General features: G+C 42.9%; 44 protein-coding genes and 1 pseudogene (2 of these 45 cut by a window edge). 27 read left to right on the forward strand and 18 right to left on the reverse strand.

Translation table 11 applies throughout. The features are described from left to right. A protein-coding gene (locus B9G53_RS19450; RefSeq protein WP_094535126.1) for an efflux RND transporter periplasmic adaptor subunit crosses the window boundary here: on the forward strand, positions 1-563 show its 3' portion. 778 nt of this gene lie to the left of the window's left edge; the window shows 563 of its 1,341 coding nt (coding positions 779-1,341); its start codon lies beyond the left edge, outside the window; it ends in the stop codon at positions 561-563. 99 nt (positions 564-662) lie between these two features. Here the strand turns inward: B9G53_RS19450 and B9G53_RS19455 are convergent, their stop codons facing one another. Then, a complete protein-coding gene (locus B9G53_RS19455) occupies positions 663-947 on the reverse strand; it encodes a hypothetical protein (RefSeq protein WP_094535127.1) in 285 nt (94 codons plus the stop codon). A 220-nt stretch (positions 948-1,167) separates the two neighbouring features. Between B9G53_RS19455 and B9G53_RS19460 the strand changes: the two genes are divergently transcribed. The 3 genes from B9G53_RS19460 (at position 1,168) to B9G53_RS19470 (ending at position 5,312) form a co-directional block, all read left to right on the forward strand. Continuing rightward, on the forward strand, positions 1,168-2,205 hold the full coding sequence (locus tag B9G53_RS19460) for an ATP-binding protein (protein WP_094535128.1): 1,038 nt from the start codon (positions 1,168-1,170) through the stop codon (positions 2,203-2,205). Between the two features lie 5 nt (positions 2,206-2,210). Next, entirely contained in the window at positions 2,211-2,834 is a 624-nt protein-coding gene (locus B9G53_RS19465; RefSeq protein WP_094535129.1) for a hypothetical protein, read from the forward strand. A gap of 516 nt (positions 2,835-3,350) precedes the next feature. After that, on the forward strand, positions 3,351-5,312 hold the full coding sequence (locus B9G53_RS19470; RefSeq protein ID WP_176453278.1) for an ATP-binding protein: 1,962 nt from the start codon (positions 3,351-3,353) through the stop codon (positions 5,310-5,312). Positions 5,313-5,462: 150 nt separating this feature from the next. On the opposite strand, the gene B9G53_RS19475 is transcribed toward B9G53_RS19470, so the two are convergent. The 4 genes from B9G53_RS19475 to B9G53_RS19490 all read right to left on the reverse strand — a co-directional run bounded on the left by B9G53_RS19475 (position 5,463) and on the right by B9G53_RS19490 (position 10,880). Further along, positions 5,463-6,893: an NAD(P)/FAD-dependent oxidoreductase gene (locus tag B9G53_RS19475; protein WP_094535131.1), complete on the reverse strand. Its 1,431-nt coding sequence runs from the start codon at positions 6,891-6,893 to the stop codon at positions 5,463-5,465. A 395-nt stretch (positions 6,894-7,288) separates the two neighbouring features. Then, on the reverse strand, positions 7,289-9,172 hold the full coding sequence (glmS, locus tag B9G53_RS19480; RefSeq protein WP_094535132.1) for a glutamine--fructose-6-phosphate transaminase (isomerizing): 1,884 nt from the start codon (positions 9,170-9,172) through the stop codon (positions 7,289-7,291). Positions 9,173-9,368: 196 nt separating this feature from the next. Beyond that, complete coding sequence (locus B9G53_RS19485; protein WP_094535133.1) at positions 9,369-9,869, reverse strand: hypothetical protein; 501 nt, start codon at positions 9,867-9,869, stop codon at positions 9,369-9,371. Positions 9,870-10,244: 375 nt separating this feature from the next. After that, positions 10,245-10,880 carry a DUF192 domain-containing protein gene (locus B9G53_RS19490; protein WP_254923740.1) on the reverse strand — a complete coding sequence of 212 codons (636 nt, stop codon included), beginning with the start codon at positions 10,878-10,880 and terminating at the stop codon, positions 10,245-10,247. Positions 10,881-10,883: 3 nt separating this feature from the next. Between B9G53_RS19490 and B9G53_RS19495 the strand changes: the two genes are divergently transcribed. Then, positions 10,884-13,103 carry a glycoside hydrolase gene (locus tag B9G53_RS19495; RefSeq protein WP_094535135.1) on the forward strand — a complete coding sequence of 740 codons (2,220 nt, stop codon included), beginning with the start codon at positions 10,884-10,886 and terminating at the stop codon, positions 13,101-13,103. 24 nt (positions 13,104-13,127) lie between these two features. After that, entirely contained in the window at positions 13,128-13,685 is a 558-nt protein-coding gene (locus B9G53_RS19500) for a late competence development ComFB family protein (protein WP_094535136.1), read from the forward strand. Here B9G53_RS19500 and B9G53_RS19505 read toward each other — a convergent pair. Beyond that, the gene (locus B9G53_RS19505; RefSeq protein ID WP_094535137.1) at positions 13,682-14,497 is read right to left on the reverse strand and encodes a peroxiredoxin-like family protein; all 816 of its coding nucleotides are present in this window, start codon (positions 14,495-14,497) and stop codon (positions 13,682-13,684) included. The two genes, B9G53_RS19500 and B9G53_RS19505, sit on opposite strands and share 4 nt — an antisense overlap. Positions 14,498-14,534: 37 nt before the next feature. Between B9G53_RS19505 and B9G53_RS19510 the strand changes: the two genes are divergently transcribed. Next, the gene (locus B9G53_RS19510; protein WP_094535138.1) at positions 14,535-15,059 is read left to right on the forward strand and encodes a hypothetical protein; all 525 of its coding nucleotides are present in this window, start codon (positions 14,535-14,537) and stop codon (positions 15,057-15,059) included. 101 nt (positions 15,060-15,160) lie between these two features. Here the strand turns inward: B9G53_RS19510 and B9G53_RS19515 are convergent, their stop codons facing one another. Further along, positions 15,161-17,476, reverse strand: coding sequence for a CHASE2 domain-containing protein (locus B9G53_RS19515; protein ID WP_094535176.1), 2,316 nt, complete (start codon positions 17,474-17,476; stop codon positions 15,161-15,163). Between the two features lie 107 nt (positions 17,477-17,583). Then, a complete protein-coding gene (locus B9G53_RS19520; protein ID WP_094535139.1) occupies positions 17,584-18,489 on the reverse strand; it encodes a DUF928 domain-containing protein in 906 nt (301 codons plus the stop codon). 300 nt (positions 18,490-18,789) lie between these two features. Here B9G53_RS19520 and B9G53_RS19525 point away from each other — a divergent pair, with 300 nt between their 5' ends. After that, positions 18,790-18,879, forward strand: a complete 90-nt coding sequence (locus B9G53_RS19525; protein WP_094535177.1) for a cytochrome b6-f complex subunit PetN — start codon at positions 18,790-18,792, stop codon at positions 18,877-18,879. 41 nt (positions 18,880-18,920) lie between these two features. Here B9G53_RS19525 and B9G53_RS19530 read toward each other — a convergent pair whose 3' ends face one another. From B9G53_RS19530 to B9G53_RS19540, 3 genes are all read right to left on the reverse strand, one after another. Continuing rightward, on the reverse strand, positions 18,921-21,338 hold the full coding sequence (locus B9G53_RS19530; protein ID WP_094535140.1) for a CHAT domain-containing tetratricopeptide repeat protein: 2,418 nt from the start codon (positions 21,336-21,338) through the stop codon (positions 18,921-18,923). A gap of 60 nt (positions 21,339-21,398) precedes the next feature. After that, a complete protein-coding gene (locus tag B9G53_RS19535; RefSeq protein WP_094535141.1) occupies positions 21,399-23,921 on the reverse strand; it encodes a filamentous hemagglutinin N-terminal domain-containing protein in 2,523 nt (840 codons plus the stop codon). 181 nt (positions 23,922-24,102) lie between these two features. Next, on the reverse strand, positions 24,103-26,736 hold the full coding sequence (locus B9G53_RS19540) for a filamentous hemagglutinin N-terminal domain-containing protein (protein ID WP_094535142.1): 2,634 nt from the start codon (positions 26,734-26,736) through the stop codon (positions 24,103-24,105). Between the two features lie 285 nt (positions 26,737-27,021). Between B9G53_RS19540 and B9G53_RS19545 the strand changes: the two genes are divergently transcribed. After that, entirely contained in the window at positions 27,022-28,665 is a 1,644-nt protein-coding gene (locus tag B9G53_RS19545) for a ShlB/FhaC/HecB family hemolysin secretion/activation protein (protein ID WP_094535143.1), read from the forward strand. A gap of 190 nt (positions 28,666-28,855) precedes the next feature. Here the strand turns inward: B9G53_RS19545 and B9G53_RS19550 are convergent, their stop codons facing one another. Together B9G53_RS19550 and trpA are read right to left on the reverse strand one after the other, a co-directional pair. After that, positions 28,856-30,040, reverse strand: a complete 1,185-nt coding sequence (locus B9G53_RS19550) for a F420-0:Gamma-glutamyl ligase (protein WP_094535144.1) — start codon at positions 30,038-30,040, stop codon at positions 28,856-28,858. A 102-nt stretch (positions 30,041-30,142) separates the two neighbouring features. Beyond that, a complete protein-coding gene (gene trpA / locus B9G53_RS19555) occupies positions 30,143-30,937 on the reverse strand; it encodes a tryptophan synthase subunit alpha (protein WP_176453279.1) in 795 nt (264 codons plus the stop codon). A gap of 56 nt (positions 30,938-30,993) precedes the next feature. Between trpA and B9G53_RS19560 the strand changes: the two genes are divergently transcribed. The 5 genes and pseudogenes from B9G53_RS19560 (at position 30,994) to B9G53_RS19575 (ending at position 35,551) form a co-directional block, all read left to right on the forward strand. After that, positions 30,994-31,377, forward strand: a complete 384-nt coding sequence (locus tag B9G53_RS19560) for a transposase (protein ID WP_176453280.1) — start codon at positions 30,994-30,996, stop codon at positions 31,375-31,377. Positions 31,378-31,475: 98 nt separating this feature from the next. Further along, positions 31,476-31,691: pseudogene (locus tag B9G53_RS28685) on the forward strand (IS256 family transposase); the annotation flags it as partial. 45 nt (positions 31,692-31,736) lie between these two features. Continuing rightward, the gene (locus B9G53_RS19565) at positions 31,737-31,970 is read left to right on the forward strand and encodes a hypothetical protein (RefSeq protein WP_254923746.1); all 234 of its coding nucleotides are present in this window, start codon (positions 31,737-31,739) and stop codon (positions 31,968-31,970) included. A gap of 113 nt (positions 31,971-32,083) precedes the next feature. After that, the gene (locus tag B9G53_RS19570; RefSeq protein WP_094535145.1) at positions 32,084-34,723 is read left to right on the forward strand and encodes a M1 family metallopeptidase; all 2,640 of its coding nucleotides are present in this window, start codon (positions 32,084-32,086) and stop codon (positions 34,721-34,723) included. Between the two features lie 96 nt (positions 34,724-34,819). Next, positions 34,820-35,551, forward strand: a complete 732-nt coding sequence (locus B9G53_RS19575; protein WP_094535146.1) for a Uma2 family endonuclease — start codon at positions 34,820-34,822, stop codon at positions 35,549-35,551. 113 nt (positions 35,552-35,664) lie between these two features. On the opposite strand, the gene B9G53_RS19580 is transcribed toward B9G53_RS19575, so the two are convergent. The 3 genes from B9G53_RS19580 to metK all read right to left on the reverse strand — a co-directional run bounded on the left by B9G53_RS19580 (position 35,665) and on the right by metK (position 39,860). Beyond that, complete coding sequence (locus B9G53_RS19580; protein WP_254923741.1) at positions 35,665-37,512, reverse strand: phosphodiester glycosidase family protein; 1,848 nt, start codon at positions 37,510-37,512, stop codon at positions 35,665-35,667. Continuing rightward, a complete protein-coding gene (locus B9G53_RS19585; protein ID WP_094535147.1) occupies positions 37,484-38,536 on the reverse strand; it encodes an NADP(H)-dependent aldo-keto reductase in 1,053 nt (350 codons plus the stop codon). The genes B9G53_RS19580 and B9G53_RS19585 overlap by 29 nt, the downstream gene beginning before the upstream one ends. Positions 38,537-38,621: 85 nt before the next feature. Next, positions 38,622-39,860 carry a methionine adenosyltransferase gene (gene metK / locus B9G53_RS19590; RefSeq protein ID WP_094535148.1) on the reverse strand — a complete coding sequence of 413 codons (1,239 nt, stop codon included), beginning with the start codon at positions 39,858-39,860 and terminating at the stop codon, positions 38,622-38,624. Positions 39,861-40,195: 335 nt separating this feature from the next. Between metK and B9G53_RS19595 the strand changes: the two genes are divergently transcribed. Further along, positions 40,196-40,672: a YbjN domain-containing protein gene (locus B9G53_RS19595; RefSeq protein ID WP_094535181.1), complete on the forward strand. Its 477-nt coding sequence runs from the start codon at positions 40,196-40,198 to the stop codon at positions 40,670-40,672. 88 nt (positions 40,673-40,760) lie between these two features. After that, on the forward strand, positions 40,761-41,927 hold the full coding sequence (locus B9G53_RS19600) for a homocysteine biosynthesis protein (RefSeq protein WP_094535149.1): 1,167 nt from the start codon (positions 40,761-40,763) through the stop codon (positions 41,925-41,927). Between the two features lie 109 nt (positions 41,928-42,036). Here the strand turns inward: B9G53_RS19600 and B9G53_RS19605 are convergent, their stop codons facing one another. Then, on the reverse strand, positions 42,037-43,278 hold the full coding sequence (locus B9G53_RS19605; protein ID WP_094535150.1) for a Zn-dependent hydrolase: 1,242 nt from the start codon (positions 43,276-43,278) through the stop codon (positions 42,037-42,039). Between the two features lie 395 nt (positions 43,279-43,673). On the opposite strand from B9G53_RS19605, the gene B9G53_RS19610 reads away from it, so the two are divergent. The 8 genes from B9G53_RS19610 to B9G53_RS19645 all read left to right on the forward strand — a co-directional run bounded on the left by B9G53_RS19610 (position 43,674) and on the right by B9G53_RS19645 (position 52,439). After that, entirely contained in the window at positions 43,674-44,372 is a 699-nt protein-coding gene (locus B9G53_RS19610) for a GntR family transcriptional regulator (RefSeq protein WP_094535151.1), read from the forward strand. 29 nt (positions 44,373-44,401) lie between these two features. Continuing rightward, on the forward strand, positions 44,402-45,055 hold the full coding sequence (locus tag B9G53_RS19615) for a Uma2 family endonuclease (protein ID WP_094535152.1): 654 nt from the start codon (positions 44,402-44,404) through the stop codon (positions 45,053-45,055). Between the two features lie 18 nt (positions 45,056-45,073). Further along, on the forward strand, positions 45,074-45,526 hold the full coding sequence (locus tag B9G53_RS19620) for a DUF29 domain-containing protein (RefSeq protein WP_094535153.1): 453 nt from the start codon (positions 45,074-45,076) through the stop codon (positions 45,524-45,526). A 122-nt stretch (positions 45,527-45,648) separates the two neighbouring features. Beyond that, complete coding sequence (locus B9G53_RS19625) at positions 45,649-46,476, forward strand: YaaW family protein (protein WP_094535182.1); 828 nt, start codon at positions 45,649-45,651, stop codon at positions 46,474-46,476. An 84-nt stretch (positions 46,477-46,560) separates the two neighbouring features. Then, a complete protein-coding gene (locus tag B9G53_RS19630) occupies positions 46,561-47,202 on the forward strand; it encodes a chorismate lyase (protein ID WP_094535154.1) in 642 nt (213 codons plus the stop codon). A gap of 170 nt (positions 47,203-47,372) precedes the next feature. Continuing rightward, positions 47,373-47,858 carry a pantetheine-phosphate adenylyltransferase gene (coaD, locus tag B9G53_RS19635; RefSeq protein WP_094535183.1) on the forward strand — a complete coding sequence of 162 codons (486 nt, stop codon included), beginning with the start codon at positions 47,373-47,375 and terminating at the stop codon, positions 47,856-47,858. Positions 47,859-48,103: 245 nt separating this feature from the next. Next, positions 48,104-51,475 carry a response regulator gene (locus B9G53_RS19640; RefSeq protein WP_094535155.1) on the forward strand — a complete coding sequence of 1,124 codons (3,372 nt, stop codon included), beginning with the start codon at positions 48,104-48,106 and terminating at the stop codon, positions 51,473-51,475. A gap of 514 nt (positions 51,476-51,989) precedes the next feature. Beyond that, positions 51,990-52,439 (forward strand): Hsp20/alpha crystallin family protein, encoded by a 450-nt coding sequence (locus B9G53_RS19645; RefSeq protein ID WP_094535156.1) that lies wholly within the window; start codon positions 51,990-51,992, stop codon positions 52,437-52,439. A 353-nt stretch (positions 52,440-52,792) separates the two neighbouring features. Here B9G53_RS19645 and B9G53_RS19650 read toward each other — a convergent pair whose 3' ends face one another. Then, complete coding sequence (locus tag B9G53_RS19650) at positions 52,793-55,450, reverse strand: tetratricopeptide repeat protein (protein ID WP_141211833.1); 2,658 nt, start codon at positions 55,448-55,450, stop codon at positions 52,793-52,795. Positions 55,451-55,653: 203 nt separating this feature from the next. Here B9G53_RS19650 and B9G53_RS29155 point away from each other — a divergent pair, with 203 nt between their 5' ends. From B9G53_RS29155 to B9G53_RS19665, 3 genes are all read left to right on the forward strand, one after another. Continuing rightward, a complete protein-coding gene (locus tag B9G53_RS29155) occupies positions 55,654-55,743 on the forward strand; it encodes a transposase (protein WP_369683007.1) in 90 nt (29 codons plus the stop codon). Positions 55,744-56,079: 336 nt separating this feature from the next. After that, positions 56,080-56,619 (forward strand): OsmC family protein, encoded by a 540-nt coding sequence (locus B9G53_RS19660; protein WP_094535158.1) that lies wholly within the window; start codon positions 56,080-56,082, stop codon positions 56,617-56,619. A gap of 81 nt (positions 56,620-56,700) precedes the next feature. Beyond that, positions 56,701-57,671: the 5' portion of an acyl-CoA dehydrogenase family protein gene (locus B9G53_RS19665; RefSeq protein ID WP_094535159.1), read on the forward strand. 172 nt of this gene lie beyond the right edge of the window; 971 of the gene's 1,143 nt are visible here — the first part of the coding sequence; it begins with the start codon at positions 56,701-56,703; the stop codon falls past the right edge of the window.

The following is a 57,671-nucleotide window of genomic DNA, read 5'->3' on the forward strand; positions in this document are numbered from 1 at the left end:
TTGCAGGCATCATCACTCAAAAATATGCCAATGCAGGAGCCTTTGTCACACCGACAACAACTGCTTCAGCAACCAATTCTTCAACATCGACTTCGATTGTGGCGATCGCTAATGGCTTAGAGATCATTGCTAAAGTTCCTGAAGTGGATATTTCCCAAATTAAGATCGGTCAAGAAGTAGAAATTATTGCTGATGCTTTTCCGTCGGAGGTGTTTAAGGGCAAAGTGCGTTTGATTGCGCCTGAAGCGATTATTGAGCAGAATGTGACATCGTTCCAAGTGCGGGTAACCTTAGAAACTGGCAAAGATAAGTTGCAATCGGGGATGAATACAGATTTGCGCTTTATTGGTCAAAGAATTAATAGTGCGTTGGTTGTGCCGACAGTGGCGATCGTCACGCAAGAAGGGCAAACAGGTTTATTAATTGCTGATGAAAAGGGTAAGTCTAAATTTCAACCTGTGACGATTGGGACAACGGTGGATAATCAAACTCAAATTTTAAGTGGTGCAAAAGTAGGCGATCGCGTATTTGTGAAACTCCCAGAAACAAAAACAACTCCATAAAAAAAGGGAGTCGCTTAGCGACTCCCTTTTTTGTCTAATATCTTGGGAAACAAAAGCGATCGCTAGATGTAAAAATTTAGCGATCGCTTCAGCTACAATTTAGTCAATGTCGATATTGGCTATGTACTGATTAGATGGGCAGTCTAGCTTCTCAACTTGTGGGACTGGGCTATCTGGGATATGAGGCGATGAGGGTAGGTTAACGAGGGTTACACCAATTGTGATGAGATGGGATAGTACAAATCCGCTAATCTTGGCGATAAGTGGTAAGCGTTTCCAAGGGATTTCTAGCTCTAGGTGCAGTCCTTGCTCGTTAGCGGAGATATCTAGCTGGGTGTCGTTGATTGCTTGGTTATTTTTGTTGTTATCGATATTGTTAGCCATGTCCTTTAGCTCCTGTTTTAAAGTTTAATTTTTCTGGACTAAACCTATTAAAGTGCCTGTCAGAAGGGTGTCTGAGGATAATCAATGCGGATAATCAGCAACTTTAGAAAATATTTTTCAAGTCCTGAAAACCATTATTCACAAAGGCTTTTGGGACTTTTGGCAAGAAATGCGGATTTTCAGCAGTGGTTTGTGGATTTTCAGCAGGTGGAGGTGTGTTTTGGCTAACTGGAGACTCAATGGCGATGGTCAAAAATTCTTTGAAGAGCAATTAAAGGAAAAAGGTTGGTTTTCTTTGAATGACACTCAACTCTCTGACCTGCTAAGAGTGGATAGATCTACTGTGGCAAAATTGAGAAATGGAAAACAAGAGGGACATAAAAGCAAACTTGAAGGTGTCATGATTGCACTTGGTGAGGATTCTGAAAAGGTCAAATCAGAGGCATTTGCAAGAAAGTATTTTCAAGAAATCAAGAACTCTCTAAAACCTCAATTAGAAGAGGATATAAGCTCTTTTACAAAAGAGACGTTGGTAATCCAAGATGATGTAGGAGAGTTTGATAGTCCTTTTCAGCCTACTAATTGCAGAATTGAGAATCCTGAACAGTTTTTTAATCGCGAGAAAGAAGTACGCACTATTTTTGAGTATTTGAATAGTGGTAGTGGGGTGGAGTTGTTGGGCGATCGCCAAATTGGTAAGTCGTCGGTATTGCTACAGGTCGAGCGACTGGCGGCAACTATGCTGAGGGTGAAGCGAGAACCGATTTACTTTAATTTGCAGGAAGTACATACGGAAGACGAGTTTTATGAGTCTTTTTGCGAGAAGTTGGATATAGAGGCTTGTAAGGGATATGTCTTTTTTCGGGCGATGCGAGATAAACGGTTACTGTTGCTACTTGATGAGGCGGAAAAGATGTCTTGGGATGGGTTTACGCGGCAGATACGGGAGCAGTTACGCAGCCTTGCGGAAGGTGGGAATGCTCCTTTAAGGTTGGTGGTAGCTGCTCGAACTCCTTTGGATGATTTGTTTCCAGATAGTCATGAGAGTGGAATGACTTCACCTTTTCAGGGAATTTGTGTACGAGTGGATCTCAAGGCTTGGGATCATCCAACAGTAAAAAGATTTATTACTTCAAAACTTGAGAATACTGGAGTTTGCTTTAGTAATGCTGAAATGGAAAAATTGTGGTTAGATAGCCAAGGACATCCACAAAAACTGATGAAAGCTTGTTTTGATCTTTATCGTCAATATCGCTAAAACCAATGACCGAAGAAACACCTACATCACAAGTCCCACTCCTCGACCTCGCGCCAAAACTCAAGCGTCCACTATCACTCAGGAATCCGCTTGATTATCTATTGCTGCTCTATTGGGTGTTCTATTTCCCACAAGCGATTCGTTGGTATGTCGAAACATTTTGCGAACCCTTATTTGGCTCCAATCGACTAACGTGGAAATTATGGTGGGAATTAACAAAAAATCGTCGTAACAATTTTCAACTTACTCTAATGGGAATAATTTTGGAAATATCTATTCCTACGTTAATACATTTCAGTTTGCAAAGTTTTGGTTTTGATATTAACTGGGTTAGACTAGTGCTTTGTTTATCAATTGGTGTTTCGATTACAGTTAACTGGAATTTGGGCATACCATTTGCTATAGCTGTTGGCATGATGTTTAGCCTAACATTTGCCATAGCATTTGACATAATGAATGGTCTATTAATTATCATGGCATTCGGAATGGTATTAGGAGTTGGCATTAGATTATTAGAAACTGCTGTTACGAGTACTTTAAGAGCATTGGTTCGAGTCATTGCTGAAGGCTTGGCTGTATTTATGACTATAGGTGTAGTGATTATCTTCTTGGAACTTCATAGATCTTGATAAGAATTATAGGACTAAAATATAGATAGTATGTTTGATTTAATAATAAATATATTAATTTGGATATTAGCAGTTCCAGTATTTATAATATTATTCAGAGCCAATTCTACTGGGTGGTTCCGTAGGTTCTTTGTTCATTTTCTCGCAGTCTGGATTGCTGTCATAGTGAACAAAATAAATATGATTGCTGGGAATTCAATCGGCATAACAATTTTTATGGAAATTAGCTTGATGTTATTTTCAGCTATAACATTCAGTGTAATAATCTTAAGGCTTGACAATCACTTATTATCTTTTGCAAGACCTCCAAGAATTTCGCTACTTGGGGTTACAGATGTTGATACTCAATTGCTCCAATGGCTAGAATCTGACTGGCAAAAAGGGTTACTAAATGCAAATCAATATTTAAAGTATTCATTTCAAGTTATCTCTGTTGATCGTGCAATAAATAAAGCTCTTACATCTACACAAGTTAATGAATTGCTAAATCGTGTTGCTATACTAAGTGATCTTATTTTGGATAAACAAGTTTTGCGCTATGCTTCTGCTTGCTTAATAGATAACTTAAAAGCTGAGTTTGTAGAAAGTTTAATTTGGCTTCCTTTTAATTCGTGGTTTGCTGAACGATGGGGAGCAAGCCGCTATATGCGCTTTGATACTCCTGCTCATACTACTGCCGCAGGTTTCTGGTACCTCCATGAAGCATCAGAAGCTAAAGAAGTTGACGAATCTATTTCAAGTCTGACGAAGGCAGTAGAAGTATTTGAACATTTAAGACAGATTAGACATGGCGATGAAATGTACAAAATCGTCATAAACCTACGAAATTATAGTAACCCGACGAATCTGGAAGAGTTATTAAATATTCCCTCAACTGAATTTCCTAATGAAGCAAATTTTGACACCCCTAATTCACAAATATTTTCAGGGTTAGATATTTCCGATATCACAGTTAAACCTGCGCTTAAATCAGTATATTTAATTCCGATATCGTTTATAACATCAGAAAAAGCAGAAGATAATATCTCAGAAAATTCTCCTCGCGTTGGAGCCGTTAAGTTCTTAAGACTTGCATTTGATCTTTTACGTCCTCAAACATGGAATTTAATCAGTAAGTTATCAATTTCCCTCTCACAGGTTCAAACGATTAGACGTTCCACATCTCGAACCACCCGTTCCTATTCTTTAAACCTTGCGCTTGGAGAAATTGCAAAAGTCCTGACAATTATCGATACGTTACCACCAGAAGTTTCCCGTGTCGAAAAACCAATCTTAAAAGATATTGCAACTCGTTGGCGCGATATTCTTCTCAGTACAGCCAGTGAAATCGGACAAATCGAAATAGATAAACCGATCGCAAATCCCTACACCATTGGCGATCCTGTTATCGGTGAGCGTTTCATCGGACGAGAAGACATTCTCCGCCAACTTGAAGAACTGTGGTTTATCAACACCAGACCCCAATCGGTGATCCTTTACGGACATCGCCGCATGGGTAAAACCTCCATCCTCCGCAACGCCACCACAAAAGTTAATACCGAAGTTCGCGTTGCCTACGTTAACCTCCTCAGCGTTAGTAGCGCCAGCAATGGCATTACCGACATCCTCATGGCAATTTGCGACGCACTCGAAGAAGTTACCGAAATTCCTGTACCAAGCAATAACGACCTGTTCCAATTCCCAGAAACCACCTTTCGCCGCTATTTAGAACAAATTACGAAAACCTTTACAGGTAAAGGGCTAATCATTGCCCTTGATGAATTCGAGAAAATCGAAGAACTAATCGATGCAGGTAAACTCAGCAAAGACTTTCTCGGCTTCCTGCGTGGCATGGTGCAAATGAGCAGCAAACTTGCCTTTGCCTTTGCGGGACTACATACCCTCCAAGAAATGAACGCCGACTACTTCCAGCCCTTCTATGCCAGTTTTTATGCTATCTCCGTCGCCTTCCTCACCCGTGAGGCAACCCACCAAGTCCTCGCCAACCCCGATCCCGAATTCCTCCTCGACTACGAACCCGCCGCCCTTGACCATATCTATGACCTCACCAACGGACAGCCCTACCTCACACAATTGATCGGCTTCCAACTTGTGCGACTATTTAACGACTATGTATTCGAGCAAGGTAAACCCCGCGATCGCACCTTTACCATTGATGATGTCCGCACCATCTGCTCAGGCGAAAACTTTTTCACCACAGGCATTAACTACTTCAATGGAGTCTGGCAACAAGCCTCTGAGGGAGCAAACCATCAGCAAGACATTCTCAAAGCCCTAGCCCATCATCCCCAAGGACTCACCGAATCAGAACTAATCTCACAAACTAATCTACCTAGCGAAACTCTACAAGCCGCCCTCAAAACCCTCAAAGATCATGACGTAATCCACAGTCAAAAAACTAATGAGATTGTTAATTGGGCGATCGCAGTCGAACTCTTGCGCACTTGGGTCGTTAAATACAAACTGAGTGATTACTGATGTTACGTGGAACGAATATCGCCCTCACCCCCCAGCCCCCTCTCCCTTAATGGGAGAGGGGGAGTAAAACTAATTTCTTGTTCCCCTCTCCCCTTTTGGGAGAGGGGCTAGGGGTGAGGGTCTTGAGAACTTCCACGTAACATCAGTTATTTAAGTTTTTTGCATGATTCTATTAGCTTCTCTCTCCCCACTCAATAAAGCACCATGCACAGTTCCTAAATATTTACCGTAGGTTGCTTCACCTGCGAAAAACAAGCGATCGCCTATCGGTTCTGCCAAGCGATCGCAGTCTTGAATAGAACCATTGATCGAAAAAGTAGAGTAAGAACCATAGGCAAAAGGATCATTGTGCCATTGGGTTAATAATGTGGCGGTAGGTAACGGAATATCTTTGCCAAACATTGATCGCAAATCAGACATGATGTTCTGGATTGCCTCAGATTTAGGCATTTGTGATAGCGATCGCGAAAAATCACCGCTAAACATAGCGGCTAAAATCGGCTGCTGAATATATTTCTGCCAGTTGTAAAATTCAACATAGCGATCGGGAATATTGCCATTGATATAAGCCATCGTGTGAGGTTGTGATGGCCAAAACTGTTGAGGAAATTTTAATACTAATCTATTTAAAGCGCCCATACCCAATCGTTCAATTGCTGCTAACTTCTCTTCGGGCAATGCTGGTGAGAACTTAATAGAACCCCGTTTCAGTACACCCAATGGAACCGTAACAATCACCTGCGAACCACTAAAAGCTCCGCGATCGGTGGTCACTTTTACGCCAGTATCATCGTAGGCAATCTGCTGTACAAGATGTTTAGTCCGAATATCTAAATCTTTGGATAGAGCCTGTACAAGCTGGATATAGCCTTGCGGAAAAACTACATCTGCTCCTGTAAATTCTGAATCTTCCTCAAAACCCTTGATTCCTAAATTCGCAATATCTTCTCCCACTTCACTCTCAATCGTCGAAGATAGAGTTGCCCGAAAACCCTTAAGAGTAATTCCTGTAATTTCTTCTGATTCAATTATTTGTTGAGCAATATCAGCTAGAGTAATCTGCTGCGATGATCCAGCGTTATTCTTTAACTCAGCAACCCTATCTGTAAAGGCTTGAAAGGCTTTGCTGATCATGCGTTCTTCTGATTTGCTTAGGAGTTGATCGACACCTTTATAATTCCATTGTGATTCGAGATCAGAGACCACAGTCTGAATCCCAAATTTTTTGACTAATGGCGAGATTGGATTACCATCAATGGTGTGAATCCATGCAGCACCGAGATCTAAAGGAAACCCTAACGAATTATCTGTCCAAATTCTGCCGCCAATGCGATCGCGTCCTTCTAGAATAATTACTCGATATCCTTGAGCCTGTAATTTGCTTGCCGCCGTGATACCTGCAATCCCTGCTCCTATGACAATGATCTGTTCATTATCTTCACTATCGTCTGGCGATGGCTTAGCTGATAGATTGTCAGACTTACTAAATGCATTTCCACAGCCGCAGAGCCAACTTGTTGCCCCTGCGTAGGTTAAGTTGCGAGCCTGAAGTAAAAATTTTCGACGATTATATTTATCCATAAAAAATTTGATTACCACCTACCTTAGAGCGCGTTTGAGAAGTTTTACCCCCTCTAACTCCCCCTTTACAAGGGGGAGAATTTAAGTTTCCCACCTTTGCAAGCTACCGTGTACACACAAGTGTAACTGTCTACGTTTCGGTTTATCTAAGCCCCCTAAATCCCCCAATTTTGGGGGACTTTGAAAGAATTTTATTTTCTTGTTCCCCCAGAATTGGGGGCTAGGGGGCGATTAATTGTTGACTTGACTGGGTTTTACGACTTGTGTGTACACGGTAGCCTTTGCAAGGGGGGATTAAGGGGGGTAAAAGCAGAAATTTATGCTAAATACGAGACTTCTCAAACACACTCTTACTCGAATAGATAAAAGGGCGGAGCTTTGCGCCGCCCTTTTATCTATTCGACTGTGACAGACTTAGCGAGATTTCGGGGTTGATCGACATCTAAGCCACGATGCGCCGCCACATGGTAGGACAGCAATTGCAAAGGAATCACAGTGAGAATTGGCGAAAAAATCTCATCAACCACAGGAATTGGCAAAATGTAATCAAATACCTCATGTGCCGCAGGATCGTCGAGTGGTGCAACTCCAATTAGTTTTGCGTCTCTAGCCTTTGCCTCTTGAGAATTTGAGAGAACCTTCTCATATACAGCCCCAGGGGTGGCGATCGCCACAACAGGCACATCTTCATCCAGCAATGCGATCGGTCCATGCTTCATTTCACCTGCGGGATAGCCTTCAGCATGAATGTAGCTGATTTCTTTAAGTTTGAGCGCACCTTCGAGGGCGATCGGGAAGTTAATCCCACGACCTAAGAAAATAAAATCCTTAGTATGGGTAAACTGACGGGACAGATCTTCAATGTAACGTTCTTGGCTTTCAAGAATCCGTTCCATATAGGCGGGGAGTTGTCGCAATCCTTCGATGATTTCTTGAGCTTTATCTTCAGTTAATGTACCTTTGGTAATACCAAATTCTAAAGCTAGTAAATAGAAAATTAGCAGTTGAGCCACAAAGGTTTTCGTCGCGGCTACACCAATTTCAATTCCTGCTTGGGTATCAATCACCGCATCAGAAATTCGTCCAATCGAACTTTCCACACGATTAGTAATACCGAGACAGCGATCACCTCTTGATTTGGCAAGTTCTAAAGCTGCTAATGTATCCGCCGTTTCGCCCGATTGAGTCACGCCGATGACAAGGGTATTCTTTAAAGAAGGAGGTGGCGAATAGCGATATTCTGAAGCATACTGGACGCTAGTAGGAACACCCGCAAGCTGTTCTAGTAGATACTTCCCAACTAAGGAAGCGTGCCAACTAGTTCCACAAGCAATAATTTCCACCCGTTCAATCTGGTCAATAAAACCAGTTGGCAAACCTAGCTGAATCCAATTGTTTTCACTGATGTAACTAGCTAATCCTGCACGAAACACCCCTGGTTGCTCATAGATTTCCTTGAGCATGTAGTGCTTAAAGCCCTGTTTCTCCACCATTGTCGGATTCCAGTTCAGAGTCTGGGGTGTACGTCGGAGGCGATCGCCTTTGGCGTTATAGACCTGCACCGATTCTCTAGTTAGTCGCGCAATTTCACCATTCTCTAAGGGAATAACGGTGCGGGTATAGGCTACTAACGCAGGGGTATCGGAAGCACAGAAGTTCTCATCTTTACCAATCCCAATCACAAGGGGAGCCTGTTGACGCACAACCACTAATTCGTCGGGATAGTCAGCATGGATAACGGCGATCGCATAGGCTCCTTGCAATTTTCCAACCGTTAGTCGCACTGCTTCAAACAGTACTGAAGGCGACTTGTCAGGAATAATATTGCCTTGCTTCTCTAATTGTGAGAGAAATTCCGCAATCATATGGGGAATTACTTCTGTATCTGTTTCACTGACAAAAATATGACCCAGTGCTTTTAAATCAGTTCGCAGCAGGTGATAGTTCTCCACAATCCCATTTTGGACAACCGCAAGGTTACCCATTGTATTGGTATGGGGATGGGCGTTATGTTCTTCAGGTTTGCCGTGAGTTGCCCAGCGTGTGTGACCAATGCCAATTGGTGCTAGAGGTGCGGTATCTGCATTTAATTTTTCTTCGAGTTGGATGAGCTTACCCTTGGCTCTGACCCGATGCAAACTGCGATCGGCTGGGCGATCAAGTAAGGGAATTGTGGCTACGCCTGCGGAGTCGTAGCCGCGATATTCGAGTTTGCGTAACCCTGAGATTAAAACTTCATTTGCCGAGCGATGTCCGATGTAGCCAACAATTCCACACATAATGCTTAGTTACAAATATCTAAAATTTCAGTGATTAATTTTTGGTGCAAAGCACCAAAAATTAATCACTAACAAACTGTCTGTATTTAACCACGCGAAGTTCCTGCTGACTAACCTGACACATAGAAAGAAAAAACTCGCTCAGCGAGTTTTTTCTTTCTATGCAAATAAGGGGCGCAAAGCGCCCCTTATTTCGTTAATATCCTAAACTTTCGTTGTTTTTATCTTTCGGTAGCTCAGACACATTAGACGGAACTTCACGCTTGGGGCGCAGAGGAGCCGCTTGCAAAAAAATTGATTTCTCAGGACTCTCGCGCACTAGATCCCCAGGTTTCTTTTGAATTGATTGCAGCATCTCGTTATCAAAAGAACCTGCCGCATTAGTTAATTGTCTTTCTTGGCGCTTAAGTAGTTCGAGCTTTTTATATTGTTGATTCCATTGCTCTTGGGCATACACAGTCCAGCCGTAGATGACAAATACCGAAATCGTGAGTAAAACAGTTGCGGCGATCGAAAGTTTTTGCGTAGTCATCAAAACTCGCAACCACAGAGGCAAAGGAAACGAGTTAGTCTTTGGCAGCCGCTTGACGTTGCGATTATTGGCTGGCTGACGACTCGCTTGCCCTCGTTTGCTCTTGCGATCGAGAGGCTGAGGAGATCTTTGTGGTTCAGGGCTTCTCGCTCTGCTAGCTGTCATTTTTTTAACTCTTCTTTCACTCAAGATTCACCACTGCTACTTGTAGCACTTTCAGGGAGAAATTACCAAGTAGTTTTGAACATTTTGGGATTTATTTACTTTTTAATAAAAATATTGCTTTGCAAGATCTTTATTAAGCAGCTAGACATAATTAGCAAGAATAGATGCAAAACCTATGGTGAACATGCAGCGATCGCGACAGGTTTTGAGGCTTGATGTCTAATTGTGTCTAGAACCTTACAGCAAATACCGATTATACGAACCACAAGAGATTTCTTGAAAGGGTTGCTTCGCAACCCTTTCAAGAAATCTCTTGGATTGGGTTTGAGCGCAAATCGCTGTAGCAAATAATTTCAGACTCTAGAATTATAGTGGTCATTGATTTTTTGGCAACAAGAATTTAACAGAAATCCGATCGCCTTCTTTTAAACCAAGTTCTTGGGTCAGCCCAGCCCTTACTTCAATCACATTATCAGCGACGACACCGCCCTCAGGATAAATTGGACAGGGATCGCTTTGGCAAGTCGTCGCATTGCGGGCGATCGCTTTCACTTCACCATCAAGTAAGAAAATAATATCGAGGGGTGAAGGTGTATTTTTCATCCAAAAGGCGGTAGGACGCGCAGGCGTAAAGGGAAATAACATACCGCGATCGTCAGGTAATGGGGGACGAAACATTAATCCTTTTTCCTGTTCCTTGAAAGTACTGGCTACCTCTAACTGAATTTCGCGTCCCGCAATTGTAGCTGTGGCAGTAATTGGCAAGTATTGAGCCAGTTCAGAGACTGGTTTGGGTTTAGTTTGTGGTGCAATCGTCTGAGGAGCAGAGGATGATGTCGCAGGAGTTGCTGACGGAGTAGAGGGTTTAGGCACTTCGGTAGCAGCAGGCGCACAACCCATTAGACAAAGGCTTAGGCTAAACGTACATAGCTTTATACAAAGTATTTGGATCGAACGAGGATTAGGTGTGTCACAATTTCTAGAAGTATCGCCAGTCATATTGCCAGTCATCCTATGTCATATCCTCTACATATCGCATTTATCTGGCACCAACATCAACCTCTCTACAAAAGCGCGATCGCAGGCAAATATCATTTGCCTTGGGTGAGGTTGCATGGCGTAAAAGATTACTTAGATCTGGCGTTGATGTTGTCAAGATATCCAAAACTACATCAAACGATCAATCTAGTGCCATCTCTTATTTTACAACTGCAAGATTATGTTGAGGGGAAAGCATTTGATCCTTATTTAGCATTGACCCTTACTCCAGTGGATACGCTAACGCGATCGCAAAAGCATTTCATCGTTGAGCATTTCTTTGATGCCAATCATCAGACGATGATTGAGCCATATCATCGTTATGCTGACTTGTTAGCACAAAGGCAAGCCTATGGGATTGAGTGGTGTGTTAATAATTGGCTAGCACCAGATTTTAGCGACTTACTGGCTTGGCACAACTTGGCTTGGATTGATCCCCTATTTCGCGAAGCAGATCCTGAAATTGCGGAATGGTACGATCGCGGCAAAGATTTTACCCTTGCCGATCGCCAAAGAATTTATAGCAAGCAGCGTGAGATTATTTCGCGGATTTTGCCACAGCATCGGCTCATGCAAAAAACTGGACAACTAGAAATCACGACTACACCTTACACGCACCCGATTATGCCGCTTTTGGCAGATACACAAGCAGGACGGATCGCCGTGCCGCAAATGTATCTGCCCAATCATCGCTTTCGTCATGAACCAGACATTACCTTGCATCTCGAAAAAGCCAAGGAAGTCTACCGCCAACACTTTAGCTGCGATCCTAGAGGTTTATGGCCCTCAGAGCAGTCCGTCAGCCCCGCCATCTTGCCCCATGTTTCTAAGCAGGGCTTCTCGTGGTTATGCTCTGATGAAGGCGTATTAGGTTGGAGTCTCGGACATTATTTCCGTCGAGATGAGCGTGGCGCGATCGACGCGCCGCACCTGCTATACCAACCCTATCGCCTTGAAACTATTCACGGTGACTTGGCTATTATTTTTCGCGATCGTCTACTTTCTGACTTGATTGGTTTTAGCTACGGAGCCTTGTTGCCCCAAGCTGCTAGTGACGACCTCTGCGATCGCCTAATGACAATTCAAAAGCAGCAAAATGAATACTTAGCCGAGCATCCTGAAGGTCATCCTTGGCTAGTGACGATCGCCCTTGACGGTGAAAATTGTTGGGAATTTTATCCTCAAGATGGCAATCCTTTCTTGCAGACGCTTTACGAAAATCTGTCTAACAATGAAAATCTGAAATTGGTCACACCATCGGAATATTTAGCCCAATTTCCGCCGATCGATAAAATTCCACCGCATCAGTTGCATAGTGGTTCATGGATTGACTCTAGCTTCACGACATGGATTGGTGATCCTGTTAAAAATCGTGCTTGGGAATTGCTTGCTGAAGCGCGACAGGTCTTGGCAGATCACCCTGAAGCGACACCAGAGAATAATCCTGAAGCATGGGAAAGTCTTATGGCTGCTGAAGGCTCAGATTGGTTTTGGTGGTTTGGTGAAGGGCATAGCTCCAACGATGACGCAATGTTTGATCGCCTATTTCGTGAACATTTACAGGTGATTTATCGCGCCCTCAATGAGCCAGTCCCCCATGCTTTGCTCTATCCCCTTGAGCCGCACGATGTATCTACGAGCGATCGTCCTACGGGCTTAATTGAGCCGATGATTAATGGTCGATTTGAAAGTGATGACTGGCAAGGTGCTGGCAAAATCGAAATTAGTGGGGCGCGGGGGGCGATGCACCAAAATACACCTGTCAAGCGTCTATGGTATGGTTATGATCATTTTTATTGCTACTTACGCCTAGAATTTAGTAATCTAGAGAGCATCGCCCAAAGTAAACTACACTTGTTATGGTTTTATCCTAGTCGGATTCATCCCAACAGTCCTGTGGAACTTCTTGATATGCCTGACGTATCGCCGCTAAATTATTTGTTTCGCCATCATCTAGCGATCGATTTTGCTGATAAGTCAGTCAAACTTCAAGAATCTACAGAAAAATTTCAATGGGAAACCATCGCAACTCATACGAAAATAGGCTTTGAGCAATGTCTAGAAGTTGCTATACCTTGGAGCGATTTGGCAGTTAAGCCCCAGTCTGTGGCACGGCTGGTGATCCTGCTCAGCCAAAAAGAGCATTTTCAGATGTCTCTACCCGAATATACGATTATTCCTATTGAAGTACCTTAGTGTTGCGTTATTAAAGAGATAACAGTGGAAAAGCTAGAAAAGACCAGCATTGAGTCTATTGTCGAACAGGCTTTACAAGATGGCTACCTAACTCCTGCGATGGAAGCCGAAGTGGGGCGGATTTGCGATAGTGCGTTTGAGCTATCAGTTGAAGAGTATATGGCTCTTGATCGTCTGATGGGTGCATTGCTCACGGGAGAAGTTGTTGCTGTCCCGCGCAAGCAATTTATCAACGTCATGGAAGAGTTGGTTCTGAGTGAAGCTGTGGCAAGGGTCGCTGAGATCGAAGCCAATAGTAATAAAGTTTTGGATTTGGGGGATATTGCTGCTTATGCTCTCAACCGTTTACCGCCTTTGTACGCTACTACTGAGCAAGGGGCTAATTATCAACGGGACAGAGCGCTTGCCGATCTCCAACATTTGATCGCGCAGCAGGTCAAGGAAGCGATTGATCGCAACCTAGATCGTCCTGAATTCTTCCCCGATCGCTCTACTTTTGGCTCGGTAAACAAAGACTCTGTGCTTTCGCAGCTTAGCAACCTCCTCCAAGCCTATGCTCCTGACTTTGAGGAAAAGGCTTAGGAGTTGATTATTTGTTGATTAGTTGATTGAGTGGCTTGATCGGCAAATAAAAACGATAGGGGATAGCTGGGGTTAGCAGCAAATCCTAAAATGCCGCGATCGCGATGCTCATAAATCAATTCGTTTTGAGCATTAAATAAAAAAGTGCCGCCGCGTTGTGTCATGTAAGATGCATCGGGTACATAGGCTTTCCAGTTGCCTAAAACCTCAGCCATATTTCGCAATCGCAAAGTCGCAAGTTCAAAGGGACGCTGAAATCCGCTACCACCAGCCCATTTAAAGAAGGAACCTTTTAATGGTGGTAATGGTGCGGCTTTGATTACTTCGTCATTGCTAATGAGTTGTGGTGCATCGCGATCGCCTCGGTAACCGCGAAAAACTTCTTTCAAAGTTCCTTGGCTGCCAATCCCTGCACACATCAGCATCAGATTGATCCAAGCACTTTGCCCTGATGATAATAGGGGGAATTTAGTAGTTAGCCCTGAGTAGAGATTTAATTGGCGATGTAGTTCTCCCGTAGCATCGACAAACATCCACCTAGGATCGAAGCCTGTAAATTTACAAAAATATTCTCCCGATTGGTGATCGCCGATGCCAATCGCCCGAACCGCAATTTCTTCTAATTTAAGGCGATCAATTTCTCGCTGGATCCACCAGATATATTCAAGGCTATCAAAATCACCTAGTTGGGGCAAAACTAAAATTAGTTTGCGAAATGCTGATGGACAATTATCAAAAATCGAGGTGACGACACCATCGCTTACACGTTGTCGTTGCGCTTGACTAAGAATTTCGTAAATGTTTTGCTGCATGGGATTATATTAAGATTGCGATCGCAAGGAAAATTATATGATCGAGAAAGAACTATCTTTTGATGTAATCGCAAAATATGTGATGGCAAAGTCAATGAAACCTACCTTTAACCTTTTAGTGTTTCTTTTTCTAGCAATAATGCCCAGTGCTGCATTTGCTGAGCCAGTGGTTATCAAAACAACTCCAGCAAATACGAATTACTATCCTTGGATTGTACAACTCTCTCAAAGTCCAATTGATTGGTTTGCAAGTGATGTCAATGCAAAGGTTCAAGGAAAAGCTTATCGAGTTGTCATTCTTATTGAGGATATTTATAACAGTGTATTTATTGAGCAAGTAACATTTGGGACGGAAGGTTGTTGCAAAAAAGTAACCAACGCACGCATGGTTGACCTCAAAACTTTTTCTGCAAAATTTGGCTTCACAGATGAAATTAATGGATTTCGGTTTATGCGTTGGATCAGCCCAACATCATTTATCTTCCGTTACAAAGATCGCCTTTTTGTAATGACTGCGATCGATAGTCCCGAAGTTAAGGTCGAACCATATGCTGATGATTAATGAGTAGCTCACCATAATTAAACCCTAAAACCAGAAGCTGTCCCGCCCGCTACGCGGGCGGGACAGCTTTCTAGGTTTTTAGTTTACTTATGCCTAGATACTTAACAACTAACTGACTTGAGCCACGCCTTGAGATTAGTTGGTACTGTGGTGAAATGTACATAAATCGTTTTAGTGTATGGCGATCGCGGTTGGGAAATATCAGCGATCGCTAACTTATTATCTAGCACCAGCGTCTTAGATGCGACTTGTTCTGGTAGCTGTTGATGAGGTTGTTGATGCTTTAACACTTTGGCATAGATTTCACCTTCAATCTCTAGCTGTTGGGTTTGGTCATACACTTGAAGATGGAGTTTGAGATTGGTTAATACAGGAACATCCTGATCCGAGAAAATCTCCGCTCCATAGGGCGAAATCTGTCGTAATTCTCCCGTAAATATCTCTGTGCCTAGGTGCTTCTCTTCTAAAATGCGGTAGGTAATTGGAATAGGCGTAGGTAATATTTGCAACGAATCACTGAGAGAGGGAAGTTCGAGATTATAGATGCCACCAATTCCGCAAATATCGTAGATCGAAATTGGATGCGATACACCTTTAGGCTCGACTTCCATAGAGCCATTGGTTTTGGCAATTTCCTGTATTTCTGCATAGGTCGTTTCCGAAATTAAGATCTGTCCTCCCACAGTATAGGATTCGATTCTGGCGGTGAGATTTACATGATTGCCAACTACGGCATACTTAGCACGAGACTGGGAACCGATGTTACCCGCTACAACTTCACCTGTATTAATGCCGATTCCCATTGCGATTTCGGGCAACTGCATTTGTGCAAGCCTATCATTTACCGATCGCATCGCTAATTGCATGGCGATCGCACTAGCCACAGCCCGTGCTGCATCATCTTCACGATGGATCGGCGCACCAAATAACACCAGAATCGCATCCCCAATAAACTCATCAATTGTGCCTTCATAAGTAGCGATCGCCTCAGTCATCGTTCCTAAAAACACATTGAGAATTTCCACAACCTTTTCGGGCGGCATCTTTTCAGAAATTGTGGAAAAGCCGCGTAGATCGCACATTAAGATAGTTACTTTGCGGCGATCACCTCCTAGTTTCAGCCCTTCAGGTGTCTCTAATAAACTTTTGACCACAGCATCGGTCAAATAGCGGCTAAAGTAAGTCCGAATCTGCGCCGCCGTAATGGCTAGATAGCTAGTGACAATCACACCGCCTCCGAAAAAGGCGATCGCCGCAGGGACAAAGGGTAACCACCAGCCATAGGTTAGCGCGATCAAGCAGGATGCAAATAAACTTCCCGCTAAGACTAAGATGCTTAGCGATCGCCATACTAGCAATTGAATTTTTCGGTTCTGGATGTTGATATTGCGCCATTGCCAAATCAAGGTCGATCCAACTAGTGACCAACCAAAAATCCAGAGCCATTCCCAATGTTCTTCCCATGTCTGAATTGCGACCCTGCCATCAAGGGTACTACTAAGAATATGGCTCACAATCTGAGCATGTACTTCCACCCCCGATGTCAAAATTCTGGTACTGCCCAGCCCACCATCAAGGGGAGTGAAGAACCAATCTCTCAGACTTACGGCGGTTACCCCAATCATTACGACGCGATCGCGCAACAGATCGGGGGCGATTTTTCCTTCCAATACATCTGCCATTCTCACAGTCTGAAAACCTTGCTGCGATCGGCGGTAATTAATTATAAATTGATGTCCACCCACATCAATTCGGTGATAGCCACCATCATTAGTTTGTAATTTGGGTGGATTAAGCGCTTGGTCAAAGGGAACTATTTTTTCACCATCTAAATAGAGTAGAGCTAATTGCAAACCGAAACTAAGCCCTACTTTGCCATCAGGTAGACTCAAAGATAGTACTCCTCGCCGAATCCGCCCATCCGTATCAAGGGGAAGATTGACTGCGCCAATTTGATCGACTTGGGCAAGCGCAGGAGGCGGTTTGATATCTGAAACCGAGAAATTTGATGCTACTAGATCGGGTGTTTTATAAACTCCAATTAAATTAGGAGTGGTCTTAAATAGCTTCTCTAATTGTGGATAGCCGACATTATCGGTCTTGTCACGGGAGAGATCTAAGCCGATCGCACGGGGCTTTTGCTGTCGTACTTTATCTAATAATTTCGTCAATAAAGCATCATCAATTGGCCATTGATATTGGCGTACATCGGCTTCATCAATGCCAATAATCACGATGCGTCGATCTTCAGGCTCAGGCGATCGCCATCGAAAAAACTGGTCGAGCATGGCTAATTCCAGCGATTCTAGTGATCCAATTAGCCGTAACCCGATTACGAATAGGGAAATGGTTGGCGCAGCGATCGCAATTCCGCGCCATTTCCACAAGCTGTTTTTTAATCGAGATCTTATCGCCATTTTTAAGTAAATATCCGTAGCGTAAAAAGCCACAGAAAACCCAAAACTTTGGTTAAAAGTTCTGCAATGCAGAACTTTTAACCAAAGTTTTGCGGTTTGTCTAATCGCTAATAGCCGTTGTTTTGTGTCGGTTTTGTAGGTTCTAAAGTTTGCTCAGGTATTGCCACTGGGCTTTTCAAAAAAGTAAATGGAATCACCCGTTCTAGCGTAGCTGACTTCAGTAAATCAGTCCATTCGCTGACAATTTCTGGCTTTTTATAAAGCCCTTTTTGAGCTTCAGCCAAAGTTTGCACAGTTTCAAACCAGATCCCTTCTTGAGCAAATAAAACTGCACGATCTAAAGGGAGGAAAGTCTTTTTGAGTTGATCGGCTAAATTCTTGCTTGGCGAGACTCGACGAATAGATCCGCGAACTGTCTCAGCATCAGTCAAACTACTGACGGTAAATTCCCATACATAGTTTTTGTTAAGCTCTAAAATTGAATCGCCTTTAACAGCACCCATCTTAAAAGCAAGAATACCTGCCTTGTTTTTGATCTTAAAAGATGTGCGGTAAACTCGCTTACCTTTAGCTGATGAACTATCGACTTCATAAAGATAAAAGTAGGCTCGACCATCAATTTCTGGGACGAGGAAATAAAACGTTGGACTATCGGAAATTGTCTGAGGGACTGGAGCATTGTCTGCTACTAAATCTGGCACTATTCCAATTAGACAAGCTTTTTCAGTACAACCAGAACTACGGGTAGCTCCTGGTACTGAAACGGTAAGAGTACCAAGATTGCTAGGTGGAACATAGCGCACTTTACGTGACTGGGCTTGAACTGAAGGCGTAAAAAAACTCAAAGACAATGGCAAGGCAATTACTGTACTTACAGCTAAGCAAGAGCAAGCTGATGCTATTAAGATGTTTTTTGGTGAAAATTTTGGTGAAACCATGATGCGATCGCCTCTAGAAAAAGTGACCTTTATGGATATGACATGCAGATCGAGCGCACCAAGTATCATACCCATAAAATAATTAGATAGTATTTAAGAATGCATCTTCTATCAAAAAGTTGCTACAGACATTCGACTGAACATTGTTATAGCAATATAAGTTTTGCTTGCCCAAAAGATGAGCGCCGCCACTCATCTTTTGGGTTTTGATTTGTCCTAGCTATCTCTTACGTTGCTATACAAAAGTCAATTTTATTAAAAGTACGTCGCTGACGTACTTTTAATAAAATTGACTTTTAGGGCTTCAGCTTTCTCTTTGGCACGGTAAAGCGTATTATGATACTTAGAAAAATTTATTTAAATCGTTACAAAAATATGGATATCTTGTCATTGGGTTGGTTTGGTGTACTTGGCATGTTTACACTTTCGATCGCTTTTGTCGTCTGGGGACGCAACGGGCTATAAAAATCACAAGAATTAAAAAAGGGGCGCTTTGCGCCCCTTTTTTAATTCTCACCAATTAAGGTAAAAGCTGCCCAATTAAGGGGATCGGGATACTTGGCTTTGGTGGCAAGCATGGCATAACGGATAGCTTTCGCCTTATTAGGTTCAGCCTGAAATTTTTGATAAAACTTAGTCATCAATAGAGCCGTCGGATCATCAGGAACTGCCCATAAAGACACCACGACACTAGGCACTCCTGCCGTAATTAGCGATCGCGATAGACCAATTACACCATCACCCGTTAACAAGCCCTGTCCAGTTTTACAAGCACTTAGTACCACCATCTCCGCACTTAGGCGCATCGTCACAATTTCGCTAGCCGTCAAAAAACCGTCATCTATTGAGCTAGGAGCAAGAGCGATCGCCCCTGGGATATCTCCTTTGCGATATTCCTCTAATAAGCCATGGGTAGCCAGATGCACAAAGCGAGCAGATTTCATTTTCGCGACAACTTCCATCTTTGTGGCTTGGTCACCTGTTAAAAAAGTAGTATTTAGTAACGAGGCGATCGCTTTGGCTTCTTTTTCGGCTCCCAATAAAGTTGGTAATTGGATAGGAGGATCACCCAAACTAGGCATCGTGGGATTGCCAACAATGAGAGTGGCTTGCAAATTAACCTTTTGCAATTGCTGGCGGAGTTGATGGGTGAGATCGAGAACTTGAATTGCTGGCGCAATTTGCACTGTATGCTTCTCAATTAAGAATTGACCTTGAGGATTAATTAGAGCCGCGAATGGAACGAGAAAAAGTAATCCTTGCGGTAAAAAAACAACTCTAGTATTCTCGTCTTGAGGAAGTAAGTCTTGAATAGGCTGGATTAGAATCCTATGTAATATCTTTAGCTCTGCATACTTGTCTAATACTTCCTTGGGATCTTCAGCGATCACCCCTGAATCATTAAATAAGCTACGGACATCAGCAATAAGATCACCGATGGTAAGATCAAGTTTTGTAAGATCGACTTCCCGAAAGACGAGTTCCCCCGAAGGCTGGACTACCCAAATATACAGTTTGATATATTCACCCTTAAGCTTTCCCTGTCCGATAAAAGTAGGATCGGCAATCAGAGAATATTCCACCATTACAGCATTCTGTTGTTTAGCTATACGACGAATATCCGCAATATTAATAGATGTTAGGGATGAACTAATTAGATCAGCTTTTTGATCGTTTTTTGGAGCAGAACTTGAGTCAAGACGACGGGAAAGAAGTTCTGCAAATGCACGGGCGCGACCTCTCTCAGCAATCTCTAAGGCGGCTTCAGGTTTGTTCTGAGCAACCATAATCTGTTGCAGTAAATTAAAGGCATGAAGCTGTGTATCAAAAATGGAAACTTTATCACCATCACTTAAGTTAGAGCGCAAAGATTCCAATAAGTTCAAGCTAGTGAGAAACTTTTGTTCTGCCTCTGAATACTTTTGCGATCGCCACAATGTATAGCCCCAATTGCTTAAAGTCATTGCTTCGAGACGCCGATCGCCGATTTGCTCAGCTAATTTCCAACTTTGCTCTTGCAGCGATAAAGCCTTATCATATTCTTGTAAAAATACATAGGCTAAACCCATGCCGCCGATTGCCGCACCTTCAAGACGAGGATTTTTTAATTCCTTAGCCACTGTTAAAGCTTGTTCATAATAGGCGATCGCTTCTTTATATTTGCGCTGTACATGATAGCTAGAGCCGATATTATTCAGCGCGTTTCCTTCCGCTTCCCGAAAACCAATTTTTCTAGCATTATCGAGGCTTTGCTGGTAGTACTTAATAGCTTGAGGATATTCTTCTTCTGTACCTGCGATCGCGCCTAAGCTATTCAGCAAAAACACAATTCCATTGACATTACCTACCTCTTTCGCAATTTTAAGACTACGCTGATAAAAATTAATGGCGATTCTGTAGTTGCCAAGGTCATAGTGAATATTACCGAGGCTAGCTAGAACCTGTCCTTCTCCTTGCTGATCATTTAGTTCTTCTCTAATTACTAATCCTTGGTTTTGAACTTCTAGCGCCTTTGCATAGTTCCCAATCACCCGATAGCTGTTACCAAGATTTCCAAGGGCATTGGCTTCCGTTTGGCGATCGCCTAAACTTTGAGCCAAAGCTAATAACTGCTGCAAATAGGCGATCGCCTGTTCGTATTTGCCAAGCATTTTTGATGCTTCTGCTAAAGTCTCAAGGACGTTGATTGCACCTTTATGATTCTTTTGTTGTTGATAAATTTTTAGTGCTTGTTGCCAACTAGAGATGGCTGGATCAAACTGTTTGGCTCGAAACTGCTGTAGCCCAGTTTGGACAAGCTCATCTGCTGGAGAACTTGTCGGGATCGTAGGCGTAGGTTTGATAGGGGCGGCAGCCCATGTTGAGAGTGGCGTTATGAGCAGAATTACACTAGCGATCGCAGTGAGATAGATTTTGTTTTTCATATAGCAATCCTAACAAGTTTGTAAGATTACGCCCCTTCGGGGCGTAATCTTACAAACGGTTTATTCTTTGCAAGGTGGGAGTTTAGAGGCGGTAGAACTTTGGGCGGCGCGAGTTGGTACTGATGGCAATGATGCGGTGATTGTTAACAGTGGTTTCTTTGTACCTGTGGGTTCACATTCCTGTACATCACCAGCATTTGCTTGTAAGTCAGCAGTTCTTGCAGTGGCGATCGCATCTCCATTTAAGGCATTAGCAACCACATTACTATTAGAGCTAAAAGATTGGTCAGATAGCAGAACTAAGACATTTGGGGGAATGTTCGTTGTGCCAATACTAATTGCTCCTTCAATGCCGCTACCTGTAGGTAAAAGTGGATCGATAGGAGAATCTACTCCAAAAGGAGTTGGTGTAATTTTAGAGAACTTAAATGAAGTATCTTGCAGAATCACAATCGAAATACTTAAGGGATTAGCAGCGCTACCAGCGATGATTCTCGGTTGAGTGTCATTGGGTAGGGTTAGTTCTATGCGACGGGGTTCTGGTGTGGTGGGATTATTATTCTGTTGGTTAGCATTAAAAACTACTAGACTAAGTGGAATCTGTTGACCCCCAATATTTGCAGGTCCTTGGATCGGGTTGATAGCCCGAAAGCTATTACCTCTAATCGTGATCGTACTGTCACTTGCAGCATTATTCACAAAGCCAGATTGGATATAACCATTCAGAGTAATGCTGCCATTGTTGGCAATTAAAGAAACATTACTGCCAGTAGTCGTAATGGCTTTAATGCTTCCTGTGGAAATATTGCCATTTGTACTAACAATAGAGACATTACCAGCATCAATAGCGGGGTCAAAAAAAGTATTTCCCTGAGAAGCGATCGTAATATCACCCGTGGCATTCAAGTTAACTGGTGAATCATTACCAAAGTTACTGAGTATGGCATTAATATTCATATTTGCCGCCGTAAAATTAATCGCGCCATTCTGCGTGGTAATGTCCGCTCCAGCAGCAACAGTTATGGTTCTCCCTGCTGTAACTGTCAAACCAACTCCTGCATTAGCCATGACTACGCTATCGCTAAATGTGACATCGTTAGATGCAACAAGCGTCACATTTGCCACCGCCGCCGCAATTGTGGCAGGGGCAATTGTGAAGGTATTGACTGTATCTGCGGCATTAGCTACATCGACTAATGTAGCAGCACCTCCAATTTGGACAATAATGTTGAACGGATCGAGAAGCCAGTTGCCGATGCTTCCATTTGGGGCAGCAGCATCAACAAGAGCATTTTGAATATTTAGATAGTTTTTGCCAGAGGTTTCGACAAAGCCTCCATTCCCTCCATTAAGCCCACCGCGAACTGAGATTTTGCCACTAAAACTGGTTTTATCATCTGCCCAAGCAATTACTTTGCCGCCATTTCCTGATAGTAACGCATCAGCTTTAATTGTTGATGATTGATCAACCACAGTGATTTGGGAATTGGGAACTATCCCTTTACCCAAATAATCACCACCAATTAGAACAGTGCCGCCACCGATCGCACCCGAAGCATTGAGTTTTGCTGAAACTAGACCAACGCGATCGCCTAAAACATTAATCTCCCCACCTTTGTTCGTATTACTAGACACATCGAGATTCCCCGAAGCGATCGCTGTTCCCACAGTCTTGGGAATTGCTGTTCCTGATACAAGCAGATTACCCGAACTATCCACATTTAAACCCGTTAGATTGAGGAGGGTGGCTGAGCCAGTCAGCAAATTCGGTAAATCCTTTGCCTGAATATTTGACTGCGCTAATTGATTTTGATCGGCGATCGGTAGTTGTAAGCTCAGCAGACTTCCTTCGGGTGTAATTTTGACATACTTCCCATCTGGCACTGCGGCAATCGTGATTTTGCCTGATTCTGTGGAAATCGTGCCTGTATTAATGACCAAACCACCCACAAGAGTAATGCTCTGCCCTTCTTTAGCTGTGAGATTACCCGCATTGGCGATCGCGGCAGGTTGCTCACTTGTGGGCATTGTAGTAGAACTAGCAAAACCGAAAGCTTGAGGAGTGCCAGTTAATTTTTTGATATCATCAATTCCTGTATTTACTCCAAACCAACCATTGCCCACTTGAATTCCATTTGCTGTAGTTGCTGTGAACGCCGCAGGAACATTCAAACTAGAATTTGCACCGAAAATAATTCCCGCAGGATTTAATAGATAAAGATTAGAATTACCACCCGTAACCTGAATGAGTCCATTAATCACCGAAGCATTTCCACCAGACACCCGTGCCAGAATATTCTGAATGCTGGGGTTGGACATAAAGTTGGCAATTTCTCCTTGAGTCAAGCCAAATTGCTGAAAACTATGATAAAGATTAGCGGCAGCTTGTGTTCCGCCTGTGATGTTTAATTGCTGGGCATTATTAGCATCAGGAGAGACTTGTGTTCCTAAATTCCCAATACCTTGAGTTGGCAAAATTGACTGAGCGAATGCTGAACTTCCCATAACAAAGGGTTGCATCAGTAGTAGTGCGATCGCTACTCGTCTAATGGGTGGGAAGTTAGTCTTGACTACCTTGAACATTAGGTTTCTCCTTTGGGATGGTTAAAGCATGGGAATAAATATCAGTTATTCCAATTAATTAAACTTTTGAAATTTACTTGTCACTTTGAGAGTTTTAGTTATTAGCCCATTAACATATTAACTTAGCCAAATTAATTTGGCTAAGTATATCAGCATTATTAAGTAGAAATAACTTAAGTATTTATTTGCAGGGTGGTAAGTTAGAACGGTTAGGAGTTTGGGTTGTGCGAGGTTGTGAGGAAAGCAAAGATGCAGTGATCGTTAAAATTTGTTTCTTGGTTTCTGTCGGTTCACATTCTTGAAACTGAATAACATTTGCTTGTAAATCAGCAGTGCGAGCAACTTGAGTTGCATTATCAGTGCTAGGAATCTTTGTCTCGTCACTAACACCACTATTAATCTCTGTACTGGAATTATTAACACCCAAGTTCAGCTTAGAGATAAAAGATTGGTCGGAAACTAAAACAACAATTGAAGGAGGGCTTTCTAATCCGAAACCGATCGCGCCTTCAATTCCACTGCCTGTCGCTGGAAGGGGAATTGAAGGAACTTTTTCACCTATAGATAAAGTTCCACCTGAAGTACTGAGTGGTGTAACTTTAGAAAAAGTAAACAAAGTATCTTTTAGAATGACAATTGAAATAGCAAGCGGATCAGTAGCTTTGCCAGCAATGAGTCTAGGTTGACTATCATTGGGAAGAGTTAGTTCAAATCGGGAAGCTATATCACCCGTTAGTCCTAATGTTCTAGGATTAAAAACATACATGCTTGCAGGAATTAAGCTGTTGTTAGCATAAACATTTAAAGGACGTGGGTTGATCGCGCGAAAACTGTTCGCTCTGATTGTAACCGTGCTAGACAGCAAAGTGGGGCGATAGCCAAGTCGGATTGTTCCATCAACAACAATGTTCCCGTTGTTAGCAATTAAAGATACGCTATTTTTATTTGGGGTAGGAGTATCCGAGAAGTCTAATATTTCAATAGATTGCGTCGAAATATTGCCATTTGTGCTGACTATTGAGATATTGCCAGTATTTTTATCCGTAAGAATGCCATTAACTGAAATATTACCAGTAGCAGAAAGATTGTCAACAAAAATCGTAGGAGGAGTAAAGACAATATTACCACCTGAGTTAATAGATGATATTGAAATATCACCAGCAGCAGAAAGATTGTCAGCAGAAATAGAAGCAGCAGAAAAAGTAATATCACCACCTGAATTAATAGATGATGCAGAAATATTACCACCAGCAGTCGCACTCAAGTTGATACCATTAGGGGTAGATACTGAGTTATTAAAAATAATGTTGTTAGATGCAACAAGCTCTACATTTGCAGTTGCATTCTCGATAACAGATGAATCAATTGTAAAATCATTGGAAACATCGGCGGCATCGTTTAACTTGCTTAGAATTAGCGGATCGGTCAGGAGAGTCGTTCCGCCAGTCTGCACAGTAATATTTCGAGGATCTAGGAGCCAGTTTCCTGCGTTCCCTTTGGGCGCAGCAGCATCAACTGATGCATTTTGAACGTTGAGATAGTTTTTCCCAGAAGTCTCGATAAAGCCGCCATTGCCGCTATCTATGCCACCACGCGCCGATATTTTGCCACTAAAACTAGTTTTATCATCCGCCCAGACAATTACTTTGCCACCATTTCCTGTTTGCAATGCATCGGCTTTAATTGTTGATGTTTGGTCAACAAAAGTGATTTGGGAATTGGGTACAATTCCTTTACCCAAATAATCACCACCGATGAGAACAGTACCGCCACCGATCGCACCAGAAGCATTGAGATTTGCCGAAACTAGACCAACGCGATCGCCTAAAACATTAATCTCACCACCTTTAGCAGTATTGCTAGATACATCAAGATTTCCTGATGCGATCGCTGTTCCCGCAGTTGAAGGGATAGGGCTATTAGCAACTAATACATTTCCAGAATTATCTACATTTAAGCCAGTTACGTTACGAAGTTCAGATGAACCTGTAAGCAAGTTAGGCAGATCAGAACCTAGAATTGACCGCTGTGAGAGTTCTTGTTGATCAGCGACAGGCAGTTCTAAACTCAAAAGACTACCTTCAGGAGTGATCTTGACATACTTACCATCGGCTACTGCGGCGATCGTGACTTTACCTGCTGGCGATGCGATCGTACCTGTGTTAATCACTAGTCCACCCACGAGGGTAATACTTTGACCTTGATTGACAGAAAGATTGCCAGCGTTGATCACTGGTGCGCTCTGTGGAGTGCTAGAACTAGAAGTGTTAGCCGCGAATCCAAAAGCTTGAGGATTACCAGACAGGTTCTTAATTGCGTCAACGCTTGTATCTACTCCAAACCAGCCATTTCCCACCTGAATTCCATTGGCTGTAGTCGCTGTAAAAGCCGCAGGAACATTCAAACTAGAATTCGCACCAAAAATAATTCCCGCAGGATTTAATAAATAGAGATTAGAATTACCACCCGTAACCTGAATGAGTCCATTAATCACCGAAGCATTTCCACCAGACACCCGTGCCAGAATATTCTGAATGCTGGGGTTGGACATAAAGTTGGCAATTTCTCCTTGAGTTAAGCCAAATTGCTGAAAACTATGATAAAGATTCGCAGCGGCTTGTGTTCCGCCTGTGATGTTTAATTGCTGAGCATTATTAGCATCGGTCGAGACTTGTGAGCCTAGATTCCCAACACCTTGAGTTGGCGCAATTGACTGAGCGAATGCATCACTTCCCATAACAAAGGGTTGCATCAGTAGTAGTGCGATCGCTACTCGTCTAATTTGCGCGAAATTACTCTTGACAACTACAGACACTTTGCTTCTCCTTTGTTATTAAGTTAGGAACAAATATTAATTGCTTTTAACTGCTCTTAATTACTTTGATTTAAAGGATATTTGCACTAAAACTATAATCTCTCAAACCATTGATTAGTGAGGAGCATTAAAAGACTTTTATAACATTTAAACACCTGAACAATATGGCAAATAGTATTAATTTTTGTATATTGAATATAGGATCTAAAAAAAATTATGCTCTAAACTTACGATCTCAAGTTATTCTTTGTTGAACTGTTGCCAACCAAAATTGATATTAGTATCATGAGCTTCGTCAAACTAATTAGTCATCATCGATCGCATTTCTTGCTTTTTGGCTATGTTCTGCTTAGCTTGGCAGAAACAGTAGCAGCAGAAACGCTTAATTCGGGCAATTCTCTAACTACACCAGCGCCCATAGTTTCATCTCCAATTGCTCAAGCGATCGCTGTTAAAAAAGTAGAAGTTATTGGTAGTACGATCTTAACTAGTGCAGAACTAGCGACAATCTCTAAGAACCTAGAAGGTCAGCAAGTAACTACGGAACAAATCCAACAGGCTGCTCAATCAATTACCCAAATCTATGCTGATCGAGGCTACATCACTTCTCAAGCAATATTCGATCCGCAGAAAGTAGTTGATGGCATAGTTACCATTCAAGTTATCGAAGGAAGAGTCGAAAAAATTGAAGTTTTAGGCTTAACTCATACTAATCCTGATTATGTGCGATCGCGAGTAGAGTTAGGAACTGGCACGCCTCTCAACACCGCTAAACTCGAAGATCAATTGCGATTGTTGCGTGCAGACCCCATATTTAGCGATATTGAAGCTAGTTTGAAATCAGGAAGTCAAGCTGATAGCAGTATTCTCATCGTTACCGTGAAAGAAGCGAATCAGTTTGGGGGATTTGCCAGTATCGACAACTTCTCGCCTCCCGCAGTTGGTTCAGAGCGTTACGGTGGGGGCTTGTTCTTTCGGAATCTCTCTGGCAATGGTGATACATTTACGGCTTCCTATTACGGAACTACCACGGGAGGCTCCAACCAATATGATCTTTCCTACAGCATTCCACTCAATCCGATGAATGGAACTTTATCATTGCGATATTCCCCTAGCAACTATCGGATTACGCAGTCTCCTTTTGATATCTTGAATATTCGTGGGAACAATAATTTATTTGATCTGAATTTTCGTCAGCCGTTAGTCAGGTCAAATGTAGAAGAATTTGCGCTGTCTCTAGGCTATAGCTATCAAAGAGGACAGACATTTGCCTTTAACGATCTTGCTACACCCTTTGGGCTTGGACCAGAATTAGACGGAACAACCCGCACTAGTGTGATTAAGTTTGGTCAGGATTATACCTTACGCGATTTATTGGGAGCTTGGTCTTTGCGATCGCAGTTCAGTTTAGGAACAGGTTTATTTGGTTCTACAAATGTGGCGACACCCAGTGGCTCTTTTTTAAGTTGGCTAGGACAAATTCAGCGCGTGCAATCTTTGGGAACTGATTCATTATTAATCGGTGCTTTAGATTTGCAATTATCTGCCGATCCCTTGTTATCTTCGCAACAATTCACCATTGGCGGCGGTCAGTCTTTGCGAGGTTTTCGCCAAAATGCGCGTACTGGCGATAATGGGTTTCGCTTCTCCTTAGAAAATCGATTTGTGGCGCTTCGCAATGAACAGAATGCGTCTCTGTTACAGGTGATTCCCTTTCTAGATGCTGGTGCAATCTGGAATCATGCTAATAATCCAAACATTTTACCCAGTCAAAACTTTTTAGCGGGCGGTGGACTAGGACTACTATTTACGCCCTTAGAGAAATTAAATATACGCTTAGATTACGCAATTCCCTTTGTCAATCTCAGCGATCGCGGTACAAATTTACAAGAGTCAGCTTTTTATTTCAGTTTGGGTTATCAGTTCTAGGCATGTTATCCCGAAGCACAAAATGGCTACGCCATTTTGTGCTTTTGTAACCCAAGAATTGATTGGCGGCGCTCTGCGCCGCCAATCAATTCTTGGGTTTTGTAAGATAAGTGGAGCCGTTACTGGGCTTGTTTTTGTGAATTGATATGATTCGTATAAAACTAGAGAGGGCTATAGCCCTCTCTAGTTTTTATGCACCACTGTTGGGGCGAATCAAAACAATGGGAGTCTGTTCGGCAGCATTCCCCGCAGGATTCATTAACAGTGCTTGGTTGAGAAGCTTTTCGGAGGCCCCTGAAGTTGCCGCTAACACTTTGACCCGACGCAAATCGTTGACATCGACGATCGCTGCTTCTAGCCCAGTGCCTGCTTTGATTTCATCAACCACTGCTTGGGGATTTTTGGGGCCGAGGACAATAAATTGATCATAGGGTGGCAAAGTCCCTGTTACGTCATCAATCAGTCGTGCCTGATCACCAGCCAGCATATAAAACACCCCAGGCACTCGCAAAAATGCTTTGGCTAAAGCACCGACAATAAAGGCAAAAGCAACGCGCCAAGCCCCTGACTCATTAATCAATGATTGTAAACCGCAAGCCGTGGCGAGGCTCGATGTACTTTTAAAGTAATAGCAGAGACGCTTGGCTAACCACTTGGGCTTAATGTCACTGGGATGATAGAAATTGCCTTGCATAATTGCAATCGGAGTTTCGGCGATCGTCACAATATCACCCGCTTGAGCATGACTCATCACATAGCGCTGCATCACTTCCACAGGATTATCTCCCGCCGATAAAATGTGTGTGCGGATGGGCAACACATCTGCATCTGGGGTAGGTCGCCAGCGTTCCCTTTGATTCGCGTCAGGAAACTGTAAAGGGATAATGCAATGCTTAACTTTTTCTTCTCGTCCTGCAGGCCCGTAAATTGTGTAATGGACACGTACCCATACAGTTTTTAGTTCTTCTAAGTTTTTGCCATTCAGGTCAATCTGAATTTCAACACCTGTACTGTGATTGGGATTAACAATATAGGACTCCCAATAGTTGTCATTCCGACTGGCAGCCTGAGGATGGCGCGATCTTAACTGTACTTGGCTTTTGATTCCATCAAGGCTGTCACTAGACAATATCGAGATTACAGGATCTACTTCGACTAAGAACACATCCAGATTACGAGTTTTGTTTGTGGCCGTTAGTAGCAATTCCAAACGATAGTGATCAGGCTCATAGGTCAAAAATTGCCAAATTCCACTATCAAATTCTAGTAAATTGCCTTGACGAGTTGTGTATTGCCACTCAAACAATAACCACAGCAACACAACTAGACCACCCAAAACCGCGATCGCAATACCCACACCAATCAAAATATTCATAAGCCTTAAATACCTACTTCCTAATCTTTAAGCCCTAAGAGTAATGACCAATTTTTTAGTGAATCAGCTTTGCTAATTGACTAAAAAATTGGTCGCTAACCTTTAATCTCTACTAATAGATTGCTTGAGAGTTTTACAAAGTTCAGCGATCGCATGTAAGCCACCATCAGGCTCTGCAAGTTTCCGCACCATCGCACTACCAACGATCGCCCCATCGGCATTCCAATCGATCACTTGTTTGGCATGTTCAGGTTGCGAGATGCCAAAACCAACGGCGATCGGTTTGTCTGTGATCACTCTCAGTTGCTCAATCATCGTTTTGACACCCTTAGCAACTTCAGTACGCACACCCGTAACACCCGTAGCGCTGACCACATAAATAAAACCCTGTGACTTTGCGGCGATCGCGGCTACGCGATCGGGTGGACTAGTGGGCGCAATTAACAAAATCACTTCAATACCTGCTTTTTGAGCAGGTTCTAACAAAACATGGGATTCTTCAAGAGGTAAGTCGGGAACTACTAGACCACGCGCTCCTGCTTCATAAATTGTTTGCAAAAACTTTTCTACACCCATATTCAAGATGGGGTTGTAGTAGGTAAATAAAATAATTGGCGATCGTAGTTCTGGCGCAACGGCTCGGACAACATCTAAAACTTTTTCTAGGGTTGTCCCATTCTGTAAAGCTCTTGTCGCTGCGGCTTGAATTACGGGCCCATCAGCAAGTGGGTCAGAGTAAGGTACACCAAGCTCGATCATGTCCGCACCATTTTGATCCAAGACCCGCAAAGCTTTTGCTGTTGTCTCTAAGCTAGGATCACCAGCCGTAATGAATGGAATAAGAGCGGGTTGCCCTTTAGCTCGCAGTTCTTCAAATCGAGCGGAGACGGATATCATGACGTAAAAATTCCCACAAAATGTAGTCCCGTATTATAGTAGCGCCTCATGGCTATTTGTTACTGATACCCATCCAATATTTGTCAGCAAGACCGATCGCCACTTATGACAGTGAATATGGCAGTGCCGCCTTTATGAATTTGACCGAGGATATTCCATCAGACTTACTACTGCGATTACGTCCGAATCGATGCTTATACAAATCTCCTGCGGGATATAGTGGCTGTGGTCGTCCCCGCAAACATGGTGACAAATTCCAACTTGCCAATGCTGCTAGTTGGGGAGAAGCCCAATCAACTTCTACCCTAGAGGATGAGACTATCGGGCAGGTGCAAATCCAACAATGGTCTAATTTACACTTTAAGAAATCTGCCCAACGACATTTCCAAGTTATTCTAGTCACCCATCATTGGTGGTCTGGTTTTCTTCTTTTTGGGTAACAGAGGTTCGATAATCTCCCACTCTTGATCGCTTAGGTTGCTGCTATATCCGATATTTGGCTCCTTTTTCTTGTCTTCCTAAGATACCAAATGGGTTCTATACCACCAATGCCATTGAGTCGATGAATATAGCTATAGCAGTTTGCGGAAAGTGATTAAGTCTCAACAGATTTTTCTCTCTGATGAGGCTGCTTTCAAATTGGTCTATTTGGCAATGCGGAATATCTCGAAGAAGTGGACGAGGCTCCATTCGTGATTGGAAACCTGCACTTAATCGCTTTGCCATCCTCTTTGAGGATCGTCTCCACATCTAGCCTCTAGACTTTACACACTTTGCTTGACAGTCTCAGGTAATATTTCTGCCTCCCTATTCTCCTGACTTAAACAAGATTGAGAAATTTTGGGCAAGGTTAAAACAGCATGTCAGTAAGATTATCGGTCAATGTGAAAGTTTATGGGATGCCGTACAACAAGCCTTCCGCCAAATGTTCGACGCTGAGGATAATTTAATCTGGGGCTTAGAAGATGCTCTTCTTTCCCGTTACGATTCACTTGGCTTTGATACTTCCTATTTTGAGTTTTCTTATGCCTAGCTACTTACTAAATTTTTAGTTGTTTTCAAATCTATCTCTCCTAACTTTTTCCCACTTTTTTTGAGATTGCTATACTATGGTGAAATCAAGGCACGTATTAGAGATCGAGTTTTATGACCCGCAAATCTTGGGATAGCTATTTAGAATTAGTCTCAGAATTAGGACTTTGGGATGGAGATAGTGACAAATCAAAAAAACATAAGTCTTTTCACCTACCAGGAGCAAAGCCACATTACAACCCCGATCGCCCAGGACAGGTTGAGCATATTGCCCTAGATTTGGTACTTGATATTCCGCAGCAAGCGATCGCAGGTACTTGCAAGATTCGTCTGCGACCTGTGCGCGATGGCATCACTGATTTGACTTTGGATGCAGTGAGTTTGCGGATTGATCATGTCGCAATTACCAATCAAATAGAAGCGAAGCCCGATCCAGACAAGACTAAATGCAAGTTTGACTATGATGGCGAATTTCTGAAGATTTATCTGAATCAGCCGACGAAGGCAGGTGTACCAATCGAAATTGCGATCGCCTATGTGGCTGAGCAACCCCAACGCGGGATTTATTTTGTGCAACCGACGGAGCATCAACCTGATAAGCCCACACAAGTTTGGACGCAGGGCGAAGATGAAGACTCTCGCTATTGGTTCCCTTGCTTTGATTATCCTGGACAACTGGCGACTTCCGAGATTCGGATTAAGGTTCCTAAAGAATTAATGGTGATTTCTAATGGGGAATTGATTGAAGTTAAGGATCAGAAAAAAGAAAAGATTTATCATTGGTCGCAAAAGGAAGTGCATCCTAGCTATTTGATGACTTTAGCGATCGGTGACTTTGTAGAAGTAAAGGATGAATGGAAGGGTAAGCCTGTCACTTACTACGTCGATAAGTCACGCACTGCCGAAGAAGCAATCCTGACGATGGGCAAAACACCGCAGATGATCGAATTCTTCAGTAAAAAGTATGGCTATGACTATGCGTTCCCTAAATATGCACAGGTCTGTGTTGCTGACTTCATTTTCGGTGGCATGGAAAATACTTCCACGACGCTACTAACCGATCGCTGTGTCTTAGATCAGAGAGCGGCGATCGATAATCGCTCTAGCGAAAGTTTGGTAGCTCACGAGTTGGCGCACCAATGGTTTGGCGATTTATTGGTGATTAAGCATTGGTCTCATGCTTGGGTTAAGGAAGGCGCAGCGACCTACGCCGAAGTTCTATGGACAGACCATGAATATGGAGCCGAAGAAGCTGCTTATTACTTACTAGGTGAAGCGCGTCGCTATATTTCTGAAGACAAAGAGCGCTATCGTCGTCCGATGGTAACCCATGTGTATCGGGAAGCGATCGAACTATACGATCGCCATATCTACGAGAAGGGTGGCTGTGTTTATCACATGCTTCGCACTGAGTTAGGCGATGATTTGTTCTGGAAAGCAATCCATCATTTTGTGCAGACTAATGCCCATAAAACCGTGGAGACAATTGATCTGCTGAGAGCGATCGAAGAAGCGACGGGCAAAAACTGCATGTTCCTTTTCGATCAATATGTATTTCGTGGTGGACATCCCGAATATAAGATTGGCTATAGCTGGGATGGGGATAATAACTTGGCGAAGGTCACAGTTACGCAAACTCAAGATGAATTGTTTGATTTGAAGATTCCCATTGGTTTTGGCTTTGAAGAAGTGTCCGAGAATCAAGCTTTCACAGTGCGCGTATTTGAGAAAGATCAAGCTTTTTACTTCCCTTTAAAACAGAAGCCCAAATACATCAGTTTTGATCGCGGTAATAACTATCTCAAGCAAGTCAGTCTGGAATATGGTGTTGCGGAACTAAAAGCTGGCTTGCAGTTCGATCCCGATCCGATCGCCAGAATTCAATGCGCCGAAGCCTTGGCGAAAAAAGGTGGCTTGGAAGCGGTAAAAGCTCTCGGACAAGCCCTTGTCGATGAAAAATTCTGGGGTGTGCGTGTGGAGATTGCTGAAAATCTTGCCGCGATTAAACTCGATCAAGCTTTTGAAGCTTTGGCTAAAGGGTTGGAAGATCCAGATGCGAAGGTAAGAATGGCGGTGATCAGTGGCTTAGCCCAAAACAAGGTGCAGAAGAGTTTAGATCTGATCAAGCCCTTCATCAAAAAGGGTGATCCTAGCTACAATGTGGAAGCAACCGCCGCAAGGCTAACGGGTGAATTGGCAGCAGCTTTGAGTACAGAACGCGAACCATCGAAGGTGGTCAAGCTCTTACAAACAGTTCTCAAAGAGAGAGCAGGTTGGAATGAAGTCGTGCGTTCGGGTGCGATCGCAGGTCTAGCTAAGCTCAAAGATTCCGATGAGGCTCTGGAAACGGTTCTCAAATATACGGAGCCTAATGTCCCACAACCATTGCGTTTAGCCTCAATCCGAGCTTTAGGTGCAATGGGTAAATCCCAATCGAAACCGAAGACCGAGCAGATTCTCAATCGTTTGAAAGTAATTGCTCAAGAAACTTTCTTCTTAACACAGATGGCTGTTGTTGGCGCTCTTGGGCAAGTCGATAGTGCAGCAGCTATCGGCGTATTGCGATCGCTGTCTGATTCTACGCCCGATGGAAGGGTGCGTCGTGTTGCTGACGAAGCAATTCAACGTGTTCAAAAGGCGATCGGTAAGGATGCAGGACTAAAACAATTGCGAGAAGAACTGGATCAACTGCGTAAGGACAATCAAGATCTCAAGAGTCGTTTGGAGGCGATCGAGGCAAAAGCCAAACCATAAAAGAACAAGCACCCCTTGGGTGCTTGTTCTTTTAAACTACCGTCATAAAAATCGCAATATAATAGGCAATCTCCATACGTTCGGGAGCCAAAAACTATGGTCGGTCAACTGAGCAAAGCTGAAATTATTTATCCCGAAAGTGACGGGAAACCGATGGCAGATAATACCAAGCAGTTTCGATGGATTTTGACGATTCAACAAAATATTGACTGGCTATATGCTAACGATCCTCAAGTATTTGTTGCTGGCGATTTATTGTGGTATCCCGTTGAGGGACAAACTGAAATTGCGGCTGCTCCTGACACGATGGTGGTATTTGGTCGCCCTAAAGGCGATCGCGGTTCATATAAACAATGGGAAGAGGATAATATTGCGCCTCAAGTTGTATTTGAGATTCTGTCTCCAAGCAATAAAGCTGTAGAAATGGCAAAAAAGCTACTCTTTTATGATCGCTATGGCGTTGAGGAATATTACATTTACAATCCTACCAACAACAATCTTGAGGTTTTGATTAGGAATGCAGGTAGTTTGGATACCATTCCCGAATCCCATGATTGGGTCAGCCCCCGATTAGGTATTCGCTTTAATCTCACTGATGAGTTGCAAATCTATCGTCCTGATGGAACTAAGTTCTATTCTTATATCGAAATCAATACTATGCTGGAAGAGGAATGCTTACGCGCAAATAAGGAGCGTCTGCGGGCTGAGCAGGAGTTCTTACGTGCGGAGCAAGAACATCAACGTGCGGAGCAAGCAGCAGTAAAGCTTGATGAGATGGAGGCAATGTTGCAAAAGTATCGCGATCGCTTCGGCGAACTACCTGAATGAAATTATGATTATTTTTTGTTTTTCCAATGCGTGCGTACTCATTGGAAAAACAAAAAATAATCAGAGTAAGGTTTTTGGGTTTGCATTTTGCCATAGGCAAAATGCAAATAGGTTTAGAATTGTGGTTTGGCTGGTGGTGGAGTAATGAAAATGGCGATCGCATTATGTACAGGAGCAATTTCTGTTATAGGACGATTGAGAATTTCACCACCTAAAAACAAGCTCGAAGAACTACCACCATCAAGATTAAGTGCATCAACTGCTCCCATCTTTTTGAGAACTTCCGCAGTTTGCAAGAGATTAGGAGCAACGCCTTCAGGTGCAGCTTGAACAGTAGCAAGGATTAGTTTACCTTTCTCTTTCGTAGTAGCGATCGCACTGCGATTAGCAGCTTGAGTATCAAATCCTGATTGAAATTGTTCTACTTTGCCATCTAAGGATAGACTCCCATTTTTAAGTAGTAGTGGACCTGCGCCAATTAAGTTAGGGAAATTCGCAAACTTATCAGGAATGAAAGCCTGACGACCACGGACAGTCATGCCAACAGGTAATTGTTTAGCCGCGTCAGGGGTTTGTCTTGCTACTAAAATATAGCCATCACTGGGTATAGTGATTTGACCCACACCCACTGCACCGCCTTGATATTGAGCCACGACGCGATCGCCCCGAACTACAATTAAAAGTTCGTTTTCGGTGAGTGGTGAATATACACTTCCCCAATTGGGCGTATAACGAGCTATGCCTCGTTGGACATAGCCACTATTGAGATTAGTCAGCGCAATCGTGATTTGACTTGCGGTACTGATTTCTTCTTTGAAATTTAGGCGATCAATCAGCGTTTCACCCTTCTCATTCCAAGCGATCGCCCCTCTCACTAGCGCTGTTCCTGCTAACCAACGATTTCCTTCACGAATTGCGCCAACGGGTAACTTCCGAATCCGATTAAAAAATCCGCCATTAATCGCCCCTACCGCTTGCGCCTGTTGCACCATTTGCGGCAGAGGCATCAAACCTAAGATTCCGTTAGGAGAACCATCGGGATTACTCCAGATAGCGCGTAATTTTAATTGTGGAGATTTCAAGTCAACTTCTAGAGCCGTCACCGCAAACTTAATTGTTTTCGGATCTTTATCAGTCTTTGGTTTATTGGGAATTTCCACCACTCGTTCAATTCTTCGTAATCCTTCCGCCCATTGCACAGTTAAACTTGGTGGTACATAGTCACGACGTAAATCGATCACAATCTTAGGGGTCGGACTACTGAGCATCTCGATCGCAGGATTAATCGGCGCACTCGTTTGAATCTGAATCTGGGTTAATTTGCCCTGTGGCTGCACATTAACCGACTTGACTAAATTACCTGCGATCGCATTTGTGCCAATGGGCAATTCAGCCGCCACCTCAGCCGAGACAATTACATTAACCACATTTCCCTGTTGACTAACTCGCCAAGGAGTACGGCGATTCAGATCGATCACAAGGCGATCGCCCCAAGGCTGTTTGCTGCGACGCACAGCTTGCATAGTCGCATCAGGAGTATAAATATTCAGAGAATTGCCTGCAATTTCTGTCCGCCATTGCTCAGCGAAAGGCGCAAGATCGAGATAGCGAAATCGACCTGTACTATCAAAGGCAACTCGCGAAAATGTGGGACTCGAAAACCACCGCAATCTTTGGCGATCGGCTTTCTCCGAATCCAGCATCTGCACGCCTAAGCCACCTGTTAGCCAATCTTCCTGCACGTATAAGCTTTGTTGCCCTTGCTCCACTCTTCTGATCCAACGTCCTGACCAAGGCTGTCCATTTAATTGAATTACACTTCCACTATCGGGTATGGTTGCCGAAGGTGCGCTGTCAGCAATCAAGATTTGGCAGCTAACGGCAGCAAGAAAGGGAATTAGCGTTTTATGGTATGTCATTTTCATGATGGGCTTAAGGCGCAGGATTGAAATAACGAGCATGAATTTGGTCAATTTCTGCCAAAATCTCCGCACTTAACTGAATATTAACACTGTCGATATTTTCCTTGAGTTGTTCCATTGTCGTCGCGCCAATGATCGTACTTGCCACAAACCAACGACTTCGTACAAAGGCTAGTGCTAATTGGGTTGGCGATAAATCATATTTTTGGGCGATCGCCGCATATTCTGTCGTAGCTGCTTTGACATTAACTTTGCTATAGCGCTGCCCAAAGTTTGGGAATAGCGTTATCCGAGTATTAGATACTGAACCTTGAACATACTTACCCGATAAATGTCCAAAGGCAAGTGGACTATAGGCAAGCAAACTTACCTGTTCACGATAACAAGCTTCCGCAAGGTGACTATCAAAGGTACGGTTGAGCAAACTATAGGCATTTTGAATTGAGACAAGCTTGGGTAGACCTAGCTGCTTTGCAGTATGACTAAATTCGCAAACACCCCATGTAGTTTCATTGCTGACTCCTAAATGGCGGATTTTACCAGCTTGAATTAATTCGGCAAAGGTTTTTAGTTGTTCAGCGATACTAACCATTTCTCGCTCTTGCATAGGCTCAAAACCCACTTGTCCAAACATCGGTACATTGCGATCAGGCCAGTGAATTTGATATAGATCGATATAGTCAGTTTGCAATCGCTTGAGGCTGTCATCAACCGCTTGCAAAATATTTTTGCGACTGAGAGCCGCGATCGAGTCATCTCGCAGCCATTTGTAATTACGACCTGTGCCAATAATTTTGGTAGCAATAATTAATTGATCGCGTTTTTGCTTGACCGGTGGTTGTGCTAACCATTCACCAATATATTGCTCAGTTCTACCCTGTGTCGCTGCATTTGGCGGTACTGGATACATCTCGGCAGTATCAATAAAATTGATCCCCTGTGCGATCGCGTAATCTAGTTGCTCATGGGCTTCAGCGATCGTGTTTTGTTGCCCATAGGTCATTGTTCCTAGGCAAATTTCGGACACCAAGAGTTCACTTGTACCTAGTCTCTTATATTCCATGTTGAATGCACATATACCGCAAACATAACAATACCATCGCATAAAGAAGAAAGGCTCGCTAAGCGAGCCTTTCTTCTTTATTAAATTAAGCGTTCTTTTTCAGGATTTCTACTTTATCTAGACGTTCCCAAGGGAGGTCTAAATCATTGCGTCCCATGTGACCATAGGCTGCCACATCTTGATAAAAACGACCCTTGCGATCGCTTGGTAAATTTTGTAAATCAAAATTCTTAATAATCGCCGCAGGACGCAAATCAAAATGATCCTTAACTAAGCGGAGTAAAGTTTCCTCGTCAACCTTGCCAGTGCCGAAGGTATCGATGTGCATACTGGTAGGACGCGCCACACCGATCGCATAGCTGATTTGTAACTCGCACTTACTTGCTAAACCAGCCGCCACAATATTTTTAGCAGCATGACGGGCTGCATAGGCAGCACTGCGATCTACTTTTGTGGGATCTTTGCCCGAAAAAGCACCGCCACCATGACGAGCATAGCCGCCGTAGGTATCAACGATAATTTTGCGTCCTGTTAGACCAGAGTCACCCTGTGGTCCACCAATTACAAATTTGCCTGTGGGGTTAACCAGATAACGAGTATGGTCATTAGGCTTGACTGAAGTATCCGCAAAGCTAGGCAAAACTACATGTGTCCAGAGATCATCTTTGATCTTTTCCTGTACTTTGGCTTCATCGCTAATGCCATCGATCGCCGCATCATGCTGTGTCGAGATCAGGATCGTATCGATCGCCACAGGCTTATCACCTTCATAAACCACGGTGACTTGAGTTTTGCCATCAGGACGCAAATAAGCCAAAGTGCCATTTTTACGAACCACAGATAACTGACGGGCTAAGCGGTGGGCGATCGCGATCGGCATGGGCATAAACTCAGGCGTTTCATCGCAGGCAAACCCAAACATAATTCCTTGGTCACCAGCGCCAACTGCTTCGAGGGCTGCATCTTCTTCTGCACCAGTGCGGGCTTCAAGCGCTACATTCACCCCTTGAGCAATGTCGGGAGACTGTTCATCAAGCGCGACCATCACCGCACAGCTATTTGCTGAAAAGCCATTATCAGCATCTATATAACCAATTTCCGCAATTTTTTTACGAGCAATATCGACGTAGTTGACATGCGCTTTAGTTGTGATTTCCCCTGTGATCAAGACTAGACCCGTGTTAACTACAACCTCGGCAGCGACACGCGATCGCGGATCTTGAGCCAATAAGGTATCGAGAATCGTATCGGAAATTTGATCACAAATTTTATCAGGGTGACCTTCCGTAACTGATTCAGATGTAAATAAGAAGCGACTAGCCAACTATGTTTCCTCCTAAACGCAAGAAGTAATAAGGCAAAATTTTTGTATCTCTTAAGATTTATCCATCATAGTACAAGGCGTTAAATGAAAACTCAAAAATGGGATGCGGCGCTTAGCGCCGCATCCCATTTTTGAGTTTTCATTTGAAAATGTGGCTGTGTATAGGTATAGTCTGATTAATCTAATTTAAGGACGCGCAGTAAAATAAAGAACCAATTGTTTGTGACGCGGCGAAGCCGTGCCACAAACAATTGGTTCTTTATTAAATCGCAAGACCCTTACTACTATTGATTGCCAAAATCACAAAGTTGTCTAAACCTATGGAGGCAAATAACTTGAAATTTCAAACTACTGCTCAAGAAGCCTGTTATGAAAAAGTAGTAACGTGGATGCAAGAGATATTTAGCAAATGTCCCTGCGCTCGCCAAGATATTCCAGGATTAGGCATTTTTATGGGATCGGCGCTAGTGGAGGTGTTAATTTTTCCTTGGGATGAAGATGACGCAATTATTAATACGCGATCCTATGTAGTAGTCGGAGCAGAATTAAAGCCAGACTTAATGCGATATTTACTTGAAGAAAATGCCAAGATGATTTTTGGAGCCTTTGGGATATCTCCAGATAGTGAAATTCTTTTTGAGCATTCAATTGTTGGCTCGACTTGTGACATGAAAGAGCTAGAGTCTTCAGTTAGAGCGGTGATGGAAATTGCTGACGAATATGACGATAAAATTGTTGATCGCTGGGGTGGTAAACGCGCCTTAGATCGTATTCATGCAGGTACATTATCAAATAATGGTTGGTCATTATAAAAAACAAAGAAGACACTTAGCGTCCCCTTTGTTTTTTATGAGAGCGCAAAGCGCTATATTCTAGGTAACTGCCATTTAGCAAAGTCCTATGCCTCAAACGATCGCCGATATTAATGCCAAAATCAAAACTGGTAAGGCTAAAGTCCTCACTGCTACCGAACTGAAAGCCCTTGTCGCTGATATCGGTGTCACTCAAGCTGCTAAAAAAGTTGATGTGATCGTTACAGGCACATTTGAGCCGATGGAGTCATCGGGGGCAATTCTGAACTTAGGACATACCGATCCACCAATTAAGATTCGCACTTGTTGGATCGACGGTGTACCAGCCTATGCAGGATTTGGGGCTGTCGATATTTATTTAGGGGCAACCCAAGAGGCTGATCCTACCGATGAAGCACCACAATATCGTGGTGGTGGGCATGTAATTGCAGATTTGATCGCAGGGAAGACGGTGAGCTTTAAAGCGATCGGGCATCCTAATGATTGCTATCCTCGCGCCAATTTTGAAACAACGATTACCAAAGAATCTATCAACCAGTTCTATCTATTTAATCCTCGCAATCTCTATCAGAATTTTATTGTCGGTGTGAATGGAGGCGAAGAAACACTCTATACTTATTTAGGACCACTGCAACCCCGTTTAGGAAATGCTGTTTACTCCAATCCTGGGGCAATTTCACCCCTATGGAATGATCCTGATTTGCAATTAATTGGGATTGGTACACGCATTTTCATGGGCGGAGGGATTGGCTATGTGGCATGGGAAGGAACACAGCATTTCCCATTGCAAAAGCGTTTAGAAAATCGGACTCCGATTGGACCTGCAGCAACGCTTGCTCTGATTGGTGATGCTAAGCAAATGAATTCTGAATGGGTGCGTGGCTGTTATTTCCGTAATTATGGTGCATCTTTGATGATGGGAGTTGCGGTTCCTCTTCCTGCGATTAACGAAGAAGTTGTAGCAAGAGCCGCCGTACTAGATGAAGAATTAGTTGCACCTGTGATTGACTTCTCAATTCCGAGGCGAGTACGCCCGATTTTTGGTTCGGTTTCCTATGCTCAACTCAAGTCTGGCAAGATCACGATCGCTGGTTCAACGGTTCGCACAGCACCTCTGGCAAGCCTACATTTATCAGAAGAAGCAGCTAAAACTCTGAAGGATTGGATTGTAAAAGGAGAATTTACGCTGACTGAACCTGTGGCGATGTTGCCAAGCGATCGCGCGTTTTTACCGCAAGATGTACGTGGGTTTTAGCCTATAGCAATGCTCGAATTAGTTTGAAAAAATCAAAACCCAAAAGAGAATGACGGTGCGAAGCACCGTCATTCTCTTTTGGGTTTTATGTCCTGTGCTTTGGTGTAATTTACAGCAATTTATCGATCGCTAAAAGTGTGTGTAATAGAACATTCGCTCCCTGAGCGCATTGTTCAGGAGAAGTATATTCATCTTGAGAATGGCTAATACCATCACGACTTGGTACAAAAATCATCGCCATATCGGTAAAGCGACCAATCTCTTGTGCGTCATGCCCTGCACGACTAGGTAGATAGTCATAACTAAGTTTGAGTTCTTGACAAACATTGGCGATCGCTTCCATCAGATCAGGTTTCGCTGGAGTTGGCAGCACATGAAGTTTCTGCTCAATGCTAATTTCTGTACCTGTGCTTTGGGCGATCGCCTTACATTCTTTTTCGATCTGTGCGATTAAATATAGAAGATTTTCTTCGGAGAGGTCACGCAAATCGATACTCATATCCACTCGCGCAGGCACAACATTAGTAGCATTAGGCGACACTGTCAGATGTCCCACTGTTGCTACTTGTTCACCTTCCGTTTCTACACCGAGACGATTGATGGCGAGTACGAGTTGAGAAGCCGCCACAAGAGCATCTTTTCGCATATGCATCGGTGTTGTCCCTGCATGATTTGGGCGACCGATAATTGTCACCATGAAGCGATATTGACCGACAATCCCTGTCACCACACCAATTTGTTTATCTAATGCTTCAAGTACACCACCCTGCTCCACATGGAGTTCAATAAAAGCGGCGATCTCATGGCGATCACGTTTAGCGGTATGCAGCTTTTCCCAATCACCACCAACATTTTTTAAGCAATCTTGAATTGAAGTGCCATCTTTGCGGCGGTAACGTTCAGGATCGGTAGGTGCATTGCCTGCGATCGCTTTACAGCCAATCACACTATTTTCTTCGTCTGAAAAAACTATTACTTCAAAGGGATGACGCAACCGCACCTGATTTTCCTGTAACACTCGCGCCACTTCGACTCCCGCCAAAACGCCCAAGCACCCGTCGTAGCGTCCTCCAACGGGTACGGTATCGATGTGAGAGCCTGTCGCCAAAGCTGCTTTTGATTCTTCTGTTCCTGCATAAGTACCAATAATGTTTCCAACTGCGTCACTACGCACGGACATACCAGCTTCTTGCATCCAAGATGTAACTAATGCACGGGCTTGAATGTCTTCTTTTGAAAAAGCGAGCCGACATACCCCACCATTGGGCAGTTTGCCAATTTTGGCAAGTTCAGTAAGACTGCGATCAAGACGATCGCAATTGATCGCCAGTTTGGGGAGTAGCGCTATCATGACTCAGATTATTCCTTGAAGATATGTTAAGTACTAGACTATGAATACAATATACTGTATACACATATTTATGATTAATACATGCGTTATTTATAAGTAGTTGGACATCATTAAAAACCAGAGTCAAGATCTGTGGCGCAGGCACAGCCTGCGCCACAGATCTTGAGGCTTTATATTTAATTTTGCCTAGCTACTTAGCAACTAAAATGTATTGAAAAATTGAGGAACAAAGGGCTTAAGCCCTTTGTCTGTTAGAGATCAGTGATGGTCGCTATGATCCAAGCTTTAAGGTGCAACCTCTAAAGCAAATAAAATAAAAATTTCATAATTTCTGCTGATCTGTTTATAGTCAAAATCATAGAAAATTACTCATACAGATTTTAGGAGATTTCTGATTGTTGCTCTCTTCACCTCGTCCCATCCAGCGTTCGCAATCGTTACGTGAGCAAACCTATCAGGTTTTGCGCTCAGCTATCTTGTCAGGGGAATTTTTAGCTGGCTCACGTTTAGTAGAAACCCAAATTGCCGAAAAATTGCAAGTTAGCCGTACACCAATTCGTGAAGCCTTACAACAGTTGCAACAAGAACAGCTTGTCGTTGCTGATGAAAATGGTAACTTGCGCGTGGTTAGTTTTTCAACGGCTGATGCCAAACATCTCTACCGTTGTCGCTTGGTGCTAGAGCAAGAATCAGTGCTAGAAGCTTGCAAAAATGCCACTACGGAGCAGTTGGCTAAAATCGAGTTGGCAGTTCAACAAGCAGAAAAAGCGATCGCCCAGCAACCAAATCAACTGACTAGCTACCAACTACTACATATCGATTATCAATTTCATCGGGCGATCGCGGAATGTTCGGGTAATCCTTGGTTAGCACTTTTGCTGGATCAGCTATTTGACAAGATGGCTTTATTGCGGATGCAGACGGTGCAGCAAAATCTCAAGGTTTTAGAGATCCGTTCAGAGCATCGACAAATTTATGATGCGATCATGCAGCGTGATCATAAAAAAGCATTGGAGGCGCTCACCAATCATTTAATGTCCAGTCAAGCCAGAGTTATTCTCGAAATCGAGCAATTACAAAGTCAACAGAGCTAATCAACAAGCTAATTAACAGAGCTAAAGCTATGACCCAAACTTTATCGCCAAGAACTATCCTTCCAGTGACAACCTTCGAGGCTTTTATTGATTGGCTTCCTGAAAATTCTGGAGTACGGTACGAGTTACATAATGGAAATATTACGGAAATGCCCCAACCCGTAGGAGAACATGAAGAAGCTAAAGGCTTTTTAAATGTAGAAGTTGCCTTTGAAATTAAGCGACTGGGATTGCCTTACGGTATTCCCAGTCAAACTTTGGTCAGCCCCGAAGGCAAAGATTCGGGCTACTTACCAGATGTATTAGTGATAAATCGCAACAATCTAGTTAATGAAAAATTATGGAAAAAAGAATCTGTTATCAGTAATGGTGCGTCCATACCTCTAGTAATTGAAATTGTTTCAACCAATTGGCGAGATGATTACTATTTAAAATTTGCTGATTATGAGGAAATGGGAATTCCTGAGTATTGGATTGTTGACTATGCGGCTTTAGGTGGACGGAAATTTATTGGTAATCCCAAATTACCAACCATCTCTGTTTGTAATTTAGTAGATGGCGAATATCAGGTTAGTCAGTTTCGTGATGCTGAGCGTATTATTTCCCAAGCTTTCCCCGAATTAAATCTCACCGCTAATCAGATTTTTCAAGCTTCAAGCTCAACTGTATTGGATATCCTTTGAATTTGTAACTAAAACAAAATGACACAAACAACCGCACCACCATTGACTTTGTACGAACGCGATCTTGATTTGTGGTTAGAGATGGCGATCGTCCAGTTGAAAGCAGGTGATTTTCATAATTTGGATGTTGAAAACTTAATAGAGGAGTTAGAGGGGTTGTCAGGTAGTAACAAGCGTGAGATTGAGAGTAGGCTAATTAGATTAATTGAGCATATTCTTAAACGCTGCTATGTCAATATGCCTGACTGTTATAGAGGATGGGAAGTCACGATTATTAACCAGCGTGACAAACTTAGAAGACTTCTAAGACAGTCTCTAAGTCTCAAACGTCATTTCTTACAGTCCTTTGATGAGTCATTTGATACCGCTTTAGAACTGGTAAGGACTGAATATGATCAGATTACTTTCCCTGATACATGGCAGTTTAGTTCGGAGATCGAAATGATGTTAACTGTTAAATTTTGGGAATAGCGATCGCTGTCATTAAAAGCACTACAGAAAGCCGAATTTTGTGATTTGAGTAATTAGTACTAGAATCTTTTAAGCTTAAGTAAGCTTGAGATACTGTTCGTTACAAATCAATGGATGGGGCAATGGACGAGTTAAGCAATGTTCTAACACTGGCGACTGATGAGGAGTTATATCAAATTGCCGATATCCTCTTTCGGCGCAAGTTCAATCCCCTTGACTATTTTGCCACTCCGCCAGTTAAGGAATTACAAAGCTGGGATCGCGATGAACTGATTGAGGCGATCGCTAAGCGTTTTCGATTTCTGGCTGCCGATGGTTTAACGGTTTTACGCCGCAAAACGAGTAATGTCAGCTATCGCGAAGTCCTAGAACGAGTATGTCAGCACTTAAACATCAAATATTCCAAAAATCAAACTATTGAAGAGATCGAATCAGAATTATTTCTGAATTTAATTAGTAACTCTTGGAAAAAACTTTCGCCTCAAGAGCGATCGAGCATTGATGATTCGATGCAAACAGCGCTTAGTGAGTCAGACTTACAAAAGTCTCTGCCCCTTGATGCTCAGCGTAACCCGATGAGTTTGCTAGTCAAAGGTGGCAGTGCGATCGCCGTTAGTACAGTGATTCGTTCGGCAGTACTAACGGCGATCGCTCGACAGATGGCTTGGCATTTTGCGTCTTACCAAGTTGGTTATGAGGTGCTTAAGGCTGGAGGCACAGCGATCGCCACAAGATTAAACGCCTATGTGTCAACATATTTAGCAAAACGCGGCATGGCTGTGGCGGCGACGCAATACACGGCGGCGCGGACTGTATTTTCAGTGATTACGCCTGCGCTTTGGGGTTTGTTTTTTGCGGATCTAGGCTGGCGGGCGATCGCCACTAATTACGGACGGATTATTCCTGCCATCTTCATCGTTGCCCAAATAAGATTACTAAGAATGTCTTAAACAAAAAGAAACGCGCTTAGCACGTTTCTTTTTGTTTAAGACTACAATAGAGGATATGTTACGGATTGTTAAGAGAAATCCTGTATGACCCTCACTTCACCTCAAAGCATCCAAATTCCTACTTCATCTCTCTCTCAGAGCAAGATTTCTGCTTGGAATCGCATCGAAGAACCCATGTGGCAAGGTAGCGAAGATGATATCCGTAAAGGTTTACCATTTAATCTACTGTCTCCCACTTGGCAAATGTTCTTGATGGGCGATGGAGCACCAACCAGACATTTGCAGCTATTGACTCAATCGGATATTTCGGTTGAAGTGCTTGCGATGACGAATATTGGGGACGATGATGATAATGCGCCTTCGGATATTTCATTGATTGCATCGCCACGGATTCGCCGCCAAATCTTTTTGCGATCGCAGCAAACGGGTGAAATCTTCTCCCATGCGACATCATGGTGGTCAGAAGTGGCGATGCAAAAATATTTAAAAGATCCATCTCTGCCAATTTGGGTTAGCCTCAACCAAAAGTACACTGAGCTTTATCGCGATCTCAAGGGTATTTATAAGGGGGCTTGTCCTAATTTGGCGACAGCATTTGGCTATCCTGAGGTTGATACCTATTGGGCTAGACATTATTTGTTATGGCATGGTGGCGAACCGATCACCATGCTCTATGAAATTTATTCACCAGCGATCGGTAAATATCTCGGCTCCAGTAGCCTTTAAGAATAAACCACGCGCAAAGCTTGGTTTATTCTTAAAGCAATTACTCATCAAACGAACCACAAGAAAATTTTTAAAAGCGTTGCGAAGCAACGCTTTTAAAAATTTTCTTGGTTTGGATTTGAGCGCAAAGCGCTGTTATAATCGCAGTCTGTAGCGACTCGGTGACTGCATTGATTGCCATTTATCCAGGTAGTTTCGATCCGATTACCTTTGGGCATCTTGATATTATTAAACGCGGCAGTCATCTGTTCGATCGCGTGATTGTTGCCGTTTTACGCAATCCTAATAAAAATCCTCTATTTACAATGGAGGAGCGGATGACTCAGATCCGTGAAGCGACGCAGCACTTAAATAATGTGGATGTTGATACCTTTACGGGATTAACTGTTACCTATGCTCATCTCAAGCAAGCACAGGTTTTAATTAGAGGATTACGCGCAGTTTCTGATTTTGAGTTGGAATTGCAAATGGCGCATACCAATAAGACTTTGGCAAATGATATCGAGACAGTTTTTTTATCTACTTCTAACGAATATAGTTTTTTGAGTAGTAGCGTAGTGCGTGAAATTGCCCGTTTTGGCGGTGAAATTGGACATTTAGTCACGCCAGAAGTAGCGATCGCCTTAAGACAAAAATTCCAACACATCTCAACATAAACTACCGAATCCCAAAGAGAATAGCGGCGCTTTGCGCCACCATTTTCTTTGGGGTTTAATATTTAATTGCGCTTGGCTACTTATTAAATTTTTTTAAATTTTAACTTTCTCAGATGTAGTGAATATGAGGTTAAACTGTTATATGGGTGGGAATTTGCTCAAGTAGCGTTGTATATAAGTACAGAGAAGTTACATCTTTATTTCATCACTCCTAGAATCAAATGAATTTTTGAGAATTTTTAGCTATGCCCACTAATCCTAAGGCAATTTGCTTGGAAGAAATTCTGAATCGCATTACTAACCTATCTGTGCAGATTCATAATTCTCCCAATTTAACCGATATGTTGAATGTTACTGTTCAACATACTAGGGAGATATTAGATTGCGATCGCGTCTTGATCTATCAGTTTTTGCCAGATGATGATGGGGTGGTGATGGCTGAGTCCGTGAGCGAGCCTTGGACAGCAGTATTAGGGGAATTAATCTGCGATCCTTGTTTTCCCACTCAATATGCCAAGCTTTATCAAGAAGGTCGATTTAGTGTCATTGAAGATACACATACTCAATCCATAGAACCATGCTATGCCGATTTGCTCACGAGGATGCAAGTAAGGGCTAATCTGGTGATGCCAATTTTGGTCGGGTCGCAATCATCAGTGGATCTATTTGGTTTGCTAGTTATTCATCAATGCGATCGCCCCCGTCCTTGGCAAGCTCAAGAAATTAGCCTATTAAAAAACATTACAACTCAATTGGGGATAGCACTTCGGCATCTTCCCAAATTGCAACCAACAAAATTTCCTCAAGACTCGAAAATGTCTTGGCAAACTTCTTTACCATCATCTTCTCAGCCAACAGCAGCTTATCAACAGATTGAGCGAGAACTAATCTGGAAAGAATTGTTATTACAAGCTATGTCCGACGTATCGCCACTGGCTTTTTTTGTGGTTGATAATCGCACTGATAATATTCTGTATTTTAATCATCGTTTTTGTGAGATTTGGGGAATTGAACATTTAGAAGAGAGAATGCTACGAGGGGAACTAGAAAACAACGACATTATTCCCGATTGTATCCCCCTAATTGCTGACCTGTCAGCTTTTATCGCATCCTGCAAACCTTTGCAAAGTGAAGAAAATCGTGTGGTTGTTGAAGATGAAATTAACTTCAATGACCAGCGCATCATCCGCCGTTTTTCTAGTCAAATTCGCGATCGCCAAGATCGATATTTTGGACGATTGTATATATTTGAAGATATTACAGAAAGGAAGCAAATAGAAAATGAACTCAAAGTCAATGAAATCAGACAACGCGCAATTCTTGAAGCCATACCTGATTTGCTATTACGAGTCGGGCGGGATGGTTCATGTTTAGATTTCATTGTCCCTTCTAATGGGAAAGCAAATCCGTTTGTTCCAATTGGACAGAATATATCTGAAGTTTTACCACCTGATTGTCTCCAGATGCAACTCGAAGCAATCAAACAAGCGATCGCTACTAAGCAATTACAAGTACACAAGCATCAATTTTTTAAGTTTGGCAAACTTGCCCATGAAGAAGTGCGTGTTGTAGCGCTTAACGACAATGAAGCTCTAGTAATTGTGCGGGATATTACATCGCAGGTGCAATCGGAGCAACGATTAGAACAAATTTCCCATAACGTTCCTGGAGTGATTTATCAATATCGACTCCGTCCTGATGGCAGTTCGCATTTTCCCTATGCTAGTCAGGGCATTCACGATATTTATGACGTTTCTCCTGAAGATGTGAATCAAGATGACTCTATAATTTTTGATCGCCTCCATCCCGAAGATCTAGAACATGTGGTGCAGACGATCACTGAGTCAGCCCAAAATCTGACGATATGGGAATGTGAATATCGAGTGTGTTTTGCCGATGGACGGATTATCTGGGTTTCGGGACATGCAACACCACAACGTGAACCCGATGGCAGTATTCTCTGGCATGGATACATTAAGGAAATCACACAACGCAAACAAACCGAAATTGCATTAAGAGAGAGTGAAGCAAAATTGCGTGAGTCCTATGCGGAGCAGAACGCCCTATTTGCGGCTCTGACTGATGTTGTGCTAATCCGTAATGCCGAAGGAAAGTGCCTCAAAATTGTACCTACGAACATTAACAACTTACTGGGAACTCCCGAAGAAATCCTAAGTAAGCCAATCTATGAAGAACTTCCTCAGCCAGCAGCTAGCATTATTGCTAGTGCTATTAAGGAAGCTTTAGACACTCAGAAAATTGTCAGTTGTGATTACTGTTTAGAGATTCATGGGAAAGAAGTTTGGTTTGCCGCTAACATCTCACCTATAGCCGAACATAAGGTGATTCAGATTTCGAGAGATATTACCGATCGCAAGCAAATTGAGATGACTCTAGCTCTAGCCAAAGAAACCGCAGAGTTAGCCACTAGATCTAAGAGTGAATTCTTGGCTAATATGAGTCACGAAATTCGTACTCCCATGAATGGAGTGATTGGCATGACCGAATTGCTCTCCTTAACACCTCTGTCTGAAGAACAGCGCGACTATGTACAAACAATTCGTGACAGTGGCGATATACTGCTAGCAGTTATTAATGACATTCTGGATTTTTCTAAAATTGAGGCAGGGAAATTAGAACTAGAAAATCGTCCCTTTATACTAGCGGATGCGGTGAAATCAGTTTTCCAGATTTTAAGTAATCAAGCTTTTAATCAAGAAACCACAATCAACTATGTGATCGCCTCCGATGTTCCGCCTTATATCGTTGGAGATATTGCTAGAGTCAATCAAATTCTGATTAATTTACTTGGTAATGCTGTCAAGTTTACCAAGCAAGGAAAAGTCCTATTATCAGTCAGATGTTTAAGCTCTTCTGGGTTACCTGCTCAACTACTATTCTCCATTAAAGATACAGGTGTTGGTATATCCAGCGATCGCATTAATATACTATTTCAACCCTTTGCCCAAGCCGATGCTTCGATCAGTCGTAAATATGGCGGTACTGGACTGGGATTGGCAATCTGTAAATATTTAGTCAAGTTTATGGGAGGTTCTATTTGGGTAGAGAGCAAAGGTTCAGTAGCTGGTGAACCACCCTTAGGCTGGCAAGTTGTGACAGATCCAGAAACTCAAGGTACGACGTTCTATTTTACGATCGCTTTACCTAATTATGCATCTGATGCGATCGACACGAAGAATCTTGCTGCGGGGAATGCTAACGATCATCAGGTTTTGATGGCTGAGCAATTTCCTCTGCATATCTTAATCGTCGAAGATAATGAGTTAAATCAAAAAATTGCTTCCCTCTACTTAAAAAAGTTTGGATATCTCGTAGATATCGCCAATAATGGTGTAGAAGCTCTAAGCATGATGTCTAATCAAACTTATGATCTACTATTAATGGATATGCAAATGCCTGAGATGGATGGATTAACGACGACTAGATTGATTCGTCAAGACCTCAACATCCAGTCTCAACCGCAGATTGTTGCCATGACTGCTAATGTGATGCCAGAAGATATTCAAGCCTGTTTAGATGCGGGGATGAATGATTATATTAGCAAACCAATTCGGACTGAAGAACTTGTGCGAATACTCATGGGATTTCAAACATAGTGGGTTTCGTTTTGCCGTAGGCAAAACGGTTACTCCCTTCCCAGTGAAAGAATAGACGTTGCGGCGCTTCGCGCCGCAACGTCTATTCTTGGTTTTATATGTCTATTTCTTCGGTGGGAAAGGAGTAATATCACAAGCTATAGCGATCCTAAATGAGTTGTAAGATTTGAAGGGTTGTGAGAGCGTGCCCAGAAGGGGCGCACTCTCACAACCCATTTAGGATTGCTATATATAGAGTTTACGGTAGTTTAAGGCGATTTTATTAGCTCTAACATCTGTTAAGACTTTTAATAAAGCCAATCGAAGCGATCTCGATCGCCCTGCATAGTCCTATCCTTTACCTGTAGGGAGAACCGCACTTAAAAAGTGGGGTTCTCCTGCTCCTCATAGCTTTGTAGCTATTTCATAATAAAACTGTGAACGAAAGCGAAGTACAAAACATCAAATTCTTCATCTACTTCCTAACGTTCATTGTTAACTCATTGTTGTTTTGAAATAGCTCAAGGTGATATTTATGTTAGTACGTTGGCAACCTTTCCAAGAAATGGAAGAAGTCCGTCGTCAATTTGATCGCTTATTCCGTGAATTTGCGCCATTAGACCAAGAAACAGCAAAAGGCGGATGGGTTCCTGCGAGTGAACTACGCGACGACGGCGACCACTTAACTCTGAGACTCTCGCTTCCTGAAATCGAAGCCAAGGATCTCGACATCCAAGTAACCAAGGATTCTCTCTCAATTTCTGGCGAACGCCATATCGAACGTAAGGAAGAGTCGGAAAAAGGCTACTACTGGAGTGAAATGAGTTATGGCAAATTCCGCCGTGTCTTTGCATTACCTGTAGCGATCGAAAACGAACAAGTGAAAGCCGAATATACCAATGGCATCCTCACGCTGACTTTGCCTAAAGCTAATGAAGTCAAAGCTTTTAAGGTTAACGTCACTGGTGAGCTACCCGCTTCCTAGTTAGACTAAAAGATAAAATGGCTATGCCATTTTATCCCACATTCCGCTCGTAATGGAAGCCTAAAAATATTTACAACGAGACAATGAGGGTTTCAGCGATTTCCTGAGAAATTAATGATAGTAATTCCTATTAGTGAATCATTATTTAAATTGTTAAAATAGTGATTCTTTTGGGATTAAAGCCCAAAATACTTGCTGTATAAGGATTTGCTTTCTAAATATTTTTTTCAGTAAAATAAGAGCGGAATGTGGGTTTTATCTTTTAAAACCCTGTTTGCTTAATATATAAACCCCAAAAGATGAGTGGCGGCGCGAAGCGCCGCCACTCATCTTTTGGGGTTTGAGAAGCTACGTTACAACCCATTACCGATCGCAAAGAATGCTGACCAGAAGTAGGGATGGTTATAGTCTGAGGACTTGATCAAAGCAATTTGCGATCGCCTTAATGACTCAGAGATCGCCACATTTTCTTTTTGCAATTCCGCATAAAAAGTGGTCATCAGCGAACCTGTCCCCACATCATTAACCGACCAGAGAGAAGCGATCGCATTTTTTGCACCTGCCTTTTGCACCTGATAACCAAATCCTAAGATTTCCACACCACTACCAAAAGCACCTAATCCAGTCTGACAAGCACTTAATATGATCAAATCCACATTAGGAATTTGCCAATCCGTGATTTCATGAAGGCGGATTTTGTCGCCATTACCAAAAATAATGAAGGAATTGTCTGGCGCACCCGTATTGAATTCTGCATGGGTGGCAAGGTGAATAATATTATGATTCTTTAATTTCGATTCGATCGCTTGGCGACTAAAGTCATTTTCAGTTAAGGCAACTGAATTTTGGAATTTATTAGCGATCGTTTTGACCTCGGTAAGTGTTGCAGGTAAAGCAACTTGTCCAAACTTCTGCTCTCCTTCTCTTCCGCCAAATGCTCCTGCTAAGATACTGGGTTTAGTTTTGGGTTGGGGTGAAAAGTCGGAGAGGCTATAGGCGATGAGATTGCTAATTCGATATTTCTCCACTAGCCATTGTTTGCCATTGTAGAGAGCCGCGAGAGGAACATAGCGTAGTTGTCCATCAGGGGCATAGAGGATGGTTTGGGCTTTGGCTTGAGCAAGTTCAGTTTCGATGGGTTTAATCAGCAGATTATAGAGTGTGGTAGCAGGATCTTTGACATCTTCGGAACTAACATCACGAATCCCATCCCTAAAGTTAGAAATTAAAGCTTCTAGTTTATCCTTAGAAATTTTCACAGTGCGGCTGATGGGAAGCGTGTTGGGTGAGAAGAGGATGATTTCAAGGCGATCGCTTAAAATCAGAGGATAAAGTAGCACTGTCCCCTGTGGGATTTGTTGGAGATAGTCGGGGACTCTGTTGATTTCTGATTTGGGAAGCTGTTGGATCTGCTTAGCAAGTAGGTCGTTAATTTCAGGACTATTTTCAAAGCTAACCGCTAACAGCTTATCGCTAATCGCTTTCTCTGGTTCTAAAATTCTTACACCTTGAGCAGTGCGATCGCTTCCTTTGATGTTTTTAAGATAGTCCTCTAGTTCCTGCACCTTCAGGAGATCGAGAACTTGCAGAGCTTCCATGACTCGCCCTTGTTGAAGTAATAGATCGGCAAGGCGACGGTAAGAACCTTCCACATTACTTAAATAGGAATTTTGTAAATCTCGATCAAGTTTACGAATATCTTTACGGATCGCTTCACTGATGTTGACTGATTGCTTGTAGAAAACAATGGATAAATCCGTTTGTTTTTGTTTTTCAAGGGTCAAGCCAATCTGATTTAGAGCCATTCTTTCACCATCACGGTTTTTGATCTTACGAGCGATTTCTAATCCTGAGTTATGATAGTCAATTGCTTTCGCATAATTACCAATGGCATAATAGGCACTTCCCATAGAACCCAGTGTTTTTCCTTCCCCACGACGATCATTGACTTCACGGGCAATTTTTAAGCTCAACTCATAGTATTTGATGGCTTCAGCATAATTACCCTGAGCTTCGTAAGCATTCCCTAAGTATCCCAGTGATTTCCCTTCCCCACGGCGATCGCTAATTTCTCGCGCCGCCTCCAAACTCGACTGATGATATTTAATTGCCTCCTGATAGTTACCCTGATCGTAGTAAGCATTACCTAAATAACCGAGGGACTTGGCTTTGCTCAGTCGATCATTGATTTTAATGGCGATCGCTAAGCTCTGCTTGTAATAGCTAATCGATTTAGGATAGTCACCAAGGGATCGATAAACCAGTCCTAAAAAGCCGAGAGCCTGTCCTTCTCCGCGTACTTCTTTGATCTCACGGGTAATGGCTAAACGCTTTTCTTGATACTCGATAGCTTTAGCAAAGTTACCTTGAGCGCGATAGGCATTGCCGAGGTTACCCATGGCATTGCCTTCACCTTGGCGGTCTTTGATTTCACGGGCAATGACTAAACGTTGTTCGTGATAGGCGATCGCCTTCACATAGTCGCCCTGAGCATAGTAATTCATTCCCAAATTACCCAAGGCTGATCCTTCGCCACGCCGATCGCCAATCTCACGGGTAATTACTAAACTTTGCTCATGGTAAGCGATCGCTTGAGAATAGTTCCCCAAAGCACGGTAGACAACACCGAGATTGATCAGCGATTCTCCTTCGCTCAGGCGATCGGCGATCGCCTGAGCGATCGCTAAACTCTGGCGATGAGAAGCGATCGCTTGCTCGTACTGCCCCAGTGACTCGTATATTTTTCCTAGATTTCCATGCAATATTCCCTCTTTCTGACGATCTTTGATTTCTTGATAGATGACTAAGGCTTGTTGCCATGACTGCAATGCAGGTTCAAACTGGCTGAGTTTATATTGCTGAGTTCCCAAATCCAACAGCCGATCAGCTTCTGCTTTGCGAGTTTGAGTTGTTTGTGCTTGAGCGTTCACAAAGGATTGATCAGACAGTATTACAATCCCACCAAGCCCAGTTGCCAATACAAGTGTTAGTGCATAGAACCGAGAAGTCACGACATTATCCTCAAGTTTTACAACAATTATATTTAGGATGAGCAAAGCCCATCTAATCTTACCCTTTAGATTTATTGTCCCAGAACGCTAGTCCAAAACTACGCACTTTCAGTGCGAGACTTTAGTGGCTACACAGGTTTAAAAAGATTAGGCTAAAAAAGCCAATGCTAGAAAATTGACGAGGTAGCGACACAGTCACAAGACTGACAGTACACATAGTATGGGTAACGAAATATCACTATCAAGTACTGAAGGGAGAAATCCAAAAACGTTACCGAGAGTTGATCATCTAAATAACTGAAATGCATAAGTTATTTATTTTTCATTCCTTAGCAGCTAGTCTCGTAAGAGAATGCGTCAATCTCAACTGTTGTAACCGCTGTTGTGATTGCTCCCCACGGTCATCCTCGTAAATCTGTTCAGCCTCAGATGTGATTTTAAAGCGTCGTTGCTGCTTTGCCTCATCAGAAAGAATTAGTGGTGCGAGGCAAAGCCTCGCACCACTAATTCTTCACTGGGAAATGAGTATGTAATCGAAGATACAGAAATTGCAAGAGGTTGTATAGTATTTAATTGTATAGATCGTTCTATTTATTTAAGTAAGCAATAAACATCAAATATTTAAAACCATGACTACAACTGTGACTGCCTCCGTAACTACTCCCTTGCGTCCTGTTAGCAAAGATGGATTGGTAGCCTTGGCTGCGAAAGCACAAGCTAACCCCAATGTCATCGGCACATTGAAAGTAAAGACTGTCTGTGAAGGGCAATTTCGCAACCTAACCTATGTGCGTGATCTACCTGAGCATGTCATTGACGAACCACCAACCTTGCTTGGACAAGATACCGCTCCTAATCCTTCCGAAGCTTTACTGGCTTGTCTAGGCTCTTGTCTGTCCGTGGGCATTCATGCTAACGCGATCATGCGTGGAATTACGCTTTCCAAATTAGAGTTATATCTCGAAGGCGATATTAATATCACAGGTGTTTGGGGTATTGGCGATCTATCTAAGAAGCGTTTAGGCATCAGTGCTGTGCGCGTGAAAGTGGATATCGAGTCTGATGCAACTAAGGAAGAACTTGCTGAACTTCTTGAACATGCAAATTACTGGTCACCAGTTGCAAATACTTTCCGTAATCCCGTCGATATGGAAGTTTCACTAGCATAAAATGAAAGATATGCTGCGCTTAGCGCAGCATATCTTTGTTCAATCAAAACGCACAAAAAGTTTAAGAGAAGGGAAGAAGCAATGCAGGTTAGTGACACCATAATCAAGCAAACTCAAGAAAAACTGCTCACTGACGCAGCATTAATGCAGAATTTAAAAGAGGCGATCACTCAAAAATTAGCACCTAATGTTACTAACATTGATCTAAAAGGGATTTATCCAGAAGAGTTTTTGCGCGATATTGGTAGTCTAGGTGCTTATGCTCAAGGCGTTAGTACTGAATATGGTGGCACGGGACGGGGCGTATTACCCGCATTAAAAGCGATCGAAATAGTTTCGGAAACTTGCTTGAGTACTGGGTTTATGACTTGGTGTCACAATGCTTGCTCTTGGTATCTGCAAAATACTGACAATCCTTTTCTAAGAGAACAAATCTTACCGCAAGTTGCAACGGGCAAGCTTTTGTCAGGCACGGGTTTATCGAATCCGATGAAACACTTTGCAGGCATTGAGAAGATTAAAATCATTGCTAAGCCTTGCGAAGGCGGTTATATTCTCAATGGCACATTGCCTTGGGTTTCTAATATAGGCGATCAGCATTTATTTGGGATATCTGCTCAAATAGAAGGAACTGACAACTATCTGATGGCGATCGCACAGGGTGGAATGCAAGGACTCGAACTAAAGCAAGATGTGCATTTTATTGCTCTTGAAGGGACGAATACCTTTAGATGTCTATTTCGCAATGCTTTTATTAGTCATGATTGGGTGTTAGCGGCTCCATGCGATCGCTATGTGGAATATATCAAAGCAGGATTTATATTAATGCAGGTGGGGATGGGATTAGGTTTGGCCCAAAATTGTATTGATTTAATGCGAAGGCTTGATAGAACTAAGCAACATGTCAATCAATACCTCGATGATCGTCCCGATGAAATGGAATGTGAACTCGAAACTTTGCGCTTGAAATCCTATCGTTTAGCTGAAGCGATCGGGCATGGTCGAGAAATTGTCAGCAAGGAAATTTTGCGGGAAGTAATTGAATCGAGAGC

The sequence above is a fragment of the Pseudanabaena sp. SR411 genome (genome assembly GCF_002251945.1).
Taxonomy (GTDB): Bacteria; Cyanobacteriota; Cyanobacteriia; order Pseudanabaenales; family Pseudanabaenaceae; genus Pseudanabaena.

Bases quoted from the DNA above. Each gene is read 5' to 3' on its own strand.
- B9G53_RS19490 (WP_254923740.1), bottom strand. From the start codon at position 10,880: ATGACTGGCAATATGACTGGCGATACTTCTAGAAATTGTGACACACCT.
- B9G53_RS19510 (WP_094535138.1), top strand. From the start codon at position 14,535: ATGATCGAGAAAGAACTATCTTTTGATGTAATCGCAAAATATGTGATG.
- B9G53_RS19485 (WP_094535133.1), bottom strand. From the start codon at position 9,869: ATGACAGCTAGCAGAGCGAGAAGCCCTGAACCACAAAGATCTCCTCAG.
- B9G53_RS19550 (WP_094535144.1), bottom strand. From the start codon at position 30,040: ATGAATATTTTGATTGGTGTGGGTATTGCGATCGCGGTTTTGGGTGGT.
- trpA (WP_176453279.1), bottom strand. From the start codon at position 30,937: ATGATATCCGTCTCCGCTCGATTTGAAGAACTGCGAGCTAAAGGGCAA.
- B9G53_RS19615 (WP_094535152.1), top strand. From the start codon at position 44,402: ATGACCCAAACTTTATCGCCAAGAACTATCCTTCCAGTGACAACCTTC.
- B9G53_RS19515 (WP_094535176.1), bottom strand. From the start codon at position 17,476: ATGGCGATAAGATCTCGATTAAAAAACAGCTTGTGGAAATGGCGCGGA.
- B9G53_RS19585 (WP_094535147.1), bottom strand. From the start codon at position 38,536: ATGGAATATAAGAGACTAGGTACAAGTGAACTCTTGGTGTCCGAAATT.
- B9G53_RS19580 (WP_254923741.1), bottom strand. From the start codon at position 37,512: ATGCTCGTTATTTCAATCCTGCGCCTTAAGCCCATCATGAAAATGACA.
- B9G53_RS19545 (WP_094535143.1), top strand. From the start codon at position 27,022: ATGAGCTTCGTCAAACTAATTAGTCATCATCGATCGCATTTCTTGCTT.
- B9G53_RS19640 (WP_094535155.1), top strand. From the start codon at position 48,104: ATGCCCACTAATCCTAAGGCAATTTGCTTGGAAGAAATTCTGAATCGC.
- B9G53_RS19570 (WP_094535145.1), top strand. From the start codon at position 32,084: ATGACCCGCAAATCTTGGGATAGCTATTTAGAATTAGTCTCAGAATTA.
- B9G53_RS19505 (WP_094535137.1), bottom strand. From the start codon at position 14,497: ATGCAGCAAAACATTTACGAAATTCTTAGTCAAGCGCAACGACAACGT.
- B9G53_RS19520 (WP_094535139.1), bottom strand. From the start codon at position 18,489: ATGGGTATGATACTTGGTGCGCTCGATCTGCATGTCATATCCATAAAG.
- B9G53_RS19475 (WP_094535131.1), bottom strand. From the start codon at position 6,893: ATGGATAAATATAATCGTCGAAAATTTTTACTTCAGGCTCGCAACTTA.
- B9G53_RS19530 (WP_094535140.1), bottom strand. From the start codon at position 21,338: ATGAAAAACAAAATCTATCTCACTGCGATCGCTAGTGTAATTCTGCTC.
- B9G53_RS19535 (WP_094535141.1), bottom strand. From the start codon at position 23,921: ATGTTCAAGGTAGTCAAGACTAACTTCCCACCCATTAGACGAGTAGCG.
- B9G53_RS19605 (WP_094535150.1), bottom strand. From the start codon at position 43,278: ATGATAGCGCTACTCCCCAAACTGGCGATCAATTGCGATCGTCTTGAT.
- B9G53_RS19575 (WP_094535146.1), top strand. From the start codon at position 34,820: ATGGTCGGTCAACTGAGCAAAGCTGAAATTATTTATCCCGAAAGTGAC.
- B9G53_RS19645 (WP_094535156.1), top strand. From the start codon at position 51,990: ATGTTAGTACGTTGGCAACCTTTCCAAGAAATGGAAGAAGTCCGTCGT.
- B9G53_RS19630 (WP_094535154.1), top strand. From the start codon at position 46,561: ATGACCCTCACTTCACCTCAAAGCATCCAAATTCCTACTTCATCTCTC.
- B9G53_RS19600 (WP_094535149.1), top strand. From the start codon at position 40,761: ATGCCTCAAACGATCGCCGATATTAATGCCAAAATCAAAACTGGTAAG.
- B9G53_RS19660 (WP_094535158.1), top strand. From the start codon at position 56,080: ATGACTACAACTGTGACTGCCTCCGTAACTACTCCCTTGCGTCCTGTT.
- B9G53_RS19455 (WP_094535127.1), bottom strand. From the start codon at position 947: ATGGCTAACAATATCGATAACAACAAAAATAACCAAGCAATCAACGAC.
- B9G53_RS19625 (WP_094535182.1), top strand. From the start codon at position 45,649: ATGGACGAGTTAAGCAATGTTCTAACACTGGCGACTGATGAGGAGTTA.
- B9G53_RS19620 (WP_094535153.1), top strand. From the start codon at position 45,074: ATGACACAAACAACCGCACCACCATTGACTTTGTACGAACGCGATCTT.
- glmS (WP_094535132.1), bottom strand. From the start codon at position 9,172: ATGTGTGGAATTGTTGGCTACATCGGACATCGCTCGGCAAATGAAGTT.
- B9G53_RS19495 (WP_094535135.1), top strand. From the start codon at position 10,884: ATGTCATATCCTCTACATATCGCATTTATCTGGCACCAACATCAACCT.
- B9G53_RS19465 (WP_094535129.1), top strand. From the start codon at position 2,211: ATGACCGAAGAAACACCTACATCACAAGTCCCACTCCTCGACCTCGCG.
- B9G53_RS19525 (WP_094535177.1), top strand. From the start codon at position 18,790: ATGGATATCTTGTCATTGGGTTGGTTTGGTGTACTTGGCATGTTTACA.